At 64.9% G+C, this 42,307-nt stretch carries 35 protein-coding genes and 2 pseudogenes (1 of these 37 only partly in view); 36 read left to right on the top strand and 1 reads right to left on the bottom strand.

The genetic code is table 11. The annotated features are described in order from the left end of the window. From RZA67_RS06750 to ligD, 5 genes are all read left to right on the top strand, one after another. Window positions 1-1,565, top strand: partial view of a TonB-dependent receptor gene (locus RZA67_RS06750; protein WP_317211927.1) — the 3' portion only. 1,381 nt of this gene lie to the left of the window's left edge; the window shows 1,565 of its 2,946 coding nt (coding positions 1,382-2,946); its start codon lies beyond the left edge, outside the window; its stop codon occupies window positions 1,563-1,565. 11 nt (window positions 1,566-1,576) lie between these two features. Then, window positions 1,577-3,172, top strand: coding sequence for an alkaline phosphatase D family protein (locus RZA67_RS06755; RefSeq protein WP_317211928.1), 1,596 nt, complete (start codon window positions 1,577-1,579; stop codon window positions 3,170-3,172). Window positions 3,173-3,335: 163 nt separating this feature from the next. Continuing rightward, window positions 3,336-4,619, top strand: coding sequence for an ATP-binding protein (locus tag RZA67_RS06760; RefSeq protein WP_317211929.1), 1,284 nt, complete (start codon window positions 3,336-3,338; stop codon window positions 4,617-4,619). A gap of 177 nt (window positions 4,620-4,796) precedes the next feature. Further along, the gene (locus RZA67_RS06765) at window positions 4,797-5,789 is read left to right on the top strand and encodes a Ku protein (RefSeq protein WP_317211930.1); all 993 of its coding nucleotides are present in this window, start codon (window positions 4,797-4,799) and stop codon (window positions 5,787-5,789) included. A gap of 40 nt (window positions 5,790-5,829) precedes the next feature. Further along, window positions 5,830-8,376 (top strand): DNA ligase D, encoded by a 2,547-nt coding sequence (ligD, locus tag RZA67_RS06770; protein ID WP_317211931.1) that lies wholly within the window; start codon window positions 5,830-5,832, stop codon window positions 8,374-8,376. Between the two features lie 164 nt (window positions 8,377-8,540). On the opposite strand, the gene RZA67_RS06775 is transcribed toward ligD, so the two are convergent. Next, on the bottom strand, window positions 8,541-9,176 hold the full coding sequence (locus RZA67_RS06775) for a DNA-3-methyladenine glycosylase (RefSeq protein ID WP_317211932.1): 636 nt from the start codon (window positions 9,174-9,176) through the stop codon (window positions 8,541-8,543). A 532-nt stretch (window positions 9,177-9,708) separates the two neighbouring features. Here RZA67_RS06775 and RZA67_RS06780 point away from each other — a divergent pair. The 31 genes and pseudogenes from RZA67_RS06780 (at window position 9,709) to RZA67_RS06930 (ending at window position 42,093) form a co-directional block, all read left to right on the top strand. After that, window positions 9,709-12,204 (top strand): type IV secretory system conjugative DNA transfer family protein, encoded by a 2,496-nt coding sequence (locus RZA67_RS06780; RefSeq protein ID WP_317211933.1) that lies wholly within the window; start codon window positions 9,709-9,711, stop codon window positions 12,202-12,204. Next, window positions 12,201-14,105 carry a hypothetical protein gene (locus RZA67_RS06785; RefSeq protein ID WP_317211935.1) on the top strand — a complete coding sequence of 635 codons (1,905 nt, stop codon included), beginning with the start codon at window positions 12,201-12,203 and terminating at the stop codon, window positions 14,103-14,105. Before RZA67_RS06780 ends, RZA67_RS06785 begins: the two co-directional genes overlap by 4 nt. Next, the gene (locus tag RZA67_RS06790) at window positions 14,095-14,562 is read left to right on the top strand and encodes a hypothetical protein (RefSeq protein WP_317211936.1); all 468 of its coding nucleotides are present in this window, start codon (window positions 14,095-14,097) and stop codon (window positions 14,560-14,562) included. The genes RZA67_RS06785 and RZA67_RS06790 overlap by 11 nt, the downstream gene beginning before the upstream one ends. Before the next feature lie 40 nt (window positions 14,563-14,602). Beyond that, window positions 14,603-15,385, top strand: a complete 783-nt coding sequence (locus RZA67_RS06795) for a type IV secretion system protein (RefSeq protein ID WP_317211937.1) — start codon at window positions 14,603-14,605, stop codon at window positions 15,383-15,385. Continuing rightward, a complete protein-coding gene (locus RZA67_RS06800) occupies window positions 15,385-16,143 on the top strand; it encodes a TrbG/VirB9 family P-type conjugative transfer protein (RefSeq protein ID WP_317211938.1) in 759 nt (252 codons plus the stop codon). Before RZA67_RS06795 ends, RZA67_RS06800 begins: the two co-directional genes overlap by 1 nt. Next, the gene (locus RZA67_RS06805; RefSeq protein ID WP_317211940.1) at window positions 16,140-17,324 is read left to right on the top strand and encodes a TrbI/VirB10 family protein; all 1,185 of its coding nucleotides are present in this window, start codon (window positions 16,140-16,142) and stop codon (window positions 17,322-17,324) included. The genes RZA67_RS06800 and RZA67_RS06805 overlap by 4 nt, the downstream gene beginning before the upstream one ends. Further along, a complete protein-coding gene (gene virB11 / locus RZA67_RS06810; protein WP_317211941.1) occupies window positions 17,321-18,376 on the top strand; it encodes a P-type DNA transfer ATPase VirB11 in 1,056 nt (351 codons plus the stop codon). The genes RZA67_RS06805 and virB11 (RZA67_RS06810) overlap by 4 nt, the downstream gene beginning before the upstream one ends. A gap of 13 nt (window positions 18,377-18,389) precedes the next feature. Beyond that, window positions 18,390-18,803, top strand: a pseudogene (locus RZA67_RS06815) (lytic transglycosylase domain-containing protein); the annotation flags it as partial. 206 nt (window positions 18,804-19,009) lie between these two features. After that, entirely contained in the window at window positions 19,010-19,393 is a 384-nt protein-coding gene (locus tag RZA67_RS06820) for a TrbC/VirB2 family protein (RefSeq protein WP_317211942.1), read from the top strand. Next, window positions 19,383-19,697 carry a VirB3 family type IV secretion system protein gene (locus RZA67_RS06825; protein ID WP_317211943.1) on the top strand — a complete coding sequence of 105 codons (315 nt, stop codon included), beginning with the start codon at window positions 19,383-19,385 and terminating at the stop codon, window positions 19,695-19,697. The genes RZA67_RS06820 and RZA67_RS06825 overlap by 11 nt, the downstream gene beginning before the upstream one ends. A 55-nt stretch (window positions 19,698-19,752) precedes the next feature. Beyond that, window positions 19,753-22,203, top strand: a complete 2,451-nt coding sequence (locus RZA67_RS06830; RefSeq protein WP_317211944.1) for a VirB4 family type IV secretion/conjugal transfer ATPase — start codon at window positions 19,753-19,755, stop codon at window positions 22,201-22,203. Further along, window positions 22,200-22,922, top strand: a complete 723-nt coding sequence (locus RZA67_RS06835; protein ID WP_317211945.1) for a hypothetical protein — start codon at window positions 22,200-22,202, stop codon at window positions 22,920-22,922. Before RZA67_RS06830 ends, RZA67_RS06835 begins: the two co-directional genes overlap by 4 nt. Window positions 22,923-23,019: 97 nt before the next feature. Beyond that, window positions 23,020-24,081, top strand: coding sequence for a type IV secretion system protein (locus RZA67_RS06840; RefSeq protein WP_317211946.1), 1,062 nt, complete (start codon window positions 23,020-23,022; stop codon window positions 24,079-24,081). After that, window positions 24,078-24,401, top strand: a complete 324-nt coding sequence (locus RZA67_RS06845) for a hypothetical protein (protein WP_317211947.1) — start codon at window positions 24,078-24,080, stop codon at window positions 24,399-24,401. The genes RZA67_RS06840 and RZA67_RS06845 overlap by 4 nt, the downstream gene beginning before the upstream one ends. A 128-nt stretch (window positions 24,402-24,529) precedes the next feature. After that, a complete protein-coding gene (locus RZA67_RS06850; RefSeq protein ID WP_317211948.1) occupies window positions 24,530-25,660 on the top strand; it encodes a DNA adenine methylase in 1,131 nt (376 codons plus the stop codon). Window positions 25,661-25,668: 8 nt separating this feature from the next. Further along, on the top strand, window positions 25,669-26,370 hold the full coding sequence (locus RZA67_RS06855; RefSeq protein ID WP_317211949.1) for an EcoRI family type II restriction endonuclease: 702 nt from the start codon (window positions 25,669-25,671) through the stop codon (window positions 26,368-26,370). Between the two features lie 337 nt (window positions 26,371-26,707). Further along, window positions 26,708-28,147 (top strand): annotated as a pseudogene (locus RZA67_RS06860) (type IV secretory system conjugative DNA transfer family protein); the annotation flags it as partial. A gap of 639 nt (window positions 28,148-28,786) precedes the next feature. Beyond that, window positions 28,787-29,191: a hypothetical protein gene (locus RZA67_RS06865; RefSeq protein ID WP_317211950.1), complete on the top strand. Its 405-nt coding sequence runs from the start codon at window positions 28,787-28,789 to the stop codon at window positions 29,189-29,191. Window positions 29,192-29,239: 48 nt separating this feature from the next. Further along, window positions 29,240-30,136 (top strand): type IV secretion system protein, encoded by an 897-nt coding sequence (locus tag RZA67_RS06870; protein WP_317211951.1) that lies wholly within the window; start codon window positions 29,240-29,242, stop codon window positions 30,134-30,136. Between the two features lie 5 nt (window positions 30,137-30,141). Further along, window positions 30,142-30,939 (top strand): TrbG/VirB9 family P-type conjugative transfer protein, encoded by a 798-nt coding sequence (locus tag RZA67_RS06875; protein ID WP_317213929.1) that lies wholly within the window; start codon window positions 30,142-30,144, stop codon window positions 30,937-30,939. Continuing rightward, window positions 30,936-32,180: a TrbI/VirB10 family protein gene (locus RZA67_RS06880; protein ID WP_317211952.1), complete on the top strand. Its 1,245-nt coding sequence runs from the start codon at window positions 30,936-30,938 to the stop codon at window positions 32,178-32,180. The genes RZA67_RS06875 and RZA67_RS06880 overlap by 4 nt, the downstream gene beginning before the upstream one ends. A 13-nt stretch (window positions 32,181-32,193) precedes the next feature. Then, complete coding sequence (virB11, locus tag RZA67_RS06885) at window positions 32,194-33,255, top strand: P-type DNA transfer ATPase VirB11 (RefSeq protein WP_317211953.1); 1,062 nt, start codon at window positions 32,194-32,196, stop codon at window positions 33,253-33,255. Window positions 33,256-33,286: 31 nt separating this feature from the next. Further along, entirely contained in the window at window positions 33,287-34,081 is a 795-nt protein-coding gene (locus RZA67_RS06890) for a lytic transglycosylase domain-containing protein (protein ID WP_317211954.1), read from the top strand. A 54-nt stretch (window positions 34,082-34,135) separates the two neighbouring features. Continuing rightward, window positions 34,136-34,534: a TrbC/VirB2 family protein gene (locus RZA67_RS06895; RefSeq protein WP_317211955.1), complete on the top strand. Its 399-nt coding sequence runs from the start codon at window positions 34,136-34,138 to the stop codon at window positions 34,532-34,534. Continuing rightward, window positions 34,527-34,835: a VirB3 family type IV secretion system protein gene (locus tag RZA67_RS06900; RefSeq protein ID WP_317211956.1), complete on the top strand. Its 309-nt coding sequence runs from the start codon at window positions 34,527-34,529 to the stop codon at window positions 34,833-34,835. Before RZA67_RS06895 ends, RZA67_RS06900 begins: the two co-directional genes overlap by 8 nt. 68 nt (window positions 34,836-34,903) lie before the next feature. Further along, window positions 34,904-37,351 carry a VirB4 family type IV secretion/conjugal transfer ATPase gene (locus tag RZA67_RS06905; RefSeq protein WP_317211957.1) on the top strand — a complete coding sequence of 816 codons (2,448 nt, stop codon included), beginning with the start codon at window positions 34,904-34,906 and terminating at the stop codon, window positions 37,349-37,351. A 28-nt stretch (window positions 37,352-37,379) separates the two neighbouring features. After that, entirely contained in the window at window positions 37,380-38,171 is a 792-nt protein-coding gene (locus RZA67_RS06910; RefSeq protein ID WP_317211958.1) for a hypothetical protein, read from the top strand. Between the two features lie 431 nt (window positions 38,172-38,602). Continuing rightward, the gene (locus RZA67_RS06915) at window positions 38,603-39,946 is read left to right on the top strand and encodes a TRZ/ATZ family hydrolase (RefSeq protein WP_317213931.1); all 1,344 of its coding nucleotides are present in this window, start codon (window positions 38,603-38,605) and stop codon (window positions 39,944-39,946) included. A 23-nt stretch (window positions 39,947-39,969) separates the two neighbouring features. After that, entirely contained in the window at window positions 39,970-40,704 is a 735-nt protein-coding gene (gene ubiG / locus RZA67_RS06920) for a bifunctional 2-polyprenyl-6-hydroxyphenol methylase/3-demethylubiquinol 3-O-methyltransferase UbiG (RefSeq protein WP_317211959.1), read from the top strand. Then, window positions 40,701-41,378, top strand: coding sequence for a phosphoglycolate phosphatase (locus RZA67_RS06925; protein WP_317211960.1), 678 nt, complete (start codon window positions 40,701-40,703; stop codon window positions 41,376-41,378). The genes ubiG and RZA67_RS06925 overlap by 4 nt, the downstream gene beginning before the upstream one ends. A gap of 10 nt (window positions 41,379-41,388) precedes the next feature. Then, window positions 41,389-42,093 (top strand): squalene/phytoene synthase family protein, encoded by a 705-nt coding sequence (locus RZA67_RS06930; protein WP_317211961.1) that lies wholly within the window; start codon window positions 41,389-41,391, stop codon window positions 42,091-42,093. Window positions 42,094-42,307 lie beyond the last annotated feature (214 nt).

A 42,307-nucleotide genomic window follows, 5' to 3' on the forward strand; every position in this document is an offset into this window, starting at 1 on the left:
CGATCGCTGCGTTCGACTGGGATCTCAGTGAGACCTCCAGGCTCAGCCTGCGTGCCGGCCACACCGAAGAGACCTTCGACAACACACAGGTGTACTGGGGCGTACGTGCCTATCCCAGCAACCTTCTTGTCGACTATGCCAACGACAGTCACGGCTTTCCCAACGCGGTAGATGTCTCCGACCCGAGCCTGCTGACCAGCTCGGCGTTCAAGCTCAACCCGGCGCAGGCCTACATTTCTCCTCGTGACGCGAAAGAAACCATTGACAACCTGCGCGTTGACTTTACCCATAACGTTGATGCCGATGCGCAGGGTTTCGGGCTGGCAGCGGGCCTGGAATATCGGCACCTGAACATCGGGCAGGACGTCGACTTCGATTACTACACCACCAGCGCCACGCTCAACGACTATCTCTATCCCGGGTCCACGCTGCTGGGCACCGTCCCCGGCTTCCCGCTGATTGACAACCGCAAGGTCACCGAGACGTTGCTGCCGCTGCTGAAGGGCAACGACGCCGCCTACCCGAATGCCGATTTCACCAGTGACTACAAGTACGTTGAAGACATCCGCAACGCGTACGTTTCCACGCACTATGCCTGGGACAGACTGCTGCTGGTGGCAGGGCTGCGCTACGACGACACTACCTACAAGGCCTTCAGTCCTTACAGCAGCGATGGCGGCACGACCTATACCCCGGAGCTGAAGAAGAGCCGCGGCGGCTACAGCAACCTGCTGCCGTCGTTGAATGCCAGCCTGAAGCTGACTGACAACCAGCGCCTGCGTTTTTCCGCCAGCCAGACGCTGGGGCGGCCGACCCCGGGCAACATCGCCCAGGCCTCCAACATGAGCTGCGGCGATGACGGCGAGGGGGGCGGCGGCTACTGCACCATCCGCCAGGGAAACCCGGCGCTGGACCCGCGCCGCGCCACCAATCTTGATCTGGCCTGGGAGCGCTACTTCAACGGCAACAACGGCATCATCTCGCTGGCGCTGTTTGACAAGGTCATCAAGGATGACATCTATACGCTGACCACCTTCCAGGACATCGGCGATGTGCGGTACCGCATCACCCAGCCGATGAACACTCAGCAGTCCACGCTGCGGGGCGCCGAGTTCGCCATCGCCAACCGTAACCTGCGTTGGGGTCGGCAGCGTTTCGACCTGTCCTTCAATGCCACGCGCCTGGAAGGACAGACCAACTACCAGATCAGTGACGGAACCGAGCGCCGTCTGGACCGGCTGCTGTACCAGCCGGACTGGTCGTTGAACGGCTCGGCGATCTGGCGCATGCCATGGCACAACGCACAGCTGCGGGTGTCGGGTACCTATCGGAGCCGCATGCTGGTCGATTTCGGTGACACCCAGTGGCTGGACTCCTATTACGACCCGTACATGACCTTCAACCTGGCCTTCAGCCACAGGATCAGCAGGCACGTCACCCTCAAGTACGAAGCCAAGAATCTGTTCAACGCCCAGCCGACCTACAGCACGGGCCCGAACGGACGCTTCCGCACCGAGATCGACGACTACGGTCGCTTTTTCTACTTCCACATCATTTACAACTGAGGCGATCGGGCATGGCTACATTGAACCGTCGACGCTTTCTCGCCCTGTCCGGCTTGTCGGCGATGGGTGCCTGGCTGGGCACTGCATCGGTTCTGGCCGCTGAACGCGATGCCGCCGGGCTGCTGCCGCGTAATCTTTGGACCTCCCCGCGCTTTGCCAGCAGCCCATTCACTGTCGGGGTGGCGTCGGGTGATCCTACGCCCGACGGCGCCGTGCTGTGGACGAGGCTTGCGCCGCAGCCGCTGGAGTTCGGGTCCGGCATGCCCCCACGTCCCTTGCTGGTGCACTGGGAGGTGGCGGCCGACCCGCAGATGCGGCAGGTGGTGCAGCACGGCGCAAGCCTGGCCCATCCGGAACTGGGCCATGCGGTGCACGTTGAACTGGCTGGTCTGCTGCCAGCGCGCCCGTACTGGTACCGCTTCAGTGTTGCAGATCATCACAGCGCAGTGGGCATGACCCGCACGCTGCCGGCAGCAGACGCGCCCGTCGATCTGCTGCGCTTTGCGGTGGCAGGCTGCCAGCATTATGAAGAAGGCCACTTCACTGCTTGGCGGCATATCGCCGAAGAGCCGCTGGATTTTGTCTTCCATTACGGCGACTACATCTACGAAGGTGCCAGCCAACCCGGGGTGCGCAGCATGAACGGTCGGCCATTCACCAATCTGCGCAACCATGTCGGTGAGCAGACCTACACGCTGGACGATTACCGGCGTCGCTATGCGCAATACAAAACCGATCCCGATCTGCAGGCGGCGCACGCAGCCGCACCTTGGTTTGTGACCTTCGACGACCACGAGGTGGACAACAACTGGGCCGGTGCCCAGGACCAGGACGGCACCCCCAGCGAGGTCTTCCTGCTGCGGCGGGCGCAGGCCTTCCAGGCGTATTACGAAAACATGCCGTTGCGCCGCAGCGCACTGCCGCGCAACGGGCACATGCAGCTCTATAGACGCGCCCGTTTCGGGCGACTCATGGATTTGCATGTGCTTGATACGCGCCAGTACCGCAGCCGGCAGGTGCCCATTGCCGATCGCACGCAGGTCGAATCACCGGCGCGCAGCATCGTGGGGGCCGGTCAGGAGCAGTGGCTGTTTGACGGGCTTGCCGATCGCGCACCGCGCTGGCACACCATCGCCCACCAGGTCTCGCTGGGCAACTACGCCCGCGAAAAAGACGGGGTCATTGTTTCTTCCGACGACCAGTGGTCGGGTTATCTGGACAGCCGTCGCCGACTGCTCGAGCACATCCAGCGCACAGGGCAGGGCAATGTGGTAACCGCCTGCGGCGATGCCCATCGCCATTACGCCAGCGACCTCGTGCAGGACAACCGCGACAGCGGCATCATCTCCAGCGAGTTTCTGGCCACCTCGATCACCTCGGGCGCTGACGGCCAGGGAGAGGATGAGTTTGCCCGCAACACCCTGCGGCACAGCCCGCATCTCAGAGCGGTCACTGACAAACGTGGTTACGTGCTGTGCGAGGTCACCGACAAGCACTGGATCGGCGACATGAAGATACTCGACCAGGTCATGCAGCCCGGGGGGACGCTGAGCCGCTGGCGCCGCTATGCGGTCGAGCACGGCCGTCCGGGCCTGCAGGAGGCGTGAGCCTGGCCCAGCGCGCCTGCGGCAGCCGATCACCGGCAGGCGCAACGCCCGTGCCGACGCCGAGCGCCTGGCTCGGGCCCGGCAGGCCGACCCGCCATCATCATTTCCTGTCCACCGCGATAGGTCATACTGCGGCCTTCCCCAAGGTTCAAAGCACGGCCGGATGGACCGCTACAAGCAGATTGTTGAACTCTCAGGGGAGTGCATCAAGGAGATCAGCCTTGATGGCATGGTCCTGGATGTGAACCCCAATGGCCTCAAGCTCCTGCGCGCGCCCGACGCGTCTGCCGTCGTCGGCAGGCGCTGGGTGGACATCTGGCCGCTGCAGGCCCAGCCCATGGTCAGGGATGCCATGGCGGCCGCACGCCGCGGCGAACGCAGCGAGTTCGAATCGACCTGTCCGGACTTCGAGGGTGAGCCGCGCGATTGGCGGGTGCGCGTGTGCCCGCTTCGCACCGATGGCCAGGTCAGCAGTCTGCTGGCGGTCAGTCTGGATGTGACGGTGAGAAACCGTGCCCTGCGCGCGGTCGAGCTGCTGACTGCTGCGCTCAGCCAGCAGCAGCTCGATGCCCAGTCAAAGGTGGACGGGCTGGCCCGCAATCTGGAATCGGTCGAGTCCCGGTTGCACGCCACCCACCTGGCCTACCAGCAGCTCGAGCTACGCCACCACGAAGCCGAGGAGGGCAGGCGGCTGGCTACGGCCGCGCAGCAGGCTGCCGAGCTGATTGCCGCGCAGGCGCAGAAAGGCCAAGCGGTGGGCCAGTTGTTGGCCGGTGTGGTCCACGACCTGAACAACTTCCTGCAGTCAGCGGGTGCGGCGCTGGAGCTTGTTGCTGACAGTGGCGAGCTCAGCAGCACAAGCGCCCGTTATCTCGGGATTGCCCAGAAATCGCTGGATCAGGGCACGGAGATGTCGCGTCGGCTGATCGGCTTTGCGCGGGAGCATCCCTACGAACCGGCGCCGGTGGATCTGGATGAGATGGTCACCGACCTGCTGCCCCTGCTGAGCCAGGCGGTTGGCAGCAAGGTGGACATCACCGTCGAACTCGGCAAGCCGGGTTGCTGCGCATTGGTGGACCGCAACACGCTCGAACGGGCTTTGATGAACCTGGTGATCAATGCGCGTGATGCATGCGAGCCCGGTGACCAGATCCGCATCCAGACCGGGCGCGTTACCGTGACCGGCGAGCCCGAGGCCGGTGATGCGGCCGCTGGCCAGTACCTTACGCTCACCGTGAGCGACACCGGTTGTGGCATGTCCGAAGACGTAATGTCCAAAGTGTTCGACGTGTACTTCACCACCAAGCGGGCCGGTGAAGGCTCCGGACTCGGGCTGCCGCAGGTGCACAGTGCAGTGCGCCAGGCCGGTGGCTACATGACTGTCCAGTCCGCACCGGGCAAGGGCGCTCGATTCGAACTGGCGCTGCCGCAGGTGCCCGACGCCTGAGCGGCGCCGCCGCACGTCCGTCATGGCCGGGCGCCGGGGTAACCGGCACCCGGTCTGCTGTACACGCATTGCAGCCCCACGGCGTGAAATCCGCGTGTGCGGTGGACGCGCCGGGTTCACGCGTGGCCGACGGTGTCGCCCCTACATATAAGGCACCTCGTCTACAAGGTGCCAGCCATGCCCCGTCCCATCTGGACCGGCTCTCTCTCCTTCGGCCTGCTTAACGTACCCGTATCGCTGATGTCCGGCGAACGCCGCATGGACCTGAGCTTCCGCATGCTCGATTCGCGTGACAAGAAGCCGATCCGTTATGAGCGAGTCAATGCAGACACGGGCGAGGAAGTGCCGTGGAAGGATATTGTCAAGGCTTTCGAGTATGACAAGGGCAGCTATGTGGTCATCGAGAAAGACGACATCGCTGCTGCGGCGCCGGAAACCCATGAGTCCATCGACGTCGAAGCATTCGTCGACGCCAGCAGCATCGGCCTGCGCTACTTTGAAAAGCCCTACATCCTCGTGCCCGGCAAGAAGGCTGAAAAAGGCTATGTCCTGCTGCGTGAAACGCTCAAGGAGACCGGCAAGGTCGGCATCGCACGGGTGGTCATCCGTACCCGTGAATACATCTGCGCGGTGATGCCTGAGGACGATGCGCTGGTCATGATCCTGCTGCGCTACCCGCAGGAGCTGGTGGCGCTGGATGAGTACAACCTGCCGCAGGGCACGGCCAAGGATTACCGGGTTGCCCCCAAGGAGCTGGAGATGGCCAAACAGCTCATCGACAGCATGACCTCCGACTGGGAGCCGGACAGCTACCAGGACGAGTTCCGTGAGCGGCTCTCGGAGATCATCAAAAAGCGGGTCAAGCAGGCCGGTGCCACTACCCGTTTCGAGGAGCCGGAACCGCACGAAGACGCGACCACCAATGTGGTGGACTTCATGTCGCTGCTGCAGAAGAGTCTGGACACCAACAAGCGCACACCGGCCAAGAGCCCTGCGGCCAAGAGCCCTGCGGCCAAGAGCCCTGCGGCCAAGTCCACCCCGACCCGAACGCCGTCCAAGGCGTCCAAGGCGTCCAAGCAGTCCAAGCCGGCCAAGAAGGCGGCAAGCCGCAAGCCGGCCAAGAAGGCGGCCAGGAAGTCGACATCCAAAGGGGCGCGCAAGAGTGCCTGAGTCCGCCCTGCATGGCGGTGGTGTGGGAAGAGGGTGACCTATGTCCTTGAGCGATTACCGCCGCAAACGCCGTTTCGACCAGACGCGCGAGCCGGAGCCGGGCAAGCCGGTGCCCGCCGGACAGCGCGCCTTGTTTGTGGTACAGCTGCACCATGCAAGCCGACGCCATTACGACTTCCGTCTGCAGGTCGGCGATGCACTGAAAAGCTGGGCCGTGCCCAAGGGACCGAGCTATGACCCGAAGGTCAAGCGGATGGCGGTGGAAGTGGAAGACCATCCGGTGGACTACGCCAGCTTCGAGGGGGAGATTCCCAAGGGGCAGTATGGCGGCGGCCACGTTGCCCAGTTCGACCATGGCGTGTGGGCGACCGAGGGTGACCCGGAAGCCCAGCTGGCCAAAGGACATCTTCGGTTCGAGTTGTTTGGCAGCAAGCTCAAGGGCGGCTGGCACCTGGTCCGCTCCGGCAAGCCGGCGCGGCAGCCACGATGGCTGCTGTTCAAGGCCGACGACGCCTATGCAGGCAAGCTTGAAGCTGATGACCTGCTGGGCGATGTCACCGCGCCGCCAGCGGCCGACCTCAAGCGGGCCGGCGCCGGGAAAACCGGCAAGAAGCACCTCAGGGCACCGCCCACGCCGCGTCGCCGCCGCAAGGACTGGGCGAAGAAGGCATTGCGTATGGACAGTGCGGCGAACGCCGTGTTGTCACCCAGACCGTTCCAACCGCAGCTGGCCAAGCTGGGGGATGCACCCCCGGCAGGCCCGCAGTGGATTCACGAGATCAAGTGGGATGGCTACCGTCTGCTGGCCATCATCCACGACCGCGTCGTGCGGCTGTGGTCGCGCAATGCGCTGGAATGGACCGACAAGGTGCCTGAAATCCGCGACGCGATCGCGAGCCTGGGCTTGAACGATGCGGTACTCGACGGTGAGTTGATCGCCGGGCGCGGCAGCAAGGAGGACTTCAACCTGCTTCAGGCCACGTTGTCGGGTGAGCGGCAAGGCAAGCTGGCCTACGTGGCCTTCGACCTGCTGCACGTGGACGGGGTGGACATCTCGGGCGCGCCGTTGCTGCAACGCAAGGCCCTTCTGGAGGAGCTGCTTGAAGGGCAGGACACGCACCTGGCCTACAGCTCGCATATCGAAGCCAGTGGCGAGGATGCGTTTCAGCTCGCCGGGGAGCAACGCTTCGAAGGCATCATTTCCAAGCGCACCGATCGTGCCTACCATCCGGGCCGCAGCGATGACTGGCGCAAAACCAAGCAGCTGGCCAGTGACGAGTTTGCCGTGGTCGGTTTTACTGCGCCCAAGGGCAGCCGCACAGGGTTTGGCTCGCTGCTGTTGGCCAGGCCCGACCCCACCCATGGCTGGCTGTATGTAGGCCGTGTGGGCACCGGCTTTACCGACGAGCGCATCGCGCAGCTCAGCAAGCGGTTGACCGGCAAACTCAGCCGCACACCGACCGTCCATGTACCTGCGCAGAATACCGATCTACGTTCGGCACAGTGGTTTGCACCGCGCTTCGTGGTGGAGGTGTTTTATCGTGGTATCGGGCGCCAGCAGCTGCTGCGTCAACCTTCACTGAAAGCGCTGCGGCTGGACAAGGACATCGGGGACCTGGCCGACTCCGACCGTGCCGCGCGGACGACAAAACGGAACCGAAGGGAGAGCGCGGTGACAAAAACCGCCCGAGCAGCCAAAAAGCAGGCTCGCCGTGCAGAGCGCACGCCGCCCACGCTGTCTTCGCCGCGCAAGGTGCTTTTCCCCGGCGACGGCATCACCAAGCAGGACGTATGGGATTACTACAGCGCTGTGATGGGACACATTCTTCCCGAGGTCATCGACCGCCCGCTGTCGATCATCCGTTGCCCCAGCGGCACCCAGAAGGCCTGTTTCTTCCAGAAGCACCATACCGCCGGGCTCGAGCTGGTCGATGCCGTTCGGCTCAAGGAAGAGGGCGGCGTCAACGCGGACTATCTGGTCGTACGCGATGCGGCCAGCCTGCTTGAACTGGTGCAGTTCAACAGCCTTGAGTTCCACCCATGGGGCAGCCACGCCGAAGACCCCGACCGGGCCGATCGGGTCGTGTTCGATCTGGATCCTGGCCCGGGTGTACCCTTTACCGAGGTCAAGAAGGCGGCCAGGGATATCCGCACGCTGCTCAAGCAGCTTGCACTGGAGTCGTTCCTGCGGGTTTCAGGTGGCAAAGGCCTGCACGTGGTCGTCCCGCTCAACCCGGGCTGTGATTGGGAGTTGACCAAACGTTTCGCCAAGGGGTTTGCCACTGCGCTGGCGCAGTCCGAGCCCGATCGTTTCCTTGCCACCGCGAGCAAACGTCTGCGCGACAAACGTATTTTTGTTGACTATCTGCGCAACGGACGCGGCGCAACCGCAGTAGCCTCCTATTCGCTGCGGGCAAGGCCGGGTGCGCCTGTAGCGCTGCCAATCAGCTGGGCAGAGCTGGGCAAGCTCACCCGACCTGATGCCTTCACTCTGAAGACGGTGCCGGCCAAGCTGAAGCGGCGGCGCAAAGACCCGTGGGCGGGCATCGGCCAGCTTGAGCAGAACCTCTCACGCTGGGAAACATAGCGCCGGGCTCTGCCCGGCAGTACCCGCTTGCCCTGCATCGATGCAAGGCCGGCAGCCGCCGGTGACCATCAACCGTTGGTGACGTTGCAGGAGTGCAGCAGTGGTTCCCCTGGTGACACCGCTCACCTGAGCTGCGATTCACGCCATGCAGTCTCCCCGGCGCGTCAGCGCCTGCGCGGCATGGCCGACACGCACGGGTGACCGGGTACATGCCAGCGCCAGGGAAAATCCTGCGCTCGGCTGATGCCGATACGTGGGCCGACCACCGGCGAGGCGGGCGGCGGCAGGCCGTCATCGACGATGCGCACACCGCGGTCGCCACTGACCAGGTCGCCCCCGTCGAAACTGCGGTTAAGGCCCATGGCCTGCGACAGTTTGCCCGGCCCATTGGCCAGGTCGCGGTCACGCCGGGCCGCCGGACGCAATGAGCGCATGAGCGCCAGACCGGCCAAGGGCTCGGCGGCGCGCAGCAGCACGCCGACGCCTTCGCCGGGCTCACCGCAGACCGCGTTGCTGCCCCAATGCATGCCGTACGTGAAATAGACATACAGGTGTCCGGCCTCGCCAAACATGGTGGCATTGCGCGCGGTCATGCCGCGATACGAGTGCGCGGCAGGGTCTTCGGCGCCAGCATAGGCCTCAACTTCCACAATGCGCGCGGCACGGCCGTCCTCGCGCAGCAGAATCTTGTTCAGCAGTTCCGGAGCCACCCGGGTCGGGTGGCGGCGATAAAACCCGCGGGGCAGTGCCGGTAGCGCATCCATGCGGCCATTTTCCGGCATCACATGTGCACGGCACATGTGGATGCCTGCAGTGGCAGAGTGGTTCCAGACCCGCACCGGTGACATTCCGCACGGGGGTGACGTGGCGCTGCAAAGCCGTACCTTGCGCGCCGCCAGTTCCTTCGCTGTGGCCGCAGATCACCCGATATCTGAAGAGAACAGCGCCGCCTAGAGTCTAGACGCCTCTCCAAGAACGTGTGCCCCCCGCATGACCTCGTCAGCTGCAAAACTGGGTATATCTGCCTTGGTTCTGATGCTCGCCGCGGGCGCGGGGGCCTACCTGGCCGGCTGGTTGCTGCTGGTCTGGTTCGGTCATCCCAGCGCGCTGCAGTGGCATACCAGCTGGCGGTATCTGAGCGCCGCAACGCTGCCGGCATATGCGCCCTACGCGGCGATGATCAAATTATGGGTGGTCACAGGCGTAGGGCTGCCGGTGATCGCCGCGAGCGCCGTGCTGACCCCGCTATGGCGGCATCGTCGGCATTCACTGCATGGCGATGCCCGCCTGGCGCGGCGCCGGGATCTGGCCAGGGCCGGGCTGCTGCGGCGGGTGCCTGGCGAAGGCATCCTGATCGGGCGCTACAAAGGACATTATCTTTGGCTTAACGGCACCCAGCACGTGGTGATGGTCGCTCCGACGCGCAGTGGCAAATCCAGCAGCGTCGCGGTGCCGGTACTTCTTACCTACGAGAGCTCGGCCGTCGTGCTGGACGTCAAGGGTGAGCTGCACGACCTCACCAGCGGTTACCGCGCCCGGTGTGGGCAAACGATTCTGGTATGGGCGCCCTACGACGAGCAGGCGCGCGGACAACGCTTCAATCCGTTCACGGCTATGGCAGGCATGCCGCAGGGTCAGCGTGTTGCCGAACTGCAGACCATCGCTGCCATTCTGTACCCCGAACGGCCCGGCGGTGATCCTTTCTGGGTCAACCAGGCGCGCACTGCCTTTGTCGCGTTCGCTTCACTGATGTTCGAGAACTGGGATGCACTGAGGCAGCGAAACCCGAGCTTGGATCCCAATGAGAGCGTCGCGTTTCCCAGCCTGGCGCGCCTCTATCTGCAGACCACGGGCGCAGGACATGGCGTGCGGCGGTATCTGCAGGAGGTCCTGGAGGGGGCGGTTGCCGGCGCTGCCACCCGGGCCGCACTTGGCAGCCTTGTGAGCTTGCCCGACGACACGCTGGCCTCGGTGATTGCCAGCGTCCAGGTGCCGCTTCAGCAGTTCCTCAATCCAGCGTTGGCCGCTGCCACCGACGCCACGGACATCGACGTCGCCGCACTGCGTCGGCAGCGCATCACCCTGTACGTCGTGGTGCCACCGCGCAAGCTCGACGAGGCAGGCGGTCTGCTCAACCTGTTCTTCAGCAGCGTGATCGGTGCCAACCTGGAGCACGACGCGCGCAGTGATGCCTCGATCACCCATCAGGTCCTGATGGTCATGGATGAGTTCACCGCGATGGGGCGGCTCGACGTGTGGGCGCGGCGGATCTCGGTCTCGGCCAGCTATGGCGTGCGTGACCTGGCGATCGTGCAGAGCCAGGCGCAGCTTCGCGCCGTCTACGGCGCCGACGATGCACAGAACTTTCTCACCAATCACGCGGCAAGCCTGGTGTTCACGCCACGTGAGCAGGAGGACGCCGAGGCGTTCAGCCGTGCCATGGGGGACTGCACCGTGCGCCACCGCCAGCGCACGCGCAGCCGCGGCCTCAGCCTGCGCAGCCGCAACACCTCCGTCAGTGATCTGGAAGAGCGCCGTCCGTTGATGCTGCCGCAGGAGATCAAGGCGCTGCCGCGTGATGAGCAGCTGATTTTCCTGGAGGGGTGCGCGCCGATCCGTTGCCGGAAGAACTGGTACTTCAAGGACCGCGTTCTGCGTCGGCGCCTGCTGCCTGCAGTGGGGCTGCAGCAACGGCCGGTCCCCTCATCGCCTCCGGTCGCTGCGTGCCTGCCGACCGTGCTGCCCCGTCACGATGCCGAACAGACAGTGCAACATGACGCGGATTGGCCTCGTTCGGCACAGACGCTGGAACGGTTGCGCGCAGAAAGGCGCCTTGCGGTCGGCATGCTGCGCAATGGAAAAGTGCAGCCGGCACTGCCGGTGCTCGAGCAGACACACGTTGGCCTGGCAGCGGGTGCGACCGGCGGTGAGCTGCCGCACCCGACGTGCCGCAGAGCGCTGGACAGACACCATGAGCGCGCCTTGCGGCGCCAGTGTCTGGTTGCCAATGAGCAGACCGTGCAGGCGTTGGGCCCGACGCTCACCGCCCTGGCCGGTCGGCGTGCCCGGCGCAGTCCGGCGGCTGCCTTCGGCGCCACGTCGAGCCGGTCCGAGGTCGCACTCCCATTGCTGCCAGAGGAAGAGCCCATGATCCGTTTGCCTGCCGTCGCCGGCGCAGCCCTCGCCGCGACGCTGCTCGGCAGTTGCGCTGCCGGTGTCGATGGGGAAGCAGACCCGGTGCTGGCCAAGAGCCGCTACGTACGGTCACTTCCTTCCAAGCCAAAGCACTATCCACGCAACCCCAACCCCACCCGGCGCCAGCTGCTCACGGTGCGGCTGCACAACCCGCCCGGCCCGCTGGTGGTAGTGGGTGGCCATGTCCAGTACGAAGCGCCGGACTGCATCTATTCCACCAACCGGTTTGCGGGCGCAACGGGTCATCCGGTGGCATTTGAAGATCTGGAATTCGCGCAGTTGGACGCAACGACTTGGAGTGCCTCCTTCTACGCAGACCTGATGGTGGACATGGATTACGACGGTCCGCGAGGAATCATGAACCCATGCCACTGGTCACCGATGCACGCGACCGTCGCACTGTCCGCTACCGGGGCCGATGACGAGACCATTTACAGCTCATCGTTGGATGTCGATGAAGGCCATGAGCAACGTCGAAAGGCTCTCTCATACTTCAGCCGACGAATCGAATACCCAACGGCAGCATCTGCAGACCATCGATTGCATATAGGCAGCCCCGACCGCGCGCGGCTCCTTCTTCCGGATGAAGAAGTGTTCGCGGTCATCCTCGAAGCGCGGGAGACAATCCAATGATCGCTCGTGACGCAGACTACGCGGACCTTGCGCATCTGGTGTATGGCGACGAACCGTTTCAGCCCGAGCGCGACGGCGTCAAGGCCAGAGTTGGAGCTGCCGGGCTCAAATATACGGTCCTGCGTCAGGAGGACCACAGCCCGTCCGGCTATCAGGGCGTGGCTGTTCGAGATCCACGCGATGGCAACATCATTGTCGTTCACAGAGGCACGCAGCCTCGTGACGGACGTGATGTGATGACCGATATCGAGATGGTCACGCGCCGGACCAATGACCAGTTTGAAGCGGCGGCGCGCTTGACCGAGTGGGCTGTGACGACAGCTGCAGACGAAATGCAGGTAGGCGGCAGCCCCATCGAGGTCATCGTTACCGGTCATTCCCTCGGTGGCACGCTGGCTCAACTCACCGCGCACCGCTTCGGGCTGCGCGGGGTGACTTTCAACGCCTACGGCGCGGCGGGCCTGGCCCACGGGATTCCTGCCGGCGGAGATCAGGTCGTCAATCATGTCATGGCAACGGACGTGGTGAGTGCCGCCAGCGCCCACTTCGGCCGGGTCGAGGTCCACGCGTCTTCCAGCGAGATCGCGTTTCTGCACAGTCGGGCCGGCGGCTATGGCCATGGCGCGAAGGAGCCTGGCAGCCCGTTGCTCACTGCTGCGGCGCAGGGTGTCTGGATGCACGGCATCGAGCACTTCAGCAGGTTGCCCTCACGCAGCGGCGCACCGCACCCCTACAGTGTGCTTGAGGACACCCAGGCCGCCGCGCGCGCTGCCCGGCACGCAGATGAAATCACCGCGTTCCGTGACGAGATCGGCGTGATCGCCCGCCAGATCGGTTTCGGCGCCCACCTGGGTGGCCTGTTGGGCAGGGCAGCGGGCGACGCTGCAGCCGTCCCGCTGGAGCTGCACGCGGCAATGCTCGGCCGGGCCAGCCGGATGAGCGCCCAGACAGGCGAACGCACGCACGATGCGCTGGCGTGGAGCAGCTCCCATGTCGGAGCCATCGCGGCAGCCGCTTCAGCGACAGCGGGCGAGGGCGCCGCCCGGCTGCGGCAGGCGATGGGAGATGGCCATGTCGCGCTGGACCGGTTGTCCGCGCAGGTGCGCGATACCGCCCTCACTACATCAACCGAGGGCCTGCGGCGTGCGGCTGATCTGGCGCCCGCGTCCTTGCAGGCGCCGTTGCGACGCGCGGCCAATCACCTGGAGCAACGCGCTCACGATGGCAACGACGCCGTACAGACGCATATCAGGGAGGCCATCGTGCGCACGAGGCACGATGCCGATGCCTTGCGCGAAGGTACACAGCAGTTCGGCGCGCAGCTGGGTGACCACATCCAGGCAGCGGGCCAGCAGGCAGGCGAGCATGCCCACCTTGCAGCCCAGGCACTGGGTGCTCGGCTCGCCGGTGGACAGTCCACGCTCTCCGCCCGCGCCACGCAGGTGCAGGCCGGTGCGGTGGTCATGGGCGAAGCGGCCGGCGCCGCAGCTGCGCTGGCAGCGGGAACCGCATCGCGCGACATCAAGGCCATGCGGCGGGCCACGCGCACGTATCTGGACCGCACACATCCGCAGAATGCGCTCTACGAGCATCTGCGCCAGTGGCTGCCCAACCAGGTAGGACACGAGAAAGTCGCCGAGCTGGTACTGGATGCGCAGCGCAGCGGGATGTGCGATCTCGACCAGCTGGCCGAAAAGAACCTCGTGGGAAACCAGGTACAGCTGGTGGGGATACGTGCCGGCTACTTCGCGCACGTCGATCTGGCGGCGCCGGCGCCTTCCCTCGAGGACACCATGCAGCAGTCGGCCCAGCTTGACGCGAAGCGCGAACACGCCTTCGCCGGTGAGCGGGCGCTCTCCCCGCAACCTGCCCGCGCGCAGGAGGCGGCTCATGTGCACTGAGCGATCGCGCAGCCGACGGCATCGAGCGGCCCTGCGGTCAGCGTGGCCGCAGATCTTCAGGTTGGGGCTGCTCGCCATGCTGGCGTGCGCTGCCGGCTGCAGCACTGTGACGCTGGGCACCGCCGGCCACGCTGGCGGCAGATGGCGGCCGGTCAACCGGTATCCCAACGCCACACACGCCATCGCCCTGCAGACGCCGCAGACCTACACGGTGACCCCGCTGGACGGGACGCTGCGGGTGCTGCTGCAGCGCTGGGCCGACGATGCGGGGCTGGAACTGGTCTATCTGCCGCCGGTGGACTATGCACTGCACCGCGCCGCGAGCCTGATTGGCGGCGTCGGCCTCAACGATGCGCTGGAACAGCTGGAACGGGCCTATCTCGGTCAGAAGCTGGCATTTGCGGTGGAAGGGCAGCGACTGATCATCCGCCAGACATCCCCGGCCGGGGCCCGCTGAGATGGGCATCCTCTCAAGAAAGGTCGAAACCACTGGCGTAATGGAGGCGACCGCGCGAGCCGTTGACTATGAGAGCAGTCTGGCCGTGCTGATCCGACGCAGCGAGCAGCGCGCATGGCGGGTCGCCACGATCTCGCTGCTGGTCACCATGGTGCTGGCGGCAGGCTACTGGTGGGTCATGCCGTTGAAGGAAACGCAGCCCTATCTGGTGATGGCCGACGCCTACACCGGGCAGGCCAGCCTGGCCCGGCTGCAGCAGCCGACGGTGGACGCCAGCGAGGTGCTGGACCGCGCCAACGTGGCGACCTTCATCCGTGCGCGCGAATCCTATGACTGGACCCAGGTGGGTGCACGCGATTGGTCCACGGTGTTCACCATGGCCGAAGACGAAGTCACCGCCGAGTACCGTAGCCTGTACCGCTCGGATAATCCCAAAGGTCCGTTGGCGGTCTACGGCAGGAGCCAGGCGCTGCGCATACGCATTCTGAGCATCCAGCTGTTCGGGCAGCAGAGCGGTGCTGAAAACCGAGGCGCAAGCATCCGCTTCCAGCGCCGGGTATTTGACAAGCTCGGCGGCGTCGGTCGCTTTCTCGACAACCGTATTGCCACCCTGGAATACACCTACAAACCGCAGCTGGCGATGGGCGAGGAGGACCGCCTGCTCAACCCTCTCGGGTTCCGGGTGACGGCGTATCGGGTCGATACGGATCATGCCCAGACCCCGCCGCTTGAGGAAGCCGAGCTGTCCGCGGTGATGCCGGGCGCCGCGCCTGCACCGCCGCAGCACGATGGTGGCCTGCCGGCTGCTGAAGGAGGTGGGTGATGTGCCGCTGCAGACATGTCGTGCCGGTCCTGCTGGTCCCGCTGCTGCTGGCCGCCAGCGCAGCGCCCGCGCCGAGCGTTCTTGCCGAATATGAGTATGCCCCCGACCGCATCTATCCGATCCGCACCGCGCTGGGGATCACGACCCAGATCACGCTCGACCCGCAGGAAACGGTGCAGGACTTCAGCACCGGCTTCAGCAGCGGCTGGGAACTGAGCCGGCGCGAGAGCGTGTTCTACATCAAGCCCAAGGATGTCGACGTGGATACCAACCTGATGATCCGCACCGACCGCCGCGCCTACATCTTCGAGCTCAAGGTGGTCGCCACGGACTGGAAGACCCTGGCGCAGGCACGCAAGGCCGGCGTGCAGTACCGGGTCGGCTTCCGATATCCGGCTGACGGGACGTCGCCTCGCGCGCCCCGCACCCGGCGGACGGATCAGCAGAGCGTGGCACTGTTGAAGGATCGCGCCTACCACTTCGACTACGACATGAAGGCCAGTAGTGCGCAACGCTGGCTGTTGCCGGACAAGGTCTATGACGATGGTCGCTTCACTTACGTGCGGCTCAAGCGCCCGGCATCGGCGCACGCTGCGACCATCCCGGCGGTGTTCACGCGCGGGTCCGAGCGTGGCGAAGACGCGGTGGTCAACAGCAGCGTGGAGGGCGACACCCTCATCGTGCACGGCATCCACCCCTATCTGATTTTGCGTCACGGGCAATCGGTCGTTTCCCTGCGCAGGAACATGCCACGATGAACCCCTCAGCCTTGCCGCCGGGCGGCGGACCGGACAACGCATCGAACTTCTACGCGGCCCAGCATGAGGAGGCAGTGGCGCAGGCGCAGGCGTGTCTCGACGCGTCGGCGCCGAGGCTGCAATCGATGGGTGCCGCACGTCTGAACCGCAGGGCGTTGGTTTTCATGCTGGGGATGGTGGGGCTGCTGCTGGCGGTGATCTACCTGGCGCTGCGCGGCAACGGCAGCGGAGAAAGCGGTGCGCCGACCGGGCCCGAAGAGCGGGTGGAGGTGCCAGACGCACCGACACGCATTCCCGAGCCGGCAGCGGCTGCTGGATCCCGCATGGCTGCCGAGCCGGCGGTGCAGCGTACGACGCCGGCAGATGTACTGCCGGTCCCGGTACCCATGCCGCAGCCGCCGCTTCCAGCGGACATCGAAACGCTTCTGGCCACGCGCGGTGCCGGCAGCCTTGTCCAGCGCAGGCGTGGACAGGCGCTGGACGAGGCGGATGTGTCAGCCGTACCCGCCGTGGAGGGCGGCGAACGCCTGGCGGGGCTGTCGGCGGCGGGCAGGCCGTCTCCGGTACGCGCGGCGACCGTGCTGGACAACGCGGCGTACCGGCTGTTGCGCGGCACCTACATCCGCTGCGTGCTGGAGACGCGGATCACCACTGACCTTGAGGGATTCACCGCCTGCGTGGTGTCCGAGCCGGTGTACTCGTTCAACGGGCGGCGTCTGCTGCTGCCTGCTGGTTCCAGAGTGCTGGGGCAGTACGGTAGTGGAGCGGTGCGCGGCAAGCGGGTCGCCGTGGTATGGGACCGCATCATCACGCCTGCCGGTATCGACATCCCACTGTCGAGCCCTGGTATCGACACACTCGGCAGCGCCGGTCATCCGGGACGGCACTCGGCGCACTGGGCGCAGCGGATATCCTCGGCGCTGCTGATCAGCCTGCTCAGCGATGCCTTCAAGTACTACGGCGAGAAGGACGGGCCCGCGTCGTCAACGTCCTATCCAGCGGCAGGCGCGGTGGTCCAGTCGCCGTACCAGAGCAATACCGCCCGTACGCTGCAGGGGCTTGCGGGCCAGGCGGTGCGCGAGAGTGCCAACCGTCCAGCGACGGTGACGCTCGCCCAGGGCAGTCTGATCAACATCCTCGTCGCGCAGGACGTGGATTTCAGCACGGTGCTGCGGCCATGAGCAGCCTGCACTGCATCCGCGATGCGACCGCCGCCTGGTCGTGTGGCGGCAACGATTTTCTGGCGTATCAGTACGCGCTGCTGGGCATCAGTGAGCTGCTGGAGCGGCAGGATGTGACCGAGATCTGCATCAACCGCGCCGGCGAACTGCATATGGAGACCTGTCAGGGCTGGGCGCGGGTGGAGGTCCCCTCGCTGACCCACGCGCGTGCCCTGCAGTTCTGCACGGCCGTGGTCAACGAAAGTGGCACCGGACAATGCATCACCGATGCGGCCCCGATGGTGTCGCTGACGTTCCCCACCGGCCAGCGAGCCCAGCTGGTGGTGCCGCCTGCCTGTGCGGCCGGTACGGTGTCCATCACACTTCGTCTGCCGGCACACACCCGTCGGACCCTGCAGCAGTACGAGCACGATGGCTTCTTCGCTGATCTGGGTGCGGACTGTGCGCAGGCCAGCCGGGAAGATGAGGAGCTTGAAGCGCTGCTGGCGGCGGGTCAGCATGCCCGCTTCTTCCGCCAGGCTGTGCGGCTGCGCAGGAACATCGTGGTGTCCGGCGCAACCGGCAGCGGAAAGACGAGCTTCATGAAGTCGCTCATCGACCATATACCCGACAGCGAGCGCCTGATCACGATCGAGGATGCGCGCGAGCTGTTCCTGACCCAGCCCAATGTGGTGCACCTGCTGTATTCAAAAGGCGGGCAGGGCAGCAGCCCGGTAACCGCGCGCGCCTGCCTGGAGGCCTGCCTGCGGATGAAGCCGGACCGGATTCTGCTTGCTGAGCTGCGCGGTGATGAGGCGTTCTACTTCATACGCAACTGTGCGTCCGGCCACCCGGGGTCGATCACCAGCTGCCACGCAGGCAGCGTGTCACAGACCTGGGATCAGCTGGCGCTGATGGTCAAAGCGTCTCCCGAAGGCGCCGGGCTGGAGTTCCAGACGATCAGGCGCCTGTTGCAGCTCACCATCGACATCGTCGTGCACATCCAGGCACACGCCGGCAGGCGCCGGATTACGGGTATCGCCTTCAATACGTCGAACAGGACCAACACATGAGCCGGAGAGAGCGATGCTTGACCTGAGCAGCTGCCAGGCGCTGGACGTACCGGCCGAGATGATGCAGCACGTCGTCAAGGTTGAATCCGCCTTCAATCCCTATGCCATCGGGGTGGTCGGCGGCCACCTGCAGAGGCAGCCACGCTCTTTGCCCGAAGCCGTGGCGACGGCCCGTCAACTGCAGTCCGACGGCCGCAATTTCTCTGTCGGGCTGGCGCAGGTCAACCGGCACAATTTTGCCCGGCTGGGGCTGGCCACGCTCGAGCAGGCGTTCCAGGTCTGTCCCAACGTGCAGGCCGGCGCGCGTGTGCTGGCGCAGTGCCATCGGCGCTACGGGGATTGGGGCAGGGCGCTGAGCTGCTACTACTCGGGCAATGCGGTCACCGGTTTCCGGCATGGCTATGTGCAGAAAGTAGTTGCTTCGCTGGGCAGCGCCGCGCCCATCGGCATGGCACTGCACGGTGCAGGCGCCGCCGGCCGGGCCCACCCGCAAAGGCGGGAGGTGCCGGTTCGCGGTGCGCTGGTCCGGCGTCGCTTAAGGCCTGATGCAGGGCAGCCGCCCGCAGGAGGTGATGCCGCCTTCGTGTTCTAGCCGTGCACGGTTCTCGTGCACCCACGTTCTGGAGATCAACCATGACACCGTCCGCCCTTCGCGCAACACGACGCCCTGTCTCCAACCTGGCGGTACCGCTGGCAGCTGCGTGGCTGTCGCTGCTGCCGACGCTGGCCTGGGCCGACAGCTACGGCAAGACCGACCGGAAACTGTGCGGCTTCCTCAACAACATCACCGGGTTGCTTGACCTGGGTTCGATGGCCGTGGTCACCATCGCGATCGTGTTCGCCGGCTACCAGATCGCCTTCAACCACAAACGCATCACCGAGGTGGCCTCGATCCTGGTCGGCGGCCTGTTCACGGGTGCGGCCGCGCAGATCGCCAAGATGGTGGTTGGCGGCGAGGGCAAGGGCTGTGAGGGGCTCGGCGCACTGATCCAGGGTTGGGCGAGTTATGCAGCGTGATGCGATGTTCCGCGGCTGCACGCGACCGCCGATGTTTCTGGGGGTGCCGTATGTACCGTTCTTCCTCGGTGCCGGCAGTGTGTTGCTGCTGGCCATGTACATCAATCTGTTCGTGCTGGCCGCGCTGCCGATGGTGATCTTCGTGATGCGGGCGATGGCGAGCCGCGACGACATGATCTTCCGCCTGCTGTGGTTGCACCTGCTGCTGCGCCAGCAGCGGTGCGGTCCGGCGACGCAGCAGGGATCATATCGACTGGTGCCGACAGCGCCTCGCCATCCTTGCCGCGAAGGCCGATGTCGTTAAGCCGCAGCGTGGTTGTCCTGGCCCTTGTCCGTCACGCCTGCACTGGTAGAGTGCCATGTTCGATCCAGATTCGCCCGCCCGGCGTTACATCCCGATTTCGACCCATGTCAGCCCCACGGTGCTCAAGACGACCGGGGGAGACCTTGCAGTGGTATGGCGGCTGCAGGGGCTGCCGTTTGTGGGTCGCGATGATGCCGATCTGTCGCGTCGGCACAACAGCTTCAACCATCTGCTGCAGACCTTGCGTGCACCGGACTTCGTCAATGTCGCGTTCTGGCTCCACGACATCCGCAGTCAGTGCCAGCTTCGTGACGAGAGCAGCTTCGCCCATGCATTCAACCAGCAGCTCTGCGATGACTATTTCGGCGCCTTGAGCCGCCGCCGTCTGCTCGCCAACCAGCTCTACCTGACCTTGCTGTATCGGCCGCGGCCAGGTCGGGCCCGGCTGCATGAACGCGCCACCGACACCGCGCAGCTGCAGCGCGAGCAGGACGAGGCGCTGGCCTGCGTGGCCGAGCTTGCAACGAACCTGGAGGCGGCGCTGGTGGAGTATGCGCCCCTGCGGCTGGGCATGTATGAAGCGGAAAATGGACAGGTGTTTTCCGAAGCGTTGGAGCTTTTTGGCTACATCCATAACCGCGTGCAGGAGCCGGTGCCGGTCCTCGCCGCACCCGTTCCCAGCTATCTGCCGGTGAGCAGTCACCTCTTCAGCAGCCAGACCGGCAATTTTGTGGTGACCACGCCGGCCGGGCGCAATCACTACGGCGCGATTCTGAATCTCAAGGAGTATCCCGAAACCACCCATCCTGGCGTTCTCAACGGCTTGAAGTTTCTTGACATGGAGTATGTGATCACCCATTCCTTCAGCCCGGTAGGTCGGCAGGAGGCGCTGCGGCGCCTGGACCGTACCCGGGGCATGATGATCTCGTCAGGCGACCGTGCGGTGAGCCAGATCGTCCAGCTCGACCAGGCCATGGATCAGCTGGCGTCTGGCCATTTCGTCCTGGGTGAGTATCACTTCTCGATGGCCGTGTACGCCGACGACCAGCCGCAGCTGGCCCGGCACGTAGCGCTGGCCCGGGCGGAACTCTCCAACGCAGGCTTTGTCTCGGTCAAGGAGGACATGGCCGTTGTGGCAGCATTCCACGCGCAGCTGCCGGGCAACTGGATCTACCGCACGCGGCTGCCGCAGGTCAGTTCCCTGAACTTCCTCGGCCTGTCACCGCTGCACAATTTCCCCTCGGGCAAGGCCTGCGGCAATCCGTGGGGGCCGAGCATCACCTGCCTGCAGGCCAGCAACGGGCAACCCTATTACTTCAACTTTCACGCCACCCAACCCGGGGAAGATGCGACCGGCGAGAAGGCCATCGGCAACACCCTGGTGATCGGCAAATCGGGTACGGGCAAGACGGCGCTGATCAACTTCCTGCTCAGCCAATCGCAACGGCTGGATCCGGAACCGACCATCTTTTTCTTTGACAAAGATCGTGGCGCGGAGATCTTCGTGCGCGCCTGCGGTGGCAGCTATCTGGCACTGGAGCCGGGACTGCCCACCGGCTTCAATCCACTGCAGTGCGCGCCCACCACGGAGAACGCGCAGTTCCTCGTCGGCCTGTTGAAGATACTCGCGGGCAAAGCCACCTATACGGCGCGCGAAGAGCAGGAGCTGAGCCGTGCGGTGGTTGCCGTGCTCGATGCTCCGGCGGGGCTGCGTTCGCTGCGCAACCTGCAGTCGAGCCTGCCCAACCATGGCGATGATGGGCTGCATGCAAGGTTGTGGCGCTGGACTGCGGGCCAGCCGCTGGGCTGGGTATTTGATTGCGGCGATGATCGGATCGACCTGGGCAGCGCCAACATCATCGGGTTCGACTACACCGGGGTGATCGACGATGCCGAGGTCCGGGTTCCCGTGGTGGCCTACCTGATCCGTCGTCTGGAGGAACTGATGGACGGTCGTCGCCTGATCTACGTCATGGACGAGTTCTGGAAGATCCTTGACGGCGATGGAGGTCTGAAAGCCTTCGCACGCAACAAGCAGAAGACCATCCGCAAGCAGAACGGACTTGGCATTTTCGCCACGCAGAGTCCCGAGGATGCATTGGGCAGCGACATCGCGGCCGCGCTGATCGAGCAGACCGCGACTCTGGTACTGCTGCCCAATCCCAATGCAGCCCGCGAGGATTACGTCGATGGACTCAAGCTGACCGAAGCAGAGTTCGCCGTAGTCCGCGACCTTGACGAACGCTCGCGCAGTTTCCTGGTCAAGCAGGGACACGACTCGACCGTATGCCAGTTGAATCTGCGCGGGATGGACGACGCGCTCGCGGTGATCTCCGCCTCCACCGACAATGTCCGCATGCTGCACCAGGTGCTGGACGCTGTGGCGCAGGAGCGCGGATGCAGCCGCGAAGCGCTGCGGCCGGAAGATTGGCTGCAGCGGTTCCAGGCAGTGCGTGCAGGCCGTCGCCGCGATGTCGTTACAGGCGGCGAGGAGGATGCCGCATGAGGACGCACTGGTCTGTGGTGCTGATAGGCGGCCTGCTGTCGTGGCCTTGGTGTGTGCACGCCGACTGGCGCGTCCATGACGAGCGTGCCCGCAAGGTTTTGGAGGAGCTCAAGCGCCAGCAATCGCCGGGTGTGGCCAGCGGTCGCCGCTCGACAGAGGCTGGCCGGGACACGCCGGCCGGCCCGGAACTGGCGCTTGATGATCAGGAACCGGTGAAGGAGCTTGATCTGGATGCGAGCGCACTGCGCTGCCCGCCACCGCGAAGGCAGGGCGGCGGCAAGGCGGCAGCCAAGGCACAGCAACAGCAGTGGCAGCTGTGCCGCGACATCGTTGCCACCGAGCTGGCGCAATACAGGTATGCGTTGGCCATGCGCGCGGTGGCGCTGGCGCGGCAGGATCGGCTGCGCGCGCTTGAAGACGAGCGCGCGACGTTGACCGCAGTAACCGACACCGGCCGACTGCACAGCAACAGCAATGCGCTGCTGGCGCTGCAGGTACGGCTGGTGGTTGACGCGCAGCAGTATCGCACCTACATGGACGCGTACGCAGCACGGCTGGTGCACCTGCGCGCACTGCAACAGGCCGTCGCGCAGCGGGCTGTCAACGGGCGCAGTGATCCGGGAGCCGAAGTAATACGGGGTGGACTGTCGCTGGCCACGCTCGAACTGGCCCTCAGAGCCGCCAGGACGCCACGCAGGCAGGACGCGCCAAGGCGCTGAGGCGACGCGCCGAGCTCATCCGGGGACACGGGGAGGTAACAAGGTGAACAGAGTGCTTTCCATGCTGCCAGGCGGTCCCCTCGTCCAATGGGAGGGCGTGGCCCAGTACGTATTCTTCGACCGGATCTTCGCCTTCATCGATCACGAGATCCAGGCATTCCAGCATAACGTACTGCAGCAGATGCTGGTGTGGGTGAGCAGTGTGGCGCTGGTGCTGGGCACCGCTTGGATCATGTGGCAGGGCGTCCGCATCCTCAGCGGCCAGGCGCGCAACGTCACGGAGCTCATGGTGGAAAGTGGGCGCGTTGCGGTCATCACCACAGCGGCGCTGACGATGTCGCTGGGCGGGTCGAGCATCTATGGGCTGCTTGCGGGGACCTTGCCTGCAGAGATCACCCGCATGATGACCGGCCGCGACGGCAGCGCCGCCAGCCAGATCGATCGCCAGATGCGCACCATGGAGGCGGTGATGGTGGCCTTCGATGCGCTGGAGATGCAGGCCAACGGCGACCTCGCGCTGAAGACCGACACCGACCGGGCACAATGGATGGCCGGCGTCGGCGTGGCCGGGCCGGCGCTGGTCGGCGGCGCGCTGCAGGTGACCTACAAGATGGCGCTTGCGCTGTTCGTGGCGTTCGCACCGCTGTTTATTCTGTGCCTGATGTTCCGCTCCACCCAGCAGTTGTTCCACAAGTGGCTGCTGTACGGCCTGGGCACCCTGTTTTCGTTCGCGCTGATGGCGTTCATGGCGGTGATGGTGGCCAAGATCGTCGTCGCCGTGGCCGCGATGTGCATCGTGCAGTACGTGGCGGCGGCGGCGCTGCAGGTGCAGCCGATGAGCGTCTCCAGCACGGCAATGCTGCAGGGCGGGATCGGCCTGCTGCTGACCTTGTCGCTGGTTACCGTCCCGCCGATGGCGGCGTACTTCTTCCAGGGCACCTTGGGCAGCTATATGCCGTACTCCTACTTTGGCGGGCGACCCGGTGCACTGGCAGCGGGCGAGCGGCCCGGCGAGGCCGGCTATCGAGGGCGCAGCGCAGACGCGTCGGCGGCAGGGGACCAGCCCGCCGCCCGTTACAGCTACGGGGCGATGGCCGGCGCGATGGACGGATGGGGCACACAGGCTGATGTGATCAAGCGCTCGGGACGTGCCGCATGAGGCTGAGCTGGCTGCTGCTGCTTGCCGTGCAGGCGGCGGATACCTATGAAACCCTTCCGTATCGGCAGAACGACCCGTTTGTGTTCTGCACGCAGGGCCATGCGCAGCAGCGGGCCAGGATGTGCTGGCAGCCGCTGCCGCCGTTCACCGGGCAGTGGGCGCCGACCGGGGTCTGCCGACCCGAGAATACCTATGGGCGGCCATGGACGGCACGCGACCGGCACGCCTTGCAGCTCTACCTGCGGGTGTGCCCCGGCGCAGGCCAGAGCGGTCGATGGCAGGGCCATGGCCGGCCCGAGCAGACGCCGTACCGGCACTGAGGCCGGTGGCGACCGACGCCCGCGACTGGCATCGGTTGCCGCACACGGCCGGCCAGGGTCCATCTTCAGTGGACGGCAGCGGCGCAGGTGCCGCCCACGCTGGCGCCGAAAACACGGATAATGACGCGATGACTGTTGCGCACGCTCCCCCGCCGACCGACCTGCCGCAGGAGAACGAGGCGTTTCTGCGCACCCAGTTGATCACCTACATCGGTAACAAGCGGGCGCTGCTGCCGTTCATCGAGGCCGGAATCAACCAGGCCAAGCGGCAGCTGGGCAAGGACAAGATCGACTTCCTGGACCTGTTCTCCGGCTCCGGGGTCGTGGCGCGGCTGGCGCGCCGCCATGCTGCTGCGCTGCATTGCAATGATCTTGAACGTTACAGCCGGGTGGCCAATGCCTGCCATCAGGCCAATGCCAGCGAGGTCGACGCGGCGGCGCTGGCGGCCGAGCTGGAGCGGGTGCGCGTGCAGGTGCAGCGTCACCTGGCACCGGGCTTCATCGCTGAACTGTACGCCCCCCGCGATGATGCCAACATCCAGCGCGGCGAGCGGGTGTTCTACACCCGGCGGAATGCGGTATTTCTGGATACCTTCTGCCAGGTGCTGGCCGAGACACCCGCCGAACTGCGCGATTTCCTGCTTTCTCCGGTGCTGGCGCAGGCGTCAATGCACGCCAACACCTCCGGCGTCTTCAAGGGGTTCTACAAGAACAGCAACGGCGTAGGGCAGTTCGGCGGCACAGGTCGCAACGCACTGGCGCGCATCCTGCGCGACATCGAGGTGCAGGCACCGGTGTTCAGCCGCTTCAACTGCCAGCTGCACCTGCACAGCAGTGATGCCAATGCGCTGGTGCGCCAGCTGCCGCCGGTGGACGTGGCCTACTTCGACCCGCCTTACAATCAGCATCCTTACGGGTCGAACTATTTCATGCTCAATCTGCTGTGTGATTATCGCAGGCCTGAGCAGATCAGCGCGGTGTCCGGCATTCCGGTGGACTGGAACCGCTCGGACTACAACAAGGCGCGGCTGGCCGAGGCGGCGCTGTTCGATGCGGTCGAGCAGGTGGATGCGCGTTTCGTGCTTGTGTCCTACAACTCGGAAGGATTCATCAGCCACGAGCGCTTCCTCAGCGAGCTGGAAAGCGTGGGCAGGGTGAGCGTGATGGACACGCGCTACAACACGTTCCGCGGCAGCCGGAACCTGTCCGGTCGCGATATCCACGTGACCGAATTCCTGTATCTGGTCGACAAGAGGTAACCCAGCAGATGGCGGACAAGGATGGACTGCGCATTGCGCGCGACGGGCAGGTGATCAACCGCACCTCCTTCCGGCAGGAAAAGGCGCTGGACCGGGCGGTGCTGGCGATCGCGGCCGAGCTGCGGCTGCACTTCCCGGGTATCAGGCTTTCGCATGTGCGCGAATGGAAGGTGGCCGATGTGGTGGCTGCGCTGCGTCACACCCATCCCGGCGTCGACTTCCAGTGTTTCTTCGGCTCATCCAGCATCCGCCCGGATGGCGGCATTCTCTCGCTGGTACGCGACGACGGCCAGCACCTGCCGATTCTGATCGCGGAGAAGAAGAACCAGGGCACCAATGACCTGCGTGCGCTGGAAGGCAAGGGCAAGCAGGCACGCGGCAATGCCATCGAGCGGCTTGGCAAGAACGTCATCGGTTTCCGTGCGGCACTGTCCCACGAAGCGATCTTTCCCTTCGTCTGTTTCGGCGACGGCTGTGATTTTGCTGATGACTCGACCATTCTGGACCGGGTGGTGACCATCGCCCAGTTCGGTGCGCTGAACACCGAGCATCTGTTCCGCCAGGGCGCGCGGGGTGAGTTCCAGCGCGGTACGTTCCATTTCCGCGTCGCCGAGTGGACCGAGTCGGAAATGACCCGGTTGGGACTGTCGATCGCCTGGCAGAGCGTGGCGCATTACCTTGACCGGTATGGCGCCAGCCGCTTCCTGTAATGGTGCCGGGCAGGCGCCACCTCGCCCGTGGTAGACGGCACGGTATACGCTGGCCCCCGCGCTGGCCGGCGTGAAGATTCCCTTCTCCGCCGCGGCGGAACCGGGCGCCTGAAACCGTTCGTCACCTCCCGCCCGTGCCAGGTTCATGCAACTCTGTCATCCCGGATGCATGCAATCGTTGCGTTGTCGACCGTTGCGCAGGAGTGTTCTGTCCATGCCCAAGCTTGTTTCCATGATGCTCGCGCTGGTGGCGAGTCTGGTCATCGGTCACGCCCTGTCGAGCTGGCTGGTCCTGCCGCCGGCGCTGCTGATCCTGGCAGGCTGGGTGGGCTGGCGACGCGCGCGCCGACAGACACTGCATGGTGCTGCGCGCTTTGCCACAGGCAGTGAGCTGGCGCGCCACGGGTTGTTCAAAAAGACCAGCGACAGCCTGGTGGTGGGCAGGCACCGCGGCAGACTGCTGCGGCTTTCCGGCCAGCAATTCGCCATCCTGGCCGCGCCCACGCGCTCGGGCAAGGGCGTGGGCGTGGTGATTCCCAACCTGCTCGAGTATGACCAGTCCATGGTGGTGCTGGACATCAAACAGGAGAACTTCGATCTGACCAGTGGCTGGCGTGCCAGCCAGGGTCAGGAGGTCTACCTGTTCAACCCCTTTGCCGAGGACCGACGTACCCATCGCTGGAATCCGCTGCGCTACGTGTCTGATGACCCGTCATTCCGCATCTCGGACCTGTTGAGCATTTCGGCGATGCTGTATCCCGACCGCGGCGACGACCAGACGTTCTGGGTCAGCCAGTCGCGCACCGCTTTTCTCGCCATCACGCTGTACCTGTTTGAAGCCCGCGATGATGCGAACCGCCTCGGCTTCCCGCGCGAGAGGGATGCGCCCACACTGGGCGAGGCCTACCGGCTGGCCTGTGGTAACGGCACTGATCTGCGGGTGTTTCTCAGAAAGCTGGCCTCGCGTCCTTTTGTCGACAGCGATTGCCGGGCGGCCTTCAACAGACTGCTTTCGCAGTCCGCCAACACCTTCGCTTCAATCATGGGCATGCTCAAGGAGCCTTTGAACGCGTGGATCAACCCCGTGCTCGATGCGGCCACCAGCGATGACGACTTCCTGCTGACTGATCTGCGCAGGAAGAAAATGACGATCTACGTCGGCATCCAGCCGGACAAGCTGGCCGAAAGCCGGGTGGTCATCAATCTGTTCTTCAGCCAGCTGATCAACCTCAATACACGGCAGCAGCCGTGCTCGAACCCGGAGCTGAAGCATCAGGTGCTGCTGTTGATGGACGAGTTCACGTCCATTGGCAGAAGTGAAACCATTGCCAATGCGGTCTCCTGCATGGCCGATTACAACGTACGCCTGCTGCCGATCATCCAGAGCATGGCGCAGCTGGACGCAACCTATGGAAAGGAGGTGTCGCGCACCATTCTCACCAATTGCGCGCTGCAGATCCTCTACGCGCCGCAAGAGCAGCAGGATGCCGACGATTACGCGGAGATGCTCGGTTACACGACCATGCGTCGCAGGGAGCTCACCCGGGGTCGTAACCGCACCCACAGCTGCAGTGACGAGCGCCGTGCGCTGATGCTGTCCCAGGAACTGAAGGCGATGGGCACCGACACCGAGCTGTTCCTTTATGAAGGTATCCCGTTCCCGGTGAAGTGCAGAAAGATCCGCTACTACAAGGATCGTTACTTCACCTCGCGTCTGCTGGAAAGGGTCGACGTGCCAGCGCTGGACATCAGCGTGGAAGACGCGCGGCCAGCCTGAAGGGCTGCCGCCATCGCCGGGCGTGCGCACGCGATCGCGCCGCTTCGCCTGCACCTTGTAGTGCCGAACGATGGGCACCCCGTCTCCCTTGGTGACGCCCGGCGCGCCCGCCCTGCATCGCAGCTTTTCCCACGGCCCACGGCCGACCTCGTGGCTGGCTCTCCGCTGTCGGCACGCGCATCGACGCAAGGGCCAGCGCTCCAGGCCTACGGCCCGACCTCCATGTCTGTCGCAGACAGCACGTCCGCGAAAATGCGGCGTGGGTCTGGCATTGCCGTTAGCACGCGGGATTCGGCACTACCTATAGGTTTTCTTCCTTCGATCAGAACCCTCGCTTAGTGGTGCGGACTTTTCCTACAAGACTATAAGAATAGTTGTATGGCGCTGCGAGTTTTAATCCCGGAACTGATTAATTGACGCGTTCGGCCATTAAGGGCGCGTAATCCGTGTGGCAATCTTCGCCGCGTTGGCAACACGCTTCATCTGCCGCGCTGCACGCACGGCTGCTGTCAATCGTGATTTCCACTTCGAGAAAACATACGCGGCGAGCAAGCGTCTGTACGCAGACGCCGCCTGCTCGGACGTCGTGTGTCCTTCAACCGTCGCTACAGCCCGAAAAGACCCGTCGACCGACTGCCAATGAAGATCGCTTTTCGTAGTCCGCTGATTTGCCTGAGCGCGCTGGCACTTGCCGGCTGTGCCTCACATGCACCTGATTTCTCCGGGCGCTGGAAGCCGCTGAACCGGCTGCCCAGCTCCACCACATCCATTCCGCTTCATCAGGATTACGTCTACCAGGTTTCGCCGATGGATGGCACGCTGAAGAGCCTGCTGGAGCGCTGGGCACGCGATACCGGCCTGTCATTGGACTACGGGCTGGACCGCGACTACAGCCTGGTCAGCGCGCTTACCGGGATAAACACCACCGCGCGCGCCGCCGCGCTTGACGAGCTGGGTCGTGTCTATGAAGCGCACGGCGTCCGCATCACCACCGAAGGTCAGCATCTGCGTGTGCGCAGCGCGACGCAGACCGCTGCGCCCTGACCGCCAACGACGCGCTCGGCGTCATGAGATTCCCATACCGGTAGATCGATGTTCAGAAGGAAAGATCCCTCCCGCAAGGGCCAGGTCGAGCAGGCCGTGGCCAAAGCGGTCAGCTACGAAATTACCGTGGTTGACCTGGCGCGCCGCAGCGAGCGCCGCGCGTGGCAGGTCGCCGGCGCGGCGCTGGTGATGTCGCTCGCGCTTGCCGGAGGCTACTACTACGTGCTGCCATTGAAAGAGAAAGTGCCGTTCCTGGTGATGGCCGATGCCTACACCGGCACGGCCACCGTTGCCAGGCTGAGCGGAACCCTGGGCATGGCGCGCGTTGGCCGCAATGAAGCGGTCAACCGCAGCAACGTAGCCCAGTACGTGCTTGCCCGCGAATCCTACGATGCTGCGGTGATGGGGCTGCGCGACTGGAACCTGGTGTTCACCATGTCCTCCAGTGCCGTGGCCGCCACTCACCGCCAGCGCTACGCAGCTACCAACCCGAACAATCCGATTGCCGTTTACGGCAAGGAGCGCGCGATACGTGTGCGCATTCTGAGCCTGACCCCGCTGGGCGTCGGTGCGGATGGAAGCTTCAAGGGCGCTTCGGTACGCATCCAGCGCACGCTGCTGGACAAGCGCACCGGCGTACAGCGTTTCCTGGACAACCAGATCGTCACGCTCCGTTTCGTCTACCGGGGTGACCTGGCGCTCAGCGAGCAGGATCGCATTCTCAATCCCCTGGGTTTCCAGGTGACCGAGTACCGCGTCGATACCGATTACGCGCGCGGCGTTCCGGCTGACGGACAGGCGCCTGCAGGCGATGGCCAGGAGACTGCGGATGAGCTCATGCCGCCTGCAGGCACTGGCAGCGAAGACGCCGCAGGCATCGCGCAGCCCGCTGATCTGGCGCCCACCGATCCGACATCGGCCATTGGCCCCACGGTAAACCCATGACTCACATGACTCCCGCACTTTGCATTGCCGCAGCGCTTGCGCTGTCGCCCGCCGCGCCGCTGCGCGCGGCTACGCCGGTCTCCACCGCGTCCACCAGCGCTTCAGCGGTGGTGGACCGCTACCAGTACCAGGACGACGCCTTGTATACGGTGCGCACGGGACTGGGGCTGACCACGCAGATCGAGCTCAGCCCGGATGAGGACATCCTGGACTACAGCACCGGCTTCAGCAGCGGCTGGGACCTGACCCGCCGCGGCAACGTGTTCTATCTGAAGCCGAAGAACGTCGACGTGGACACCAACATGATGGTGCGCACGCAGACCCATTCCTATGTGTTCGACCTCAAGGTAGTGGCCACCGACTGGCGCCGTACCGAGGACGCGCGACGCGCGGGTGTGCAGTACCGCATCGTTTTCGATTACCCGCAGGACGTGCAGTTCAGGCCGGCCCAGGAGGCAGTGGAAAAAGAGGCGGTGCCACTGTTGAGCACGACCCTGGCCAAGGACCGTGTCTACAACTTCGATTACGCCTATTCCGCCGGCCGTGCGCACAGGCTGAAGTGGCTGGTCCCACTGAATGTATGGGACGACGGACGCTTCACCTACATCCGCCTGCCCAGCTCCGCAGAGACCCGCACTGGCAGTTTCCCGGCAGTGTTCGCGCGTGACACGCGCCAGGGCGAGGACTTCGTGGTGAACACCACCGTCGAGGGCACCACGCTCATCGTCCATGGCACCTATCCCTATCTGGTCATCCGCCACGGCAAGTCCGTGGTCGGTCTGCGCAGGAACATCCATAAATGAGCAACCACGATCAGCATGAAGACCAGGCACCGCAGCGTGCAGAGGATGCGTCCGTAACCGCTACCCCTTACAAGCAGCATGTGGACGCCGCGACGCCGCCGGACCTCGACGCGGCGGCGCCCCGTCTGCGCTCGGCCGAAGAGCGCCGGATGAACCGCAAAGCGCTGATGTTCCTTGCTGCGCTTGCCGTACTGATGGTGGGCATGGGCACCTTGATGTGGTCCAAGCTGCGCGGCGACAAACAGGCGCCTGCACCGGTGCGCGAGGTGGCGCGGGTGGCAACGCCAGCGTTGCCGACCGTGGCGCCGACGCTCGAGCCTGAGCAGCCTGCCCAGACGCCGAGCATGGCGGTCCCACTGCCCCTGCTGCCCGCGCCGCCGGTACCGGAGGCGCCGATGCAGCTGGGCCTGCAGGCCGAGGCGCCGGCCCGGGAGCGTGGTCCGTCACTGATGGAACGCCGCATGGCAGGCGGCAATGCCACGTCCGGCGGTGAGGGCGGTGGCCGCCCGGCACAGCAGGCCGGCGCTGCCGCCAACTATGCTGAGATGATGCGCGCGGCCATGGGCGCCTCCGGCATCGCCCAGCAGCCGGAGGCATCGCCGTCGCGTGGTCCCGATGTGGCAGACGTCGCGCAGGTTGGCGCGCTGCGCAACCCGGATACATTGCTGGTGCGCGGCAGCTACCTGCGCTGCGTTCTGGAAACGCGCATCATCACCGATAACCCCGGTTTCACCTCCTGTCTGGTCACCGAACCGGTCTACTCGGTCAATGGCCGCACGATGCTGCTGCCCAAGGGCTCGAAGATTCTGGGCAGGTACGGCGGCGGGCCGAACGGCGAGCGTGTAAGCGTCATCTGGGACCGCATCACCACCCCTAACGGGCTGGATGTGGCCATGTCCAGCCCAGGGATCGACAACCTCGGCGGTGCCGGTCATCCGGGCGACTATTCGGCCCACTGGGCTGGCCGGATCACCAGCGCGCTGATGATCAGCCTGCTTGCCGATGGCTTCAAATATGCCGCAGCCGAGAACGGCCCGGCCAGCAGCAGCATCGGCCTCGGCGGTGTCGTGCACCAGAAACCGTATGAGAGTGCGACCGCGCGCACCATGGAGCGGTTGGCGGTGGATGCACTGAGCAGTCGCCGCCCGCCCACGGTGACCATCAACCAGGGTGAGATCGTCACTGTGTACGTCGCCAAGGACCTCGACTTCTCGGCCGTGCTGCCGTCTGGCCGCGGCTGATCCGGAGCGCCTCATGAGCCTGGAAATGTCGACCCGCACACCGCAGCACGGTGCACCGGCTGCAGGTGTGTCCAGTGAGTTCCTCAAGTACCAGTACCACGTGCTGGGCATTGGCGAGTACCTCGAGACCCACGATGTGACGGAAATCTGCGTCAACCGTCCCGGCGAGATGTACCTGGAGTCCAATGGGCAATGGCGCCGCGTGGAGGTGCCAACGCTCACCTTCGAGCGTGCACGGCAGTTCTGCACCGCCGTGGTGAATGAAAGCAACACCGGGCAGCGCATCACCGATGCCGACCCTGTGGTGTCGCTGACCTTCCCCAGCGGCCAGCGCGCGCAGTTCGTGATTCCGCCGGCCTGCGACCCGGGCAAGGTATCGATCACCATTCGTCTGCCGTCAACCCAGGGCCGCAGCCTGGACCGGTACGAGGCCGATGGCTTTTTCGAGCAGATCCTGGAGCAGGGCGCCACTGTCAGCGAGCACGACAGGCAGCTGCTGGCACTGCGTGAGCAGAAGGCCTATGCCGAGTTCTTCCGGATGGCCGTCCAGTACCGCAAGAACATCGTGGTGGCCGGCGCAACCGGCAGCGGCAAGACCACGTTCATGAAATCACTGGTCGAGCAGATCGCAGACAACGAACGTCTGGTCACCATCGAAGATGCGCGCGAACTGTTCCTGCGCCAGCCGAACGTGGTGCACCTGCTGTACAGCAAGGGCGGGCAGGGAACGGCGAACGTCACTGCCAAAAGCTGCATGGAGGCCTGCCTGCGCATGAAGCCCGACCGCATCATCCTGGCCGAGCTGCGCGGTGACGAAGCCTTCTACTTCATCCGTAACTGCGCCTCCGGGCACCCCGGGTCGATCACCAGCTGCCATGCCGGCAGCACCGAGCAGACGTGGGATCAGCTCGCACTGATGGTGAAGGCGTCCAGCGAAGGGTCCGGGCTTGAGTTCGATGTCATCAAGCGCCTGCTGCGCATGACCATCGACATCGTGGTGCATATCCATGCGCACGGCGGCCGCCGCTACATCTCCGGGATCGACTTCGACCCGATGCGGAGTCTGCGCGGATGAGCACGATGCTGCCGGAAAAGGAGCGCTGCTGATGGTGCCCGGTCTGGAACAACTGGCCTGCCCGGATCTGGCGGTGCCGGCCTCGATCATGCACCACGTCGTGCAGGTGGAGTCGTCGTACAACCCGTATGCGATCGGCGTGGTCGGCGGTCGCCTGGCACGACAGCCACGCACGCTGGACGAGGCCGTGGCCACCGCGCGAATGCTGGAGGACAAAGGCTACAACTTCTCGCTGGGCCTGGCCCAGGTGAACCGGCACAACCTGCGCAGGCAGGGGCTGGATTCCTACGAGGTGGCTTTCGGGCACTGCGCCAATGTGCAGGCTGGCGCGCGGATCCTGGCCGACTGCCATGCGCGTGCGAAAGGTGATTGGGGCAAGGCGTTCAGCTGCTACTACAGCGGCAACTTCAGCACCGGCTTCAAGCACGGCTATGTGCAGAAGGTGTTCGCATCAATGCAGGCTGCTGGCAGGTCCCCGGTAAACCCCATTCCGCTGGCCGATGGGGGCCCGGCTGCGCCAAGGCGAAGCACGGCGCGCAGCGCATCGTCGCTGTTGCAGGCGCGCACTGCGACCGTACAGCGCCCGGCGATCTCCCTTGCCGACGAGCGCAGCCGCAGCGCGCTCACCGGTGGCATCGCCAGGGCAACAACGCCTTTGCACACCGGCGAAGCCCTTGCCGTGACGCCGTCTGCCAACGATGACGCGCCGGTGGTGTTGCAGCCGCATGGCGCGGCGCCCACAGGCACGGCAGGCGCACCACCGCCGATTCCGCCGCCCGCCACACGTGGATCTGATCCACTGGTGGACGCTGCATTTGTCTTCTAGGCCGATCACGGCCGCTTTTCACCCTGCCTCATGTTTTCTGAAAGGAGCAACACCATGAACACCGCCACGCAGAACATCGCCAGCCTGAAATCCATCGCCCGCAGTCTGGGCTACGCCGTTGCGTTCACCACGGCCGTCGCTGTACCAGAGGTCATGGCACAGGAAGGGCTGGCGGACACGTCGGAGAAGGTCTGCGGCTTCTTCAGCCAGATCACCGGATTGCTGGGCATGGCGTCCATCGCGGTGGTCACCATTGCGGTCATGTTTGCCGGCTACCAGATCGCCTTTGCCAACAAGCGCATCTCCGACGTGTCGACCATTCTGATCGGGGGACTGCTCATCGGCGCAGCCGGCCAGATCGCCAGCATGGTACTGGGCGACGGTGCGCAGGAGTGCACGCCGGGCAACACGTTTGCCCTGGTCCAGCAGGCCGTGCAGTTCCACCGTGCGTAAGAACGTGCTCTTCCGCGGCTGTACCCGACCGGCGATGTTCATGGGGGTTCCTTATGTGCCGTTCTTCATGGGTGCAGGGGGCTGCCTGCTGCTGGCGATGTACATCAACCTGCTGCTGCTGGGCCTCATTCCGCCGGTGATCTTCGTGATGCGCCACATGGCCAAGCGTGACGAGATGATCTTCCGGCTGCTCGGGCTGCGGCTGCAGTTCCGGCTGCGGGCCCGCAATGTTCCTCTGCACGACGGCATGTGGGTGTTCAGCCCCAATGCCTACCGCGAGCGCCCGGCACGCCACGGCTGAGCAGGCGCGATATGCGGTCATGCGCCGGCCCATCAACTGCGCCGGCGTCTTTCCACCACGAGATAGTCATGTTCACTCCCGATACGCCCATCAGCGAGTTCATCCCTCTGTCATCACACGTCGCTGCCCATGTGGTGAAAACCACCGGCGGCGACTACCTGATGACCTGGCACCTGGAGGGCCTGCCGTTTGTCGGTCGCGATGAGTGGGACCTCGAGCACCGGCACAACACCTTCAACCGGATGCTGCAGACCTTGCGCGCGCCGGATTTCGTCAACGTCGCCTTCTGGACGCATGACATCCGCCGGCGGCGCACGTTGAAGGAGCGCAGCCGGTTCAAGCAGCGCTTCAACCAGGACGTGTGTGACCAGTACGTGGACATGTTGTCCAGTCAGCGCATCATGCAGAACGAACTGTATCTGACCATGATCTACCGCCCGGTGGTCAGCGGAAAGCGGTTTGTCGAGAAATCCGCCGACGTTGCCCGCCTGCGCGACGAGCAGGACCAGGCAGTGGCCAAGCTGCTGGAGCTGGCAGGCAATGTCGAGGCGGTCATCCGCGACTATGCGCCGTACCGGCTGGGCATGTACGAGGCCGCGAACGGCCTGCCGTTCTCGGAAACGCTGGAACTGTTCGGCTACCTGCTCAACCGCATTGACGAGCCGGTGCCCGTGCTGGGCGCGCCCATAAAGGATTATCTGTCGGTGAGCAGGCACATGTTCTCCGCCAGGACGGGGGATTATGTGATCGCCACGCCCAACGGTGCGAATCACTTCGGCGCCATTCTGAACATCAAGGAGTACGCCGACGGCACCTATCCGGGCATCCTCAACGGGCTGAAGTACCTGGATTTCGAGTACGTGATCACCCATTCGTTCAGTCCCATGGGGCGCCAGGATGCGCTGACCGTGCTGGACCGGACCAAGGGCATGATGATCTCCTCCGGCGACAAGGCTGTCAGCCAGATCGTCGAGCTGGACCAGGCCATGGACGCGCTGGCCTCGGGCAGTTTCGTGCTGGGCGAATACCACTTCATCATGGCGATCCATGCCGACAGCCAACAGGCGCTGTCGCAGAACGTCGCGGCCGCGCGTGCCGAGTTGTCCAACGCCGGCTTCGTCAGCGCCAAGGAAGATCTTGCGGTGGCGTCCTCGTTCTATTCGCAGCTGCCCGGCAACTGGCGCTACCGCACCCGCCTGGCCAAGGTCAGTTCGCTGAACTTCCTCGGCCTGTCGCCGCTGCACAACTTCGCGACCGGCAAGCAGCACAACAATCCGTGGGGCGATTGCGTGACCACGCTGCAGACCACCAACGGACAGCCGTACTACTTCAATTTCCATGCCACGCACCCGGCAGAGAACTCGTTGGGTGAGAAGGCCATCGGTAACACCATGGTCATCGGCAAGTCCGGCACCGGCAAGACCGCGCTGATCAACTTCCTGCTCAGCCAGGTGCAGAAGGCCGAGCCGGCGCCGACGATCTTCTTCTTTGACAAGGACCGCGGCGCCGAGATCTTCGTGCGCGCCTGCGGCGGCAACTATCTCGCGCTGGACAATGGTGCGCCGACCGGCTTCAACCCGTTTCAATGCGAACGGACCGAGGGCAACGTGCAGTTCCTTGCCGACCTGGTCAAGGTGCTGGCGGGCAAGAACGAATACACCGCGCGCGAGGAAGAGGATATCCACCGGGCCGTGGAAAGCATGCTGGACACGCCGATGCACCTGCGCAGCATGACCAATTTCCAGAAGAGCCTGCCCAACATGGGCGATGACGGGCTGTACGCGCGCCTGCGCCGCTGGACGGCAGGCAATTCGCTGGGCTGGGTGTTCGACAACCCGGTGGACACCATCGACCTGTCACGCGCCAACATCATCGGCTTTGACTACACCGAGGTCATCGACAACCCCGAAGTGCGCGTGCCGGTCATCAACTACCTGCTGCATCGGCTGGAGTCGCTGATCGATGGGCGGCCGCTGATCTATGTGATGGACGAGTTCTGGAAGATCCTCGATGGCGAAGGTGGCCTGAAGGAGTTCGCCAAGAACAAGCAGAAGACCATCCGCAAGCAGAACGGCCTGGGCATCTTCGCCACGCAGAGCCCGGAGGATGCGCTGAAGAGCGATATCGCGGCGTCACTTATCGAGCAGACCGCCACGCTGATCCTGCTGCCCAACCCCAATGCCAGCCGATCCGATTACATGGACGGACTGAAGCTCAGTGAGGCCGAGTTCAAGGTGGTGGCCGCGCTCGACGAGCGTTCACGCTGCTTCCTGGTCAAGCAGGGGCACGCCTCAAGCGTGTGCCAGCTCAATCTGCGCGGTATGGACGACATCCTCGCTGTCATTTCGGCGTCCACCGACAACATCGAGGTCATGCATCGCGTTCTTGGTGAGGTCGCAAGACGTGAAGGCGTGGCAATCGATGAGCTCGCGCCGGAGCAGTGGTTGGCCGAGTTCAAGGCGCAACGCAAGGGCTCGGGAAGGGGCAACAACAAGCAGAACCGCGCGGCCGCCTGATGGTCGCGGACATCACATGGAGAAGGCTATGAAGAACAAGATCAGTGGGGCTTGCGGTGGGCGCAGGCGCATTAAATCGCGACGTTTTGCCTGTGCCGCCCTTGCTGCGTCGATGGCGTGGAGCACATCGGCAACGGCGGGCATGATGGTCCTTGATATCCCCAATACGGTGCAAAGCATGATCTCGGCCATGCAGGATGTCGTCATGAGCGCCAATGACGTGGCCGAGTATGCCGAGCAGGCCAGGCGCTGGAAAGAACAGCTTCAGCAGTTCCAGCAGCAGCTGGTACGCGTGCAGGCGCAGCTTCGTACGGTTGATATGCCCGCCATGCAGGCACTGGTGCCGGTTGCGGAAAACTACATGGTCAAAGAGAGCTGCGGGGGCGAAGCACGGGGATTCCAGCAGGTGTGGACGCTGGTTGATATCAAGGATGACAACAGCGTGCGGGCCCAGCAGCAGCAGATCTGCGTGAATATCCGGGTCATGAAGAACAAGAAGTACAACGACTCTGTCCGCTATCTGAGCCATTCGATTCCGAGCATTAAGAAGATGCTGGGCGACATCTACGCCACGCGCGCACGGAACAACGATCAGGGAACCTTGCAGGGCGTGGACAGCGAGTCGCTGCGCACTGCCAATGATATCGAGGCAGCCGGCATGGAATGGCAGGGGCGCATGATGGCGTATGACGCCTACATCCAGACCATGGAGGAGAACCAGCGATTGCTGGCCGCCGAAGCGCTCAAAGGCAGCCGGGGCAACCGGATGCTGCGCACGGTGGTGCAGACGACCGCATTGAAGCTGGCGCTGGAAGGCTGAGCATGCCAATGATGGATGTGCTTGGCGCTTTGCGCGGCGCCGCAGACCTCTCGCGCGGCGTGGTGGCCACGGGTTCGGCAGGCGATTTCGCCTTCTTCAAGCTGATCATGAACCACGTGAGCCATCAGGTGTCGGTGCGTGGTGCCGACATGCTGCTGCGTTTTTCCAGCATTGTGTCCGCTGCGGCACTGACCCTGCTGACGCTGTGGATCATGATCCAGGGCTACCGCATCGTCACCGGTCGCAGCCGCGATTCAATGATGGCGCTGGTGACCAACACGGGACGCGCCTGCGTGATCGTTTCGGTGGCCATGGTCTTTGGCGCCACCGGCACCCACGTAGAGCCGGGCTCTGCCCGGCTGCCCGACCCGGTCGCGCCCCACGTAGAGCCGGGCTCTGCCCGGCTGCCGTACCCCCCGACAGGAGCCCGCATGATCGACAGCGCATCCCCCCCCGAAGCCTGCGACCTGCTCATTGAAGCCGGTCATGTGGTACCGATCGAACCGCATGCGGTGGTGCTTGAAGATCATGCTGTTGCCGTGCGCGATGGCGCCATCGTTGCCATCCTGCCGCGGGCACAGGCGCGCGAGCGCTTCGCTGCGGCACAGGTGGTCAGTCGTCCCGACGCTGTGCTGATGCCCGGCCTGGTCAACGCGCACACCCACAACCCGATGACCCTGCTGCGCGGCGTGGCCGACGATCTGCCGCTGATGACCTGGCTGCAGCAGCATATCTGGCCCGTGGAAGCGGCGGTGATCGGGCCCGAGTTCGTTGCCGACGGTACCACCCTGGCCATTGCCGAGATGCTGCGCGGGGGTACCACCTGCGCCAACGAGAACTACTTCTTCGGCGACGTGCAGGCCGCCGTCTATAAAAAGCATGGTTTCCGTGCGCTGGTCGGCGCGGTGATCATCGATTTCCCCACCGCATGGGCACGGACCGATGACGAGTACTTCGCCAAGGCCGGTGAACTGCATGATCAGTGGCGCAATGATCCGCTGATCGGCACCGCGTTCGCGCCGCACGCCCCGTACACGGTAAGCGATGCCAACTTCGAGCGCGTGCGCATGCTTTCCGACCAGCTGGACATGCAGGTGCACCTGCATACCCACGAGACCGCTCAGGAAATCAGTGACTCGATCAAGCTGCACGGCCAGCGCCCGCTGGCGCGACTGGACCGCCTGGGGCTGGTCAACGATCGCCTGATCGCCGTGCACATGACCCAGCTGACCGACGCGGAGATTCACCTGTGCGCCGAGCGCGGTGTCAGCGTGGTGCATTGCCCCGAATCCAACCTCAAGCTGGCGTCGGGCTTCTGCCCAGCCTGTGCGCTGCAGCGTGCGGGCGTCAACCTGGCCATTGGTACCGACGGTTGCGCCAGCAACAACGACCTGGACATGTTCAGCGAGAACCGCACGGCGGCGATTCTGGCCAAGGCAGTGGCCGACGATGCCACCGCACTGGATGCAGCCACCACGCTGCGCGCGGCCACGCTGGGCGGTGCCCGCGCGTTGGGGTTCGGCGAGCGCATCGGTTCCATCGAGGTGGGCAAGCAGGCTGACCTGGTCTGCGTGGATCTGTCAGCGCTGGAAACCCAGCCGCTGCACAACGTGCTGTCGCAGCTGGTCTATGCCACCGGTCGCCAGCAGGTCACCGACGTCTGGATCGCCGGCCAGCCCAGGCTGGTCCAGCGTGAGCTGGTCGGCATGGACCTGCCAGGCATCATCGCCAACGCGCACCAATGGCGCGAGCGCATCGCGCACATCCGCGCCTGAGCAACGCTGCAAGGAACAGAGTCATGAACGTACCGAACGCATCAAGCAACTTCGACCAGGCTGAGCTGGACAAATTCGCCGCACTGGCCAATCGCTGGTGGGACGCCGACGGCCCGCAGAAGCCGCTGCATGCCCTCAACCCGGTACGGCTGAAGTATGTCGCCGACCGTGTGCCGCTGCGCGGCGCGCGCGTGCTGGACATCGGCTGCGGTGGCGGCCTGCTCAGCGAAGCGCTGGCCCAGGCGGGTGCCGAGGTGACCGCGATCGACCTGGCGCCGGAACTGGTGAAGGTGGCGCGCCTGCACGCACTGGAGAGCGGTGTGCAGGTGGACTACCGGGTGCAGGCGGCCGAAGCGCTGGCCGACGAGCAGCCTGGCAGCTTCGATGTGGTGACGTGCATGGAAATGCTTGAGCACGTACCCGACCCGGCTGCGATCATCGCGGCCTGCCGACGGCTGCTCAAGCCTGGAGGACACCTGTTCCTGTCCACGATCAACCGCACGGCAGCCGCCTTTGCCGTTGCCATTGTCGGCGCCGAGTACGTAGCCCGGCTGCTGCCGCGGGGCACCCATCATTACCAGGAGTTCATCAAGCCGGCCGAACTGGCGCGCTGGCTGCGCCAGGCCGATGTGCAGCTGCATGATGTTTCCGGCATGACCTACGAACCCTGGCGCAACCGGGCACGGCTGAGCAGCCGTACCGACATCAATTACCTGGCCCACGCCCGCACGCCCGGTCCGGCCGAGCCGACGGCATGAGCACGGCGCGCTTCCCGCGCGCGGCGCTGTTCGACCTTGACGGTACGCTGCTGGACAGTGCGCCGGATTTTGTCGCCACCTGCGATGCGATGCTGTCAGCGCGCGGGCGCGCGCCGGTCGATCCGGCGAAGTTGCGTCCGGTGGTATCCAAGGGCGCACGCGCAATGCTCGGCACGGCGTTCCCGGACCTGGATGACGCTGAGCGCGACGCGCTCATTCCCGAGTTCCTGCAGCGCTACGAAGCACTGATCGGCCAGCACGCCATGCTGTTCGCTGGTGTGGAGACGATGCTGGCTGCGCTGGAGTCGGCAGGTACGGTGTGGGGTATTGTCACCAACAAGCCTGAATACCTGGCCCGGTTGATCCTGCCGCAGCAGGGCTGGGAACAGCGCTGCGCGGTACTGGTGGGCGGCGACAGCCTGGCCGAGCGCAAGCCGCATCCGCTGCCGTTGCTGCACGCCGCCGCGCACATGGGGATACCACCCGCAGAGTGCGTGTATGTGGGCGACGACGAGCGTGACATCCTGGCCGCGCGTGCAGCGCACATGCCGTCAGTTGCAGCACTGTGGGGTTACCGTCTGGACAGCGACCAGCCACTGGCGTGGCAGGCCAGTGTATTGGTCGAGCACGCCCACCTTCTGAACCAGGCCACACAGTGGCCGACCCAGCCCTAAGGAACGAGCAGTGAGCAGTACCGCGTTGGAAAGCTTCCTGGACAAGTGGCGCAGCCGTTGGCCGGAGTGGTCGGTGGCCGAGCCGTTCGTTGCCGAGCCGCAGCGTGCGCGCACGCTGGCCTGGTTCGCGCTGCTGCAGGAGCTGGACGACATGCTCAACACCAGCAGCGACCCGTTGCCGGCCGATGCCAAACTGGCCTGGTGGGGCGAAGAGCTGCGCAGCTGGGCTGGCCAGCGCTCACGTCATCCGTTGGGGCGGCTGCTGGAACCGGTGCGCGCACCGTGGGCGCAGCTGGCCGACGCGCTGCCGGATCTGGTGGAAGCGCGGGCGCCCGCGTCCGATCCGGCTGCTGCCGAACGCGCGCTGCTGCGCTATGCCGAGGCGGTGGCGGCCGTGGAGGTGGTGATGTTCGATGACGCCCCGCGCAATGGCGCCGCACGCGCCGTGCTGCTGCAGACCCTGGCACAGCGGCTGCAGGAAGCAGGTGCTGCCAGCGTGCCGCGTTCGCTGCTGGAGACCGATGCTGCCCATGCGGATCAGCGCTGGGGTCAGTACCTGCTCAAGGCGTGGCCGATGCGCGTTGCGGGCCCGCGGCCTCGCCGCATCTGGTCGGTGCTGGCGCGCTCGCGCCTGGCGGCGCAGGTGGCAGGCAAGCCGGTCGAGGCGACCCCCATGCGCACCCTGCTGCGCGTATGGTGGGCCGCGCGCGGCTGAGTTTGGCGTCCAGCTTGGGTAGCGCCGGGCTTTGCCCGGCGAGCGCGCAGCGCGGCTTCATGGCGATCTGGCCGGAGAGCTGCCATGTAGTGCCGGGCTCTGCCCGGCGAGCGCGTAGCGCGGCTTCATCGCGATCTGACCGGAGAGCTGCCATGTAGCGCCGGGCTCTGCCCGGCGAGCGCGTAGCGCGGCTTTACCGCGATCTGACCGGAGA

This window comes from Stenotrophomonas sp. C3(2023) (assembly GCF_032911385.1).
GTDB lineage: Bacteria > Pseudomonadota > Gammaproteobacteria > Xanthomonadales > Xanthomonadaceae > Stenotrophomonas.

Excerpts from the sequence above, each read along its gene's own strand:
- RZA67_RS06775 (WP_317211932.1), bottom strand. The coding sequence starts at position 9,176 with ATGTGCCGTGCACATGTGATGCCGGAAAATGGCCGCATGGATGCGCTA.
- RZA67_RS06905 (WP_317211957.1), top strand. The coding sequence starts at position 34,904 with ATGTTCACTCCCGATACGCCCATCAGCGAGTTCATCCCTCTGTCATCA.
- RZA67_RS06825 (WP_317211943.1), top strand. The coding sequence starts at position 19,383 with ATGCAGCGTGATGCGATGTTCCGCGGCTGCACGCGACCGCCGATGTTT.
- RZA67_RS06830 (WP_317211944.1), top strand. The coding sequence starts at position 19,753 with ATGTTCGATCCAGATTCGCCCGCCCGGCGTTACATCCCGATTTCGACC.
- ubiG (WP_317211959.1), top strand. The coding sequence starts at position 39,970 with ATGAACGTACCGAACGCATCAAGCAACTTCGACCAGGCTGAGCTGGAC.
- RZA67_RS06865 (WP_317211950.1), top strand. The coding sequence starts at position 28,787 with ATGAAGATCGCTTTTCGTAGTCCGCTGATTTGCCTGAGCGCGCTGGCA.
- RZA67_RS06760 (WP_317211929.1), top strand. The coding sequence starts at position 3,336 with ATGGACCGCTACAAGCAGATTGTTGAACTCTCAGGGGAGTGCATCAAG.
- RZA67_RS06925 (WP_317211960.1), top strand. The coding sequence starts at position 40,701 with ATGAGCACGGCGCGCTTCCCGCGCGCGGCGCTGTTCGACCTTGACGGT.
- virB11 (WP_317211953.1), top strand. The coding sequence starts at position 32,194 with ATGAGCCTGGAAATGTCGACCCGCACACCGCAGCACGGTGCACCGGCT.
- ligD (WP_317211931.1), top strand. The coding sequence starts at position 5,830 with ATGTCCTTGAGCGATTACCGCCGCAAACGCCGTTTCGACCAGACGCGC.
- RZA67_RS06755 (WP_317211928.1), top strand. The coding sequence starts at position 1,577 with ATGGCTACATTGAACCGTCGACGCTTTCTCGCCCTGTCCGGCTTGTCG.
- RZA67_RS06875 (WP_317213929.1), top strand. The coding sequence starts at position 30,142 with ATGACTCCCGCACTTTGCATTGCCGCAGCGCTTGCGCTGTCGCCCGCC.
- RZA67_RS06805 (WP_317211940.1), top strand. The coding sequence starts at position 16,140 with ATGAACCCCTCAGCCTTGCCGCCGGGCGGCGGACCGGACAACGCATCG.
- RZA67_RS06785 (WP_317211935.1), top strand. The coding sequence starts at position 12,201 with ATGATCGCTCGTGACGCAGACTACGCGGACCTTGCGCATCTGGTGTAT.
- RZA67_RS06795 (WP_317211937.1), top strand. The coding sequence starts at position 14,603 with ATGGAGGCGACCGCGCGAGCCGTTGACTATGAGAGCAGTCTGGCCGTG.
- virB11 (WP_317211941.1), top strand. The coding sequence starts at position 17,321 with ATGAGCAGCCTGCACTGCATCCGCGATGCGACCGCCGCCTGGTCGTGT.
- RZA67_RS06895 (WP_317211955.1), top strand. The coding sequence starts at position 34,136 with ATGAACACCGCCACGCAGAACATCGCCAGCCTGAAATCCATCGCCCGC.
- RZA67_RS06800 (WP_317211938.1), top strand. The coding sequence starts at position 15,385 with ATGTGCCGCTGCAGACATGTCGTGCCGGTCCTGCTGGTCCCGCTGCTG.
- RZA67_RS06765 (WP_317211930.1), top strand. The coding sequence starts at position 4,797 with ATGCCCCGTCCCATCTGGACCGGCTCTCTCTCCTTCGGCCTGCTTAAC.
- RZA67_RS06880 (WP_317211952.1), top strand. The coding sequence starts at position 30,936 with ATGAGCAACCACGATCAGCATGAAGACCAGGCACCGCAGCGTGCAGAG.
- RZA67_RS06915 (WP_317213931.1), top strand. The coding sequence starts at position 38,603 with ATGATCGACAGCGCATCCCCCCCCGAAGCCTGCGACCTGCTCATTGAA.
- RZA67_RS06835 (WP_317211945.1), top strand. The coding sequence starts at position 22,200 with ATGAGGACGCACTGGTCTGTGGTGCTGATAGGCGGCCTGCTGTCGTGG.
- RZA67_RS06790 (WP_317211936.1), top strand. The coding sequence starts at position 14,095 with ATGTGCACTGAGCGATCGCGCAGCCGACGGCATCGAGCGGCCCTGCGG.
- RZA67_RS06910 (WP_317211958.1), top strand. The coding sequence starts at position 37,380 with ATGAAGAACAAGATCAGTGGGGCTTGCGGTGGGCGCAGGCGCATTAAA.
- RZA67_RS06890 (WP_317211954.1), top strand. The coding sequence starts at position 33,287 with ATGGTGCCCGGTCTGGAACAACTGGCCTGCCCGGATCTGGCGGTGCCG.
- RZA67_RS06855 (WP_317211949.1), top strand. The coding sequence starts at position 25,669 with ATGGCGGACAAGGATGGACTGCGCATTGCGCGCGACGGGCAGGTGATC.
- RZA67_RS06845 (WP_317211947.1), top strand. The coding sequence starts at position 24,078 with ATGAGGCTGAGCTGGCTGCTGCTGCTTGCCGTGCAGGCGGCGGATACC.
- RZA67_RS06850 (WP_317211948.1), top strand. The coding sequence starts at position 24,530 with ATGACTGTTGCGCACGCTCCCCCGCCGACCGACCTGCCGCAGGAGAAC.
- RZA67_RS06820 (WP_317211942.1), top strand. The coding sequence starts at position 19,010 with ATGACACCGTCCGCCCTTCGCGCAACACGACGCCCTGTCTCCAACCTG.
- RZA67_RS06870 (WP_317211951.1), top strand. The coding sequence starts at position 29,240 with ATGTTCAGAAGGAAAGATCCCTCCCGCAAGGGCCAGGTCGAGCAGGCC.